The following is a 57,671-nucleotide window of genomic DNA, read 5'->3' on the forward strand; positions in this document are numbered from 1 at the left end:
ACGTTCTGGGATACTCCCCTTTTCGAATTGAGCGGGAAAACGATGGGTATTGTCGGGCTGGGCCATATCGGAATGGCTGTAGCTAACGCTGCATTGGCTTTTGGTATGAAAGTCATCGCTTTTACGTCAAAGGAACAAAGCCAATTGCCTGAAAACATTGTATCGGTGTCAAAAGCTGAGTTGTTCAAACGGAGTGACGTGCTCTCATTACATAGTCCGTTGACTCCTGAAACTCGAAATTTTGTAAACAAAGAAGTGCTCGACATGATGAAACCGACTGCCATTCTTATCAATACCAGTCGGGGACCATTAGTCAATGAAACTGACCTTGCACAAGCATTGAACAGTAAAAAAATATTTGCTGCCGGAGTCGATGTTCTTTCCAACGAGCCTCCTAAAGCCGATAATCCGCTATTGACTGCCCGGAATTGTTTTATCACTCCACATATTGCATGGGCCACATTTGAAGCACGTAACCGATTAATGGGCATTGCTGTCGACAACCTCAGGAGCTTTATGAACGGAGGTACTAAAAACAGTGTAACTAATTTGTAGATAATTTTGTGGATAGAATTCTTTGTCCAGTCTCGTGGATAAAAAAATTTCTTTAGAGCCAGTTGTGCAAATTGTACGGCTGTCTCTTGATAATAAACAAAAACGCCCTGTTTGAGAAAGACGGGGCGTTTTTACCTAAAAACAATCTTTATTACCTCTTTATTATAATTTAACCGGAGGCTTATACATATCTTGCGATGTCAAGCCACATTCTTTTTTCATCTGAATAGAATATTCCAAACGTCCGACTTCCGGACTTACATTGTTGGAGCCAAAGCTGAATTTCACTCCAGCCTTCTTGGCCTTTGCAATAATAGCCTTGCTGGGAATATGGTACAATTCGTTTATTTCAAGTACCTTTCCGTTTTCTATTATCGCATCGATAACTTTTTCTACGCGTTCATCTGTCCAGAACATGTCATACCTGTCGCTCATCTGTTCGGGCAAGAAAAAAGGATTTACAAAAATATTAGCGGGTTCTTTCATTACCTGACATGTCTTATCGACAATCATATCCATATATTTCTGCTCATCGTCAATAATAACTTCATCATTTATCCAAAGGCGTACTCTCCTGCCCTTCATATCGGTGAAGGTCAGAGCATCTGTAAAAATGAAATCAAACTCATTTCTGGCTTTTTCTGAAAAAGTAGTTACCCATTCGCGTCCTTCGCCCTGCATAGCCAGTATAAACGGCTGTGTGCGCATAGAGTCGAGAAAAGCATATATGCCTTTATCATCAGTAACGGTAAATCCTATACCACAGTTAGGAGCTATGGCATAATTGATGCCTGTCCGCCTTGATTGCCTTGCCGCAGCTTCTTTAGTAAAGCCTCCTTTTAAATGGACATGGTAGTCCAGAACCGGAAAGTCTTCTTGGTGGAGTCTCAAAATATCGTCGTCTTGCTCATTTTTAGCAACAGCTATTTGTGCCGGGATATTAATGTCTTTACGGTTCAATGTCTTTATCGAAATTTCTTTGAACTCGATATTCCCTTTACTTTCACTTACCAGAGAAAGTGTACCTTCTGACAATACGGCATTTTCGTTAGGAGATATGCGCCACGGCCGGGCAGGTTCAATGTATTCTACAACTACCGTTCCATTTACTTTTACAGAAACGGCTTGACCTTCGACCCGAATATTCAAATCGAACCATTGTCCATCTTTTACCAAGCTTTTGGTCAGATTACGTACCGACAACAGACTACCTGTCATCTTCCACCATACCGGGTCTTTTATATCATTATTAACGGCAATTCGATAGCCTTTGCCCGTGTCATCGGTATGAATGCCGATGAACCCTTTACCTCCCTGAACAGTGCGCATTTTTAGATTTAAATCAAAATCTTTGTATTTGCTGTTTTTCAGCACGGCATAGGAGTCGAGGCCAGAAATTACCAATATACTGTCTTCTACAGAGACATTGCCTGAAGTATACCAATTATCGACGTCGGTACCGTCAAACAATATCCTGCTGGACGTATTCGTACATGCGCTCAGCCCTATAAGTCCGAACAATAGCCATATTGCAATTGATTTGTTCATTACAGGAAATTTAAAAATATTTTTTTATAGTTTGATAAATGAGCCTTACAGAATTGGAACCGGCTCTAAGAGCTAATCTAAACTTCCCAATAGAAAAATATTATCCGGTCATTTTAGTGTTTTCTTTCGGTCTTTTTTCCCATTTTCACTCGTCAGATAACCTGTTATCCTCCTCATAAAAATAGAAAAACATCCTCGAAAGATACTTTCAAAGCTGACCTGAGCTAAATTTAGACAGTATCTAAGCTTTATCAGACTTTTTTCTTTATTTGGTCATTTCTATAACATATCCCCTTAATCATATTTTGAAAAAGGGAATATGTATATAAAGGTATCTTTAAAAATTGTAAGGAACGAACTCGGCCTGGTTCAGATAGTCGAAGCTTTGTCTGACACTTGGCAATACCTCACCGCTGTAGCTTTCGATCTCGGCGACGATATCCATCACGCCGGCCTTCTTCACATTACGGAAAATGGCATCGAAGCCCACCATTCCGCTCTGTCCGATTTCCCGGTTGTCCTTTATGTGCAGCATCTTGAACCGTCCGGGAAACTTGAAGAAATAATCCACCGGGCTGTTCTGTCCCCGTACCACCCAGTACACGTCCATCTGGAAGAAGACGTTCTCGGGGTCGGTATGGCTGAGCATATAGTCATACATGGTCTCGCCCTCCACCTTCTGGAACTCGTGTGCGTGGTTGTGGTAACCGTACAGGAGCCCGTTTTCCCGGCAACGCTTCCCGATTTCGTTATAATACCGGCAGTAGGTCTCTAAATCCTTCAGGCTCCCGGGCACGTCCATCCACGGAGTGACGATGTAGCTCATCCCCGCGGCCTTGTGGTCGGCGATACACCGGTCCCACCACTTGAGCGCTTCCTGGAAGTTGCCCGAGGCCAGCTCTTCAGCGCTGAGTCCCCGTCCGGTATGGGAAGAGAGGGCCGTCATTCCGGCCTTCTCCACGGCTTCCTTGAATTCCTCCGGGGTACGGCCGTAGAACTTGCCGTCGTTATAGCCGGCTGCTTCCACTCCGGTATAGCCCATCTCTGCCAGTTGGAAGAGGAGGCTGTCCAGATTACTGAAGTCCGGGAGAATCTTGTCCCTGACCGAGTACAACTGAATGTTGATGTCCTTCTTTGCGGCCGGAGCCTCTCCGGCTTCTGAAACAGGCTTTCCCGTACACCCCACGACCGTCATGGCAGTCATAAATAACAAAGTTTTGAATTTCATGTCGTAGATTTTTTTGAAGAGCCTGTTTACAGGGCAAACAGGCTCCCCGGTTAAAAAAAAAGTCAGTCTTGGAAATATGTTCAATCTAACACCTTCACGCGGATGTTCCGGTACCATACGTCATCCCCATGGTCCTGCAATCCGATGAACCCTTCGTGGTTGTCTCCCCCGCAGTTGTTGAGCAGGCTGAAAGCCAGCGGCCATTTCTCTTCGCTGAATTTGCTCTTCTGGAGCATTTCCGTCCATTGCGGAGTCCACAGGTGATATTCGAGCACGTTCTCCCCGTTTTGCCCGTGTACGACCGTACCCTTATATACCATGATTTTTGCCTTGTTCCATTCGCCGAAAGGCTTGGCATTCTGCGGCACGGCCGGTATCATGTCATACAGCGAAGCCGACTGTCGGTTGTTGTCCTTGCCCAGCTTGGCATCAGGATGGTTGGCATTGTCCAATACCTGGTACTCCGGTGCGGAAATGTAGATAGGCTCCACGATTTCCTTGCCGTCCTTGTCGGTGCTGGTCACCTCCTGGGCCAGGTAAAGAATGCCCGAGTTCCCCCCCTTGGAAATCTTCCATTCAAGTTCCAGCTCGAAATTCTTGAACTTGTGGGCGAAGATAAGGTCGCCGCCGTCGGCATCCTGGGCTTCACCCCCTCCGGTGCCGTTGAACTTGATGCAACCGTCCTCAATGGTCCATTTTCCCGGGACACGGTCCTTGCCGTAACCCCTCCATCCATTAAAAGTCTTCCCGTCGAAAATGGTGATATACCCATCCGCATCCACCGGAAGATTCAACGTGTCGCTTTCGGGGGCTTTCAAGGAAGAGGAATAAGAAACTGCCACTTCATTACCTGCTTGTTCAGCAGTCTGTCCTTCTGCAGCCTTTTTCTGGTTGCCACCGCTGCAGGCGATTAACGTACCGGCCATCATGCTGCCAGCAAAATAAAATACTTTTTTCATACGATTTTCAAGTTATAAATTTCTATTTCTGTTTTTTTTATACTCAATCCCCCGGCTGTTATCTGGGCATGTCGGGCAATTTCCACCCCTGGCGGTAATTGTGCTTGATCAGCTCCTGGGCATAAGCCTGTGCGTTGACCGGGTCAGTCCAGATTTTGTTGAATTTTGGGTCACCGTCCACAATTTTGAAATCGTCCTTGACAAGGTTGCGGATGGTCTCGTTGTCGGCTATATTGGTAAACCTCATGTTCTCCCCGTCCCACTGGAGCTCCTTGTTGAGAGTCTGCAGCCGCACGGCCAGTACCCCCATGACCACCATTTCGTTGAGCGGTCCGGCTTCGGAGAAATCCGATTTGGTCTTTACCCGGCTCGAAGGGCTTTCCTTGCAAGCCCGTATCCAGTCTTGTTCGTGGCCTCCTCCCATGGCGTTGGGCACGCGCCGGCAGACTTTGGGGGCGTTGGGCACCCGGCCCGAAAGCAGGTAAGGCTGCTGCCCGTAACAACCGCAAATAAGGGTATCCTTGGTCCCGTGGAAAATCGTCAATCCCCCTCCAGGTCCCATCAGCTGCTTGTTGTCAGGGAAACCGGCCGGCCGGTCCGGCATCATGCCTCCGTCATACCAGTGCACCTCGACTTCGGGCATGGCCACCTTGGGCATGTTGTCCCGGGCGGGGAAGACCATTTTCACGTGTTGGGCCGTAGGGGCGCAGTCTTGCAGCAGAAGGGTTGACGAGCCTTGTACCTTGGTGGGATACTTCAAGTTCAAGGCCTTGAACGGCTGGTGCAGGATGTGGCAGGCCATGTCCCCCAAAGCTCCGGTCCCGAAACGCCACCAACCCCTCCAGTTCCAAGGATGGTAGATGGAATTGTACGGAATCACCTCCGTAGGGCCACAGAACAGGTCCCAGTCAAGAGTCTTGGGAATGCGGTCTACCTTCTCAGGCGCGTTGAGACCCTGGGGCCAGATGGGCCGGTCCGTAGCGCATTCCACTTTGGTGACCTCTCCGATCTCACCGTTCCATATCCATTCGCACACCAGGTCGGTGCCCTCGTCCGAAGCCCCCTGGTTGCCCATCTGCGTAGCCACGTTGTACTTTTCGGCCAGCTTGGTCAGCAGGCGGGACTCATATACCGAGTGGGTCAAAGGCTTCTGGCAATACACGTGCTTGCCCATGGTCAGCGCTTCGGCCGAGATGATGGCATGGGTGTGGTCGGCCGTAGCCACCAGGACCGCATCGATGCTCTTGCCCATTTCATCATACATCTTGCGGTAATCATAATACCTCTTGGCGTTGGGAAGACGCTCGAAAACAGGCTTGGCATAACGCCAGTCCACGTCGCACAAGGCCACGATATTATCCGTCTTTTCCATGTTTTTCAGATTGGCATTACCCATGCCTCCGATACCTACAGCCGCGATGTTCAGCTTGTCACTGGGAGGGACATGCCCGAAACTCTTGCCCAGAATGCTGCTCGGGGCGATGGTCAGGCCGGCCAGAGCGGCGGCACCCGTCTTGAGAAAATCTCTTCTTGAAATGTCAGACATAATAATTAAATTTTTAGTTAACCATTTATTTTTATATAGTTTGCTTAAAAACGTTTGATCAATCCGTAACCGTTTTTCATGTTCCGGCGCCGCTCCCGGATACGCTCCAGCGTCTGGACTTTGCCGATGGAAGGCAGCTCGTGCTCCTTGGCATCCAGGAAGAATTTCCAGGCATACTCCGAGGCAATGGCCGAATCGCGCAACCGGGGCAGCAGGGGATGGCGCACGCCACTGCGCAGGGATTCCGCGAAGAGACGGCACAGACGGTCTATGTTCTTTCCCCCGAAAGGCTTCTCGATGCGTTGGGTCTGGTTGACCCCGTGGAGGTCCACCACGGCCGTCTTGAAGTCGTGGCTCATGCGGACAATGCCTTTGGTACCGATGATGTCGACATAGGAATTATGAGTCTGGTCTTTGGAAAGCTGCCCGTAAACGAAGCCTTGGGTGATGTCGAAAACCACGCCGTTGTCAAAAGTGCCGTGGCACTGTATCCACCAGGGGTCCTTGTAGTTCCACATGTTGATCCCCTGCGAGTGCCAGCTCTTGTATTCACACCCGGCATACCACCGCGCGATGTCAACGTAGTGCATCCCGCAGTCATGGAAAGCCGGCCCCTCATGTTCGTGCCCCTCGCCCGGCACAAGCCCCGGAGTCATGTGGCAGATGCGGAGGATGGCCAGCTCCCCGATTTCTCCCTGCTCGATGTAGTGCTTCATGCACTGGTGGTACCATGAATTCCGCAAATAGAGATTGACCGTGCTGAGCAGCGGTGACGATTCGCTCAGCCGCACGGCCTCCCATTCCCGCTCGACGGTATCGGCTATGGGCTTTTCCGATATGATATGCTTGCCATAATGTACGGCTTTGCTGATTTGCTCCAGCCTCGAATCGGCCAGTGTGAACAGGCCTACGACCTCTATTTCAGGGTCCTCGAAGATGACCTGCTCGTCTTCGATGATCTTGCTTCCGGGAGACAGCTCCCCGGCCAATGCCCGAATGCCCGGGTTGACATCGCATATGTAGCGTATGTCCCATTCCCCGCTCTTCTGCATCTCTTCCAAATAGAATCTCCCCATCCGGCCTAGGCCGATCAACCCTGTCTTTATTCTGGTGCTCATATTTTATATATTAGTATTAAAGATTATTTTGGTTAATCTGAAATTTCAACTTATAACACACACGCTATATTATATATAAGGAGGGAAAAGTATCGATGTAGCCTTGTTTTTCATGACAAATTCGTTTCGGTTTCCTTCCGTTATTACAAAGCTACTTTTTATAATTTTCAATTTTAAAGACAAACATCATTTTGTAGAATAGTAGAATAAATAAAAGTTTATAAATTAATTATTTAGCAAAAAAAATGTGATAAAAAATGTAGACTATTTGGAGTTAAATTTTAAGAAATGCCTGGATGATTAACTTTTTATTAATCAAAAAATAATCATAATTTTCATTTGAATAAAGCTTTTTTGTTTTATATCCCGTACTCATACGCCTGCTTTTATGAAAAATACTCATATTGCCTTCACTTATGTAAAAGAAAGCCGTTTGGATTGAAATATTGAGTTTATAACTTTTTCAGTGGCAGCTTTGGGTTTAGAGTAAATTGTGCCGGGCGTGGCACATCCATTCTTACCCAAAAGTGACAGTCTCCGTCACCGTAGTCTGCTATGCTCCTTATCGTCATAGAAAAATGCCTACGAAAACCGCTCTTCAAGAATCAGTCTAATTTTTCCAATAAGAAAATATATTATCTGGACATTTTCTTTCGGTCTTTTCTTCCGTTTTCACTCGTCAGTATGACCTGCTATTATTCTTATAAGAACAAAAAATCCCCGAAAGAAACTCTCAAATCTGGCCTGAGTAAAATTTAGATAGGTTCTAAACACATAGCCTACTCTTCTTTGCGTCCGGCTATTCCGATTTTCATTACCATATCTTCGAATTCGTCTCTGTTGATTGCAGCTTTGTTTCTCATCTTTGTACGATAATTGTATATCGTACTCATAGAACAGCGCAAGAAACCTGCAATCTTAACATTATCGGTAATTCCCAAACGCAATAAGGCATAAATACGAAGTTCCTTATTGAGAAGGTCTCCTGATTTCAATACAATTTGCTCGTTTTCTGCCAGAAGTGAATTAAAATCGGTAACAAATGTAGGATACAAACTTAAGAAAATACTATCAAAATGGGTATATAATTCTTCCAACTCATTATCTACAACGGTTGTAGATTTGAGTATCTTTATCAGTTCTTCATATTGTCGGTTTATCCCCAATTTGTAGAGTGTTTTACGATAATCTTCCATTTTATCAATATAGGTAGAACAAAGATTGAAGAACTGGCCTATATACTGCTCTTTTACATCGTTTGATTCTCTCAACTGGGCATTCTTGCTGTGCAACAAATCATTTGTATCATTCAATTCTCTATTTAATTCGGTAAGTTTCTCATTGACATTCGATAGTTCCTTTTTTATCCGGGACAATTTTTTCATCTGTTTGTAAATATATACAACCAGCAATATAAGGAACAAAGAGAGCACACTTATCAAAATCAGATATGTTTTCAGCGCAGCGTTGGTTTTTGCTTCTTTAGCTTGATAAGAAGCATTTATAATAGAATAAAACCGAACCATCTGGGCTGTACGAAACTGTACTTGTGAAAACATCGCATCTTCTATGGCAGACTGGGTATATTTAAAAGCTTTTGCAATATCTCCATTATCATTGTAAATGAGGGCAAGCCGTAAAAATGAAGAGTTTTCTTTAATAGAATTTTTTACATCGGCAATGGCAGACATAATATAGTATTTTTTTCCCAGTTCGGGCTCTCCTTTCCATCCGAATATATATCCTAAATAATGTGTAACTATGGCATAATTCGGAGTATCGATATCCTCGGTGTCTAATAAATCGAACAATAGTTCTTCCGCTTTGTCATTTTGTTTCTGGCTGATATACTTGCTTACCATATTTATCTTATAGTCAAATGATGACGGATCGAGAACCAGTAATAGAGAATCCTTATATAAACGTGTTTGTTGTGAATATTTAGGTTGGTTACTGATAGCCTCATAGTGCTCAAAAAAACGGCAATAAGCATTATAATATTCACATAATATATCTTTGGATAGTTTGGAGGGATGTATTTTTTTCAATATTTCTTCTGATTCACGAAAACGCCCGGCATAAGAATAAGATGTTGCAAGATTTATCTCCGAGAGATATCTTAAATTCGTTTTATTCAATGTATTTGCTATCTGGACATTTCTTTCGGCATAATGTATGGCGGAATCAAGTTTGAATTTTTTATATTCGTTATACAACTTCAAATTGATTTCATATTCATATTCAAGGGACGCATTTTTCTTTTCCAGCAACTTTTTGAGGTTTGTAATATCCTGTTCTTTTTGTTTTGTGAACAGCTCCTTATTATCGATGATATGGTCTAAATAATCAGACATCGATTGCAGGTCGTCAGTTGCATATAGGGATATGCCTACTGTACTGAATATAAAGATAAAAATATATTGCAATAACGATATTCTAAAATCTGTTTTCATTCCTGGTATTATTACTTCGGTGATAATATCTTCTGGTGCAAATTTTGTCTTTTCTTCTCTAAAAATAGAATCTGTATACAAAAATAGCTGTAATATTGTAAATAACCATAAAAGAAAAAGGAATATAACAATATTACAGCTATTTTAAAATATAAGTATAAAAAGTATAAATGATATTTTTTTAATATCTTCTTTTTCGAAATTTAAAAATGACTCTATTCTTTTATTATTTTCTTTACAATAATTTTATTCTCAGTTTGAATTTTTACAAAATAAATTTCGGGATTCAATTCGCTGACGTTTATTTGAGGTAATTTCTTTTCCTTAATTTGTTCTGTTTTCAATAAGCTACCATTACTATTTATCAATTGGATTGACCCTTTATCTATTCCTTTAATGTTAAGAATATCTGTTACCGGAATAGGATAACAGGAAATATCCTTATATTGGTTATTTCCTATTTCTGTTGTTGTTTGTACTGTTAAAAATTTAGCTACTCTTAAAGCTGATAAATAATTATGATTACCATCTTGTGTAGCCCTGATGGTTATCGTTCCAGGGCCAAAACAGTTTAACATAGTTTTTCCATTATATTTATAAATGGAGGCTGTATTGTTTTCTGTAATTAAATAGGTAATGTCTAACCCTGAAGTGGAATAGGCGGTCAGTTCTACTTGCGAACCTATTTCAAGATTGGATAAGTCCTGTTCCCAAATAATTTCTTGTGAAGTTTGCTTTATAGTCAAAGAACCATTTGTATAATTATTGAATGTATAATTGGTTGCCTCTCCTCCAGACAATAATATGGAATATGTGCCTACATCAGTCGATTTTGTAGCGTTGCAGGTTATAATTGGAGGTACAGAAATATTTTTATCAGTCTCATTATTTACAAATCCTGAATAGATTATTTTAAATTCAGGATTGGGTTCATTGTATTTTCTGGTATAATTACCAACACTTACACTCAAAGGTCTTTTTTCTACTGTTAATATTCCCTGGTATTCCGTAATTTCATAATTAACAGCTTCTCCTCCTGTTACATATATAAGATATTTTCCAACATTACTTGTCTTTATTGCATCTGTTTTAATTGAAGGTTTAGAAATAAAGACATCTTCTGTTTCGTTGTTTTTGAATCCTATACAGGTAAAAGTTAATTGGGGATTTTCATCTCCATATAATCGAGATATATTATTTGCTCTAATTCTTAATGGAGCAGGTGTTATGGTATAATCAAATATTCTTCGAGTTTCCATACTCCAACTATCTTTAGACAAAAGAATAACCAATTTGACCGAATGTTTTCCCACATTTATTGGCAAAATATTTTCTTTTAAAGAAACATTGAGATTTGGAATCAGACTTTCAATCTGAATCTGAGGAGTCACACCGGTATATTCATATATATTGCTGTTAATCTTTATGATATCTTGTATTGACGATGAATATTCGCTCCATACCTTTTTATAAGCATCCGGATACAATGTATGTATTTTAGCGTTATTTGGCTTCCAATCAGAACAAATTTTCGGAGGAACTATAGATAAGAAGCAAATTGATACTAAATTATCGCAATAGCTAAAAGCGTTGTCACCAATAGATGTTATACCATTTCCAATTATTATTGATGTTAAGTTGCGACAACTATTAAAAGCATAATTTCCAATAGTCTCAACATTATCAGGTACAACTATAGAATTTATCTTGGAACAATTATTAAAAGCATTATCACCTATAGAAGTAACATTTTTGCCTATAGTTACGGATATTAAGTTATTACAATTATAAAAAGCTAAACGTCCAATACTAATAACATTATCAGGTATAATTATTGATTTCAGACTACTATAACAATTACTAAAAGCTTCGTCACCAATGGTTATTACACTATTTGGTATAGATACAGCACTTAAATGAGTACAGTTATTAAAGGCTTTCGGTTCTATCGATGTTACTGTATAAACTTTACCGTTATATTCTACCGTCTCAGGAATAGTAACCTCTCCAGAATAAGAACCCAATATACCATCATAGTATCTATAAGTAACTCCAACGGTCAAATCGGCAGACGAAGTAATGTTATAATAAATTTTTTCATTTTCAAAGTCATAAGCTTTAATACTAAAACTAAATGATATACAAAAAAATGCTAATATTAGCTTGCTATATTGAATATCCACAATATTCATTATCATTCTTATAATTTGTAAAAACTTTAGATTAATTCTCAATGTTCGGGTACAAAAACTTGTTCTTTTAAAACAGACAATTGTCTTTCTAGAATTCTGATTCTTCATAATTTTAAATTTTATACTCCAAGTTCCCTTGAACAAGTGGTTTTACATGTGGATATAAAAAAGCGTAGGGAACTTCAGTTTATCTACTTAGAGGTATCGCCAAACACCCGAACGAAAATAAACAGTTACCCCACGCCCAACCATTATATATTCACTCTCGTGTATATATGGCAAAGCATGAGCGTTTTGTACTGCTTATCCTTCCGTTCTTGAAATTGGCGATTTCCTAAGTAAGGATAAAACTAAACGCTTTTACTATATGTTATTGAGAATAAGTCTCTACTTTTCTCAATGTTGTAAAGATAGTGATTATTTGTGTCTTTACAAACCATTTTCCAAAATCCTAATATTCAGGAGAAATAGAAATTTCTAAACTTTTATTCTTTCTCCCTTCATTTTTTCTGAAGTTATAATAGAGGGGATTAAGGATATTAGGTGCTTTAAAATTGTAGCATACGAGGAAATAGTAAGATTTATGGAGTATTGGAGTTATACTTCTTATATATCTTTAAAGTCAAGAAAAGCGAAGAGTGGCATATAAAAACAATGAGCAGCTAATCTATGGGTTAGCTGCTCATTGTTCGGTGATCGGGCTGGGATTCGAACCCAGGACCCACAGCTTAGAAGGCTGTTGCTCTATCCAGCTGAGCTACCCGACCGGCCTTACTTTTTGTTCAAAAGCGATGCAAAGGTAGTTATTTATGTGAAACTTCCAAAATATTTTTTCTAAAAACTCCGGTCGATAGCTAATTTAATGAAGAGAGTTTTTTTCAAGTTTTACTTTTTCCCCTGATTAGCAACAGCATTCATTTTCTTTTTTATTTCATCGGCATCTCCTAAAAAATAATCTTTAACCAAGTTGTAATTGTCATCAAATTCGAAAACGTAGGGAACAGCCGTCGGTAAATTTAATTTGACAATTTCATCGTCGGAGATATTCTTCAAATGTTTTATTATTCCCCGAAGGCTATTGCCATGAGCGACAACAAGTAAATCATCGGCGGTCTTAAGATTCGGAAATATAACTTTTTCCCAATAAGGCATAATCCGTTCTATGGTTTGTTTTAATGATTCTGTACGAGGAAGTTCTCTATCCGGAACTTCTTTATAGCGAATATCGAAACGAGGATTTCTCGGATCGTCTTCTGCCAATGGAGCCGGAGCGATGTCATAACTGCGACGCCATATCAAAACCTGCTCTTCTCCGTATTTTTCGGCAGTTTCACTTTTATTCAAGCCCTGTAAAGAACCGTAGTGTTTCTCATTCAACCGCCAGCTTTTCTCTACCGGAATCCAAGATTGGTCAAGTTTGTCAAGTACATAATTCAATGTCTTTACTGCCCGTTTCAAATAGGATGTATATGCTTTGTTAAAAACAAAATTTTCTTTTTTAAGAGCTTCCCCAGCCTTTAAAGCTTCTTCTATTCCTTTTTCAGATAAATCGACGTCTGTCCAACCTGTAAATCTGTTTTCTTTGTTCCATGTACTTTCTCCATGACGGAGCAAAACAATTCTTTTCATAATGATAGTTTTTATATATCAAGAACAAATTTATTATATACAAAGTTCGGTAACCTTCAATGGAGAAACAATACCTATTACATGGTATATTGCGACAATTTATAGTATAATTTGTCTAAATATAAAAAAAGACGTATCTTTAGTGAAATATAATTTCGATATGCAAACTGATAGAATAACACCTGAATGGATAACGGATTTGAATCCGGATGAAATCTTTGTATTCGGAAGCAACAGCCAAGGACATCATAATGGTGGGGCTGCTCGAACAGCACTAAAATGGGGGGCGATATATGGTCAAGGTGAAGGATTACAAGGGCAAACTTATGCAATACCTACCATGTTTGCTTCTGTGCAGAACATAGTTCCTTATGCAGACCGTTTTATCGAATTTGCCCGGTTGCATCCTGAAATGAAATTTTTATTGACAGAAATCGGATGCGGGATAGCGGGTTTTTCTCCTAAAGATATAGCGCCTTTATTTAAAAAATCCAGAAGCATCGAAAACATATATTTGCCCCAACGCTTCTGGAGTATTTTAGATAAGAAATAATCTTCATTTTGCAATTATCCAATATCAATAAAATATGTGTTATTGTTTTATGATTACAGAAGGTATAGGATTCAGATTATTACCTAAAGAATAGAGTGAATAAGGTTCCATCTGCAAATGTATTTCCCCCTCTATTATCGAAACATCGGCTTTTCTTACACCATAATTTCTCTTATCGGTAGCTATACGCTCGATATTCAACGCCACATTTTTATTGGCAGCCTTAATACCACCCATTTTTATAGCCGGATACCAATATTGTTTAAACGTTTTTGTTTCACCGGGAGCTATCCAACTATAATCGGGCTGGTTATCTGAAAATGCGCCAACCATCAGTTCCAGATAATCTCCATCGATTTCCGTCAACATTTTGTTCCACATTTCGGTTTCTTTGTTATTTCCCCACAAGAAGAATTTTTTCCTCCCCCACAACGTGATGATTGGCTACGTGTACGGTTCTGGCATCTTTTCCATAGTCATATCCGCCCAAAAAGTCATCGTCAAAATTCCATGCAAAAATGGATGCTGAATTGGGATGATTTTTCCACCAATTCAAATCGACTCCGGTACGATCCAATCCTCCGTAATGGCTTTTGCCTACGGGCCAGTCGACAAATTTGTTCTTGGCATGTTGGACTCCGAACTGGGTTTTCGGAGGGAATATCACTTGATAATCTTTATTACAATGTACCGATACATTTGCCCAATAAAGGAATGATTGGATATAAGGTGTCTGATTGAATATATTGGCAGTGGCCTCTATATATGACTTATCGGGAAATAATGTAAGACCGACTTCCCATTTCAGACGATGACGCAATTCCGTCTCTCCTATCCAAAGTGTTTTACTTCCGTCGGCATTGTCCACCATACGATAATCGACCGGTAATTGAGAGGAAGCCCGATGATGGTGCGGGATGTTCCATTCCACTCCTCCCGACATTCAGGCACCAATCATCCCAATGAGGGCGGGTTTTACCACATGCTGGCGATAAAAGAAATCATAATTCGTAGCCTTGTCAAAGGCCCATAAAATACGTCCTCCTAACTCGGGCATCGCACATAATTGTGTATATTGGTTCTCCAAAATCACAGAACGATATGTCTGGTCATGCCGATGGTCGGTCATGACATCATACATCGGATAAGGGTATACATGCCTTTGTGCAACCTGCAAAAAAACGGATTAGGATCGGTCGGGGCAACATCATAAGTAGGTAATACCAACGGTCTCTCTTTCAATATTACTTGTTTTTGCGAAAAAAACCGCCCCTCCGCTTATGATACACTCTAAAAATAAAAATAATGTAAATCGTAATCGTTTCATGGTAATTGTTTTTTGTATATCAAAAGTAACAGATTACCTACGTAGATGTACACTATTATCTCTTTAATGTATAATATAATATCTTTTTTACAGGTCAAACTGCTTCCGTATCGAATGAAACAAGGTATTTACATTTTTCAATGTGCTATCTATAATTTTTTCAGAAGCGTCTTTTACAAATGCCGGCCTATACTTTTTTTCGACCAACGGCAATTCTCCTGAAATCATGGCATCACTCATATCTTTATTTTTGTTTTTTTCAAATTCACTCGGCTCGATATAGTTAATATCATGGAGTTTGACGATACATAAATTATTTTGATATTCAAAGCTGAGTGTATATTTCATGTATAGTGAAAATGTCAGCCATGTAGATCTCACGATATATAGATAATCGTTTACTTCACATGAAAAAGTTCCTGTTTCATAGTCATTTTTGACATCTTCGATATGACGGTCTTGTGTCTCAGCTGTATTCACCCAATAATAAATCATATTCCTGATTTTTTCTTTATCTGAAGAAGTTAAAATCGTATCGGCAAAAACGACTTTTCCACTTTCATCTACCGGAATCTTGTCAAACTTCATCTCATCACCACCTTGAGCAAAAGCAAACAAAGGAACAAGCACAATAAAAAGCATCCACTTTCTCATATAAAACATAATTTAAAATCGAATTTCGCTCCTAATATATCAATAAAATTTGAATATCGATTATTATGTCATCGGGTTTCTGCTATCAGTAACCAGTCGTTTCCGTAATAATATGACGAAAAGTATTAAATACAGGGAAATAAAAATTGGTTATATTTGCAGCACAAAAGATGGTTGCTCGTCGCCTACAAGGCGTCATCAATGACTCATAATTGTCTGCTATTCCAAAAACGTCTGTATATGAAAAGAAATATTATTCTTGTTTTCGCTATTTCTATATTTTTTATTTCCTATGGACAAAATTTTGATTCATATTTCATAGATAAATCTCTGCGTATCGATTATATCTTTGCCGGGAACGCCCAGAAGCAGGAAATATTTTTGGATAAAGTCTGTTCTCTACCCCAATGGGCCGGACGCCGACATCATCTGGATAAACTGCCGTTGAGAGGAAACGGTCAAATAGAAATGAGGGATACCGAAAGCAACAAGATTATTTATCGAACTTCATTTTCTACTCTCTTCCACGAATGGATTTGTACCGATGAGGCAAAGCAAGTTTCCAAAGGGTTCGAATATTCCTACCTCTTGCCTTTTCCAATAAACCCTGTCCAGATAACAGTCTCTCTCACCGACGGTTACGGAAAAGTTACAGCGTCTTTCCAGCATCTTGTAATCCCGTCAGATATACTTATTCAAGAGAAAGGAGGTGAGCATATCACCCCGTATAAATATTTACTGAAAAGCGGTGATTATCAAGAATGTATAGATATTGCCATATTGGCTGAAGGTTATAACAGGGACGAGACAGAGCTGTTTTACAATGATGCGGAAAAGGCTTGTGAAAGTTTGTTTGGACATGAGCCTTTCAAGAAGATGAAAAAGCACTTCAATGTTGTTGCGGTTGCCAGCGAATCGACCGACAGTGGAGTGAGTATACCGCATGACAAGTCTTGGAAACAAACGGCTTTCAGCTCTCATTTCGACACATTTTATTCACGGCGTTATTTGACATCGAGCAAAGTGAAGGCCATACATGATGCTTTGGCCGGTATCCCTTACGAGCATATCATCATACTGGCCAATACTCCGGAATATGGTGGCGGAGGTATATATAATGCTTTTACACTCACTACATCGCGCCATAATATGTTTGCTCCGGTGGTAGTGCATGAATTCGGACACAGTTTCGGGGGGCTTGCCGACGAATATCACTATGAGGGTGATACGACTCCCGATATTTATCCATTGGATGCTGAACCTTGGGAACAAAATATAACTACATTGAAAGACTTCTCTTCTAAATGGCAGAACATGCTAAAGAAAGGAACTCCTGTCCCTACCCCCACTCCAGATGATTGTACAGAACGGTATGAACCGGGCGTATATGAGGGTGCCGGATATTCCGGAAAAGGTATCTACCGGGGCTCTCCTTCTTGTCGCATGAAAGAGAATAATGCTTCCCGTTTCTGTCCGGTCTGTCAACAAGCACTCGAAAAGCTTATTTTGTTTTATACCGAAGCAGAATAGTTTTTTTAAGTTTTACGCGGTTATCGACAAGGTTTCGGGACGGACTGTTCTGAACGAATGTTTCGAAAGCAGTAGGAATATTATATTCTTCTTTCCCCTTATTCTTACAAAGAAGTATCAGCAAAAAATTGTATTCCTAAACGAAAAACAAAATCAGCATTTGTGCTATAATCACTCTTAAAAACATACATAGAGGATATACCGTAGCATATGAAACAGCGGGATTGTCTCCCGGAATTGTATCATTGGCATAATTCAGAGCCATCGGGTTGGCCATACTCCCACACATCATCCCTGAGACGGAACCAAAATCAAGGTGATTTACTTTCATGGCAACAAGTCCCATTATAACAATCGGAACAAATGTAATGGCAAATCCTAAACCTATCCACAATAGACCTTCGGGACGAAAAACGGTATCGAAAAAATTACGGCCGGCATCAAGTCCCAAACAGGCCAGATACATGGACAATCCCATTGCTCTCAACATCAGATTGGCGCTACGTGTCGTATAGGTAATCATATGCAAACGTGGTCCAAAGCTACCAATGAGAATCCCTACAATAATAGGGCCTCCGGCTATACCGAGCTTAACCGGTGTAGCCATTCCCGGGAAGGTTATGGGTAATGCTCCTAAAGCCAACCCCAGTACGATACCGACGAAAACGGCTACTAAATTGGGCTCACTCAGGCTTTTTACCGCATTTCCTAAAACCGATTCTACGTTTTGTATGGCTGCGGCTTCGCCTACTACGGTCAGACGGTCACCCATCTGCAAAACCAAATCGGGTGTCGCCAATAATTGCACTCCCGAACGGTATACCCGACTGATATTGATACCGTAGTGATTTCTCAAACGTAATGAACTTAATTTTTTCCCGTTAATTTCCGGCCGGGTCACAACGATACGTTGGGATATGAGTTGGCTATCTATCGCGTTCCAGTCGATATCTTTTTTATTCCAGTCTTTTGCTTCATGTTCTCCAAACAACATGGTAAGAGCATCGACATCGTTTTCCGACGTGGTAATTACCAACAGATGGTCTTTGTCTTTCAATACAGTCTCGGAAGTGGGAATACATACCCGCCCGTCTCTCCATAGCCGGGAAATAACGAATTTTTTTGTACTGCTATGTGCTACTTCTTTTACTGTCTTCCCGAATATCCCGGGATTATGTACTTGAAACTCGGTAATGTATACCGGCTTATTATGTTCAGAATCGGCTGCTACCAAATCTTTAGGTGTAACAAATAATTTGCGGATGACGAATATGGCCAGAATAACACCCAATACTCCCAGCGGATATGTAACGGCACAACTCAATGCAGCACCGCTTGCGGGAAGTCCTCTTTGTATCAGTGTCTGCTGTGCCGCTCCCAAAGCGGGGGTATTGGTCGTAGCTCCACATAGAATACCGACCATATCGGACAGTGGCACATCGAGTATAAAATGGAACATCAGTGTCATAACCGTACCTAAAAACAATACTCCCAATGCTAATGTATTCAGTGTTATTCCTCCTTTCCTGAAAAGGCTGAAAAAACCGGGACCGACTTGCAGACCCAACGCATATACAAATATTATCAAACCAAAGCTTTCGGCATAGTTCAACATTTTAGGATCGACCGATAATCCTAAATGTCCGGCTAAAATGCCTATAAAGAATACAAATGTGACACCTAATGAAATCCCTGCAATACGTATTTTCCCCAACGCTAACCCCAATGCCGAAATCAATGAGATAATGACAACTGCTTGCATGGAGGTATTATCCAGAAATAAACTGTCGAACCAACTCATGTTTTTATCCTCGTTTTCGAAATGCTGGGCAAAGATATAAGAAACTGCTTTATTTTTGCATATTCTTTCAAAAAACTATACTTCATACAGGATAAAAACAACGGATGAATACGAGAAACAAACCGGCTACATCTGATATATACAGATATAACCGGTCGCCTAAATTTTCCCATGGAAGTAATTCGGTCGGGTCTATTTTGTGTTTTTTTACCTTCTTTTTTCTACGGCTTTCTGAAATTCGAGTTTCAGCAAATCTATCGTTTCTTTTACTGTTGTTATTTTTTGGGCTAAAAAAGCATTAGCTCCGGCAAAAGCATATCCTTTTTTCATATTTCCCTTAGCGGCATTGTACAAAGCTTTGATTATGCAATAAGGACTCTTGGTATAATCGCAGGTGCGGATACAGTGGAAAGAACATCTGGCGGGTCTTTCCCGGCCTGATTTTACACTTTTTATAAATTCTCCGGAGATTGCTCTCCCCGGCATACCTACCGGACTGGTTATAATCTCTATATCTTCTTCCGATGCATCGATATATGTCTGCTTGAATGCCAATGAGGCATCACACTCTTTTGTGGTTACAAATATACTCCCCATTTGTACGGCAGCAGCGCCTAAATTCATCAACCGATAAATATCCTTGCCGGTATGTAATCCTCCTGCTGCGATTACCGGTATCTGGCAATGGTTCTCGTCCTCATATTTTTTCACAACCTGGACTACTTCCGGAACGATATGTTCAAGCGAATAGCTTTCATCTCCAATCTGATTGTTCTTATATCCTAAATGCCCTCCGGCTTTAGGGCCTTCTACGACAATCGCATCGGGCAAATAATTATAATTGTGTTTCCACTTTTCACAAATGAGTCCGGCAGCTCGTGATGAAGATACGATGGGTACCAATTTTGTCGTACTTTTGTTATCAAGATAGGAAGGTAAATCCAACGGGAGTCCTGCTCCTGAAAAAATAATATCGGCTTTCTCTGCGATGGCCGTCCGCACCATGTCCGAGAAATTGCTCAGTGCGACCATTATGTTCACACCGATTACTCCCTGGGTTTTTTCTTTGGCTTTTCGCAATTCTTCACGAAGGCCCAATATGCTGTTTTTTAAATAATCTGTCGATAATTCAGGATACAATAGTCCCAATCCGGCACAAGAGATTACTCCGACACCCCCTTCATTTGCAACAGCTGATGCCAAACCTGAAAGAGATATTCCGACTCCCATTCCTCCTTGTATGAGCGGTAACTTTATTTCAAGGTTACCTATGTAAAAAGATTTCATTGTTCTTGTTTTTGATATTATATAATAATGGCATAACCGGTAATATAAAAAACAGGTACATCCTAAAAGGATATACCTGCTCTATTGTGATTTACCTCTCATGTCTTATTTGGTAACGAGCTCGCAGTGATAAGTAAAATCTTTATCACTACCCTTCAAAATCAATTGCGGGGAAGAGCTTCTTTCACTACCATAGGACGACCTGCATATTCTGCACCGTTCAATTCCTTGATAGCATTACGAGCTTCGTCATCGTTTTCCATTTCAACGAAAGCGAAACCTTTAGAACGATTTGTCATGCGGTCGATAATCAATTTGGTTGATATTACCGTACCATAATCTTCCATAACTTGTTGTAAATCCGATTCCTTAACACCATAGTTAAGGTTACCAATGTAAATATTCATACAAAAAAATATAAAATAAATAATAAATAAATTTGAAACAATAAAAGTTTAGGAAGGTCTGTTATGACAATGGGGAGAACTTAATAAATAATTATCAAGAAAACAACAAAGTTGATAATAGAACAAAATAAACTCATTTTGTTTGTAGGTGTAAAGGAAAGCATTAATTTTGATTCTGCTATCCATATATGCAATTATTTTCTCAAAGACCCCAATATTTATACTATATGCGTATATTTTAACAAATAAGTTCAATTTATCGGGGGTCAGGACAGGAAACTTCAGGTCATAAGGGAATCACCCTTTCTTTCCTATTTTTCTTCAAAAAGAGAATGGATGCCTTACTTGTTCCAGTATAAAGTCGGCCCTTTGGTTTACCGGTATTCGCGGAAGTATACAAGTCTGATAGCCTAATGACTCATAGGCCGATTTCAATTGATAAAAAGTCTCTTCAGCCTCTCTTGTATCTTGTTTTCGTTCTGAATCGGTCTCGTATATCTCTTTCCAAAATGGGAAGATGAATATTTGCGGATTATAGCGGTACGACTTCACTGCATTCATCAAAGCATCTGAAACAGGCTGACGGATCAATAAACAATATCCATAGGTATCGGGAATGCCTCGGTCAAAAAAGCAGATATTGTCTTCATTTTGATATTGTATAAAATCACGAACCGAATGTTGAAGCATCAGTTCGGAATACTTTTCACGGTTTTTCCAAGGCAAGGCATCCCCATTTATCGATATTTGTTCTTTAATGATAGGCCGGGCTACTTCGGGAATACAAATGTATCCTCGTCTTTCCAGCTCTTGCAACACACTGGTCTTACCTGAGCCGGGCCCCCCGGTTAGGACATAAAAATTGGACTTTTGCATATGTAATATAATCAGGAAGCAGGACTGTTTTATGAGAAAAGCTTACGAGCACAAGCAACGCCTTCTTCATATAAGTCCTTGAGTTTTTGAATATCTTTTTCGATGCGGCCGACCTGCATGGGCTGTTCCGGGCGAATGACAATAGCTGTTCCTTCATCTTCCATGCGGTCTATCATATCCATCGTTTCATTATATTTTTTATTTCTTATTGCAAGGCTTTTTCTGATTAAAGGGTATTTACGATAAAAGAAAGGGGGAACTTTGATTTCCTTTTCGTCTTTCCTGTATCCCTTATTACGGGTAAGTACCAATACGTTTCGAGAGAAACCTTCTTCTATTGCTCTTTTTACCGGTATCGAATCACAAATGCCTCCATCGAGCATGGGAATATTGTCGACCCAAGTCACAGGGCACACAAAAGGCAAGCTACTGGAAGCCCGGCAAATATCGAGCAATCTTTGGGGCGACGATTTTTCTTCCATATATTCGGCTTTACCGGTAAGGCAATTGCTGGTAACCATGACAAACCGGGTAGAAGAATGGAAATAAGTGGCGTAATCATAGGGCAAAATGCGGTTGGGCAAATCATCAAACAGTAACTTGAAATCCATGATATTGCGCTGGGAAAACATGTATTTCAATCCGACGTATCGGAACTCTTCAAGTATGTCTATATTGCTCCGGCGAGCCCGCCCCTTCTGCCGGGATACGTAAGAGAGTCCATTGCAGGCTCCTGCCGAGACTCCGATTACGTACGGGAACCATATATTATGGTCCATAAAATAATCGAGTACTCCGCATGTGAATATGCCTCTCATGCCTCCTCCTTCGAGGACCAAACCCATATTTTCCACATTCGTCACCATAGCATTTAAGTTTTTTCCAATATCTTCAAAACAAGATTTACCGTTCTTCAGAGCCTAAATTTTCTGGCAAAAAGAATTTGCAATACCGGCTCGAGCAAAGGTTAAACAGTCTCTTGGTTATATAAAAAGGGATGCCGTATATTACCCAACATCCCTTCCTGTTTTTCTTTGTCCGTCTGCTCTTATTTGTCATGCAGGATTGAACATCGTCTTATCCACCCCACATACCGGACAATGGAAGTCATCGGGTTCTTTATTTATATCTCCCTCGTATACATATCCACAAACCGAACATACATACCGGCTTGCCGTATCATCGGCCACTGTTTTTTCTTTTTGTGGCTCAGCATCACCTTGGTATGTCGGCGCATTTTTCGGAGCGTTTCCTTTTATCACTTTGTGATAGTAATCATATGTCATCGGCACTCCTTCGCCTTGACGTGTATCGATTACTTTTCCTAATATCACGCAATGTGTACCGCAATCGGTCATATTTGTAACTTCACATATCAACTGACCTGCAAACTTGCTCTTCAACAAGGGAACTCCACAATTTATTTCGTAATCGAAATCTTTATATTTGTCTTTCTCCTTACTGCATTGGAAGCCAAATACGGGTATCATCAGAGGGTCTACATCTTCCGGGATAATAGAGATGGTAAATTTGCCTGTTCTACGAATCACATCGTATGTGTAATTATCTTTATTCACCGATATGGCAACTACCGGGTCTATACTTGTAACTTGAATACATGTATTTATAATGCATCCTACCGGACGGCCATCATCACATGCTCCCAAGACATACATTCCATATGATAAATTGCGTAAAACCGTCTTGTCCATATTTTTCCTATTAGCAAGCTTTAAAACTCATATCTAATCCTTTAACGGAATGAGTCAATGCTCCGACCGATATGAAATCGACTCCACACTCAGCATATTCGCGCAATGTATCGAAGGTGATACCTCCCGATGACTCGGTCTCATATTTCCCCCCGATACGCTCTACTGCCTTACGAGTGAGCTCGGGCGTAAAATTATCGAGCATAATGCGGTCTACCCCACCTACTTGCATAACCTCTTCGAGCTCGTCCATATTGCGTACTTCGATTTCGATTTTCAGATTTTTGCCTTTTTCTTTCAGATATTCATGTGCCCGGGTTATGGCATTTTCTATCCCTCCGGCAAAATCGATATGATTATCTTTCAATAAAATCATATCGAAAAGTCCTATGCGGTGATTGACTCCTCCTCCTATTTTTACAGCAGCTTTCTCCAACATACGCAATCCCGGGGTCGTCTTACGGGTATCCAATACCCGAGTGTGCAGACCTTCGAGCTGTTTTACATATTTGCGGGTTACGGTTGCTATCCCGCTCATTCTTTGCATTACGTTCAACATAAGTCGTTCTGTCTGCAGTAAAGACTGCACTTTCCCCTCGACGACAAAGGCTATGTCGCCCGGTTTTACTTCTGCGCCGTCTTCGATATATACGGTCATTTTCAATTCAGGGTCAAAAGCACTAAATATGCGTCGAGCCATGTCTACTCCCGCCAATACTCCTGCTTCTTTTATCAACAACTTAGACTTACCCATTTCATCGGCAGGGATGCAGCATAATGTTGTGTGATCACCATCACCTATATCTTCAGCAAAAGCCAATTTTATAAGGTCATCTATCAACTTATCCATTACAATTTTTCTATTTATCCATTACAATTTTTCTATTCTTATTTGTGTTATCTTGTTTTTATTCGCATTCGAGGCAATAAGACAGTGTACTCTGAAATCTCCAGACTGTGTCTTCAACTGACCTATCATATATCCTGACGTTCCTTTCTGACTCTGATGGATGACAGAAAAAGAGGCAGGCTTGTTCCGGGAGAAAAAATCGGATAATTTCTTACCGGCCGCATCTTTAGTTAACTGTTGCTGCTGTCCGTCCAAAATAATCTGGACCTTATCGCTCATTACCTGCACCAGCTTGGCGGTATCACCTGTACGGAAAGCATTTGATGTTTCCTGAACCACATCTTGCGAATAGGCTACTGTTGCCAGGAGTAAAAACATCCATGTAACAGCCATAATTTTCGATTTCATATTCTCAGGTTTTAGTGTACACTTCGTGTCAACCCCACCGGATATTTTTCTCCGTACCATCTTAGAGCTTGTCTAAATTTTCCAATAAAAAGACTATATGTCCTGACTTCTCTAAAACTACTTTCAAAAAACGTCCGTGCAAAATTCATACTGATTCTTATCCTCAACTAAGCACTCATCGTCTCACAGTTTATATATTCTTTCTGAGGTTTTTATTACCTTTGCCTATAAATATTATAAATACGACTTACGGATACCGGAATCATCGTATCTGATGCAAATGTAAATAAAAAAGTGATAAAAAAGAATCAATCGCAATGAAAATACATCTCTTAGTAGTGGGCAAAACCACAGCCACCTATATTTCGGATGCTGTCGATGAGTACTGTCGCCGACTCAAGCATTATATAACATTTGATATGGAAGTGATTCCTGAATTGAAGAATGCCAAAAACTTGAGTTTTGACCAACAGAAAGAAAAGGAGGCCGATATGATACTCAAGTGCCTGTCTCCGGGTGATTATATCGTGCTGCTTGATGAGCGAGGCAAGGAATATTCTTCTCTCAAATTTTCGGAATATATAGAGCATAAAATGCATACTGTACCTAAACGGCTGGTTTTTGTTATAGGCGGGCCTTACGGTTTTTCCCAACGGGTATACTCGACCGCACAAGAGAAAATATCGCTTTCCAAGATGACTTTTTCGCATCAAATGATACGTATGATATTTATCGAACAGCTATATCGCGCCATGACGATACTCAACAACGAACCTTATCATCACGAGTAATCTGTATTTTAACGGGATTGATGGTTATCAGTCTTCTACCTTCATAAGGTCGGACATAATACTATCGGAGACAAACAGCCCCGAACGGGTCAGTTTAAGATTATCACCCGACAAAACCAATTTGCCGGTATCTATATACGGTTTTGCCAAAGCCTGGCAATATTCTCTCATATCACGGCCAAAGTTTTCTTCTATACAGCGGAGGCTGAGTCCCCACATCGTACGCAATGAAGTCAATATCATATCATTATAACGGCTGTTTGTGTCCAGTATTTCCGTTTCATATGCGTTGGAACCGTGGGAGATTTTATTCATATACCCGGATATGTCTTTTATATTCCAACGACGGCATTTGCCATCATAGCTATGGGCCGACGGGCCTAATCCCAGATACGGCACATCGAGCCAATAAGACGTATTGTGCTGTGAATACATACCCGGCAAAGCAAAATTCGAGATTTCATAGTGTTCATATCCGGCAGCCTCCAATGTATCTATCAAACAGTCGAACATATCGAGAGACAATTCATCGTCGCATTCTGAAACTTTTCCCGATTCGAGCATACGGAATAAGGCTGTTCCTTCTTCATATATAAGACTGTATGCAGAAATGTGTGCAGGTCTTAAGGCTGTAGCCCTCCTCAGATTGGACTGCCACCCTTGTATCGTCTGCCCGGGCAATCCGTATATCAAATCGATACTGATGTTTTCGAATCCTGCTTCACGACACCGGATAAATGCTTCTTCTGCTTGTGCTGCCGTATGACGGCGATTTAAGAAAAGCAGATCGTCATCGTCAAAACTTTGTATTCCCATACTTATCCGATTTATCGGGGTATGCTTCAACATGGTAATATAATCAGCTTTCAAATCGTCAGGATTGGCTTCTAACGTAATTTCTTTACAAGCAGATAGGGGCAAGTGCAATGACAAGGCATCAAAAATCCGGACAAGCTCTTCTCCCGATAATTGAGACGGAGTGCCTCCTCCTATATATATAGTATGTACGGGTGCATTTTCCAATTCTGCATACCGCATGTCTAACTCGCGGCAGAGAGCATCGACATAATCTTTCCGTAAATGCATACGTGTATCAGAAAAGAAATCGCAATAGATACATCTTTTCTTACAAAAAGGAATATGTATATAAATGCCTGCCATAATCAGAGGACAAAGATAAGGTATATAAGTATGTATCCTGAAAAAAAGAAATGTTAAATATTGATTTTTTACTGTTTTCTAACATATTGCCTCTCATTGTTTTTGTCGATATTAATTTATAATTTGCGAACGCTTTATTCCTTTTTAACAAGGATAAAGATTACCGAATGTTTCACCTTAAATCATTTGAAATATGAAAGTATATCAATCGAATGAAATTAAAAACATTGCCTTATTAGGCAGTAAAGGCTCCGGAAAAACCACTCTCGCAGAAGCCATGCTCTACGAGTGTGGTGTGATAAAACGTAGAGGTACCGTAGATGGGCAAAACACCGTATCGGATTATTTCCCGGTGGAACGTGAATATGGATATTCAGTGTTTTCCACCGTTTTTTATGCCGAATTTTTGGGTAAAAAGCTCAATGTAATCGACTGTCCGGGGGCCGACGATTTTATCGGAGGGGCTATCACCGCTCTGAATGTAACCGACACCGGAGTCATCGTTATCGACTCTCAATATGGTGTCGAAGTAGGTACACAGAACATATTTCGCTATACCGAAAAACTGAACAAACCCGTATTGTTTNAACAAAATAGTACGAGTACAATATCCTATAAGCTGCGGTCCGTCTTTCAATGCCATGATAGACGTACTGAAAATGAAAATGTACCGATGGAAACCGGAAGGTGGTGAGCCTGAAATATTAGATATTCCAGACAGCGAAAAAGAAAAGGCGGCCGAATTGCATCAGCAACTGGTAGAAGCTGCGGCCGAAAATGACGAAGGTCTTATGGAAAAATTTTTCGACCAAGGTTCTCTTACTGAAGACGAAATGCGCGAAGGCATACGCAAAGGCCTCGTCACACGCAGCATATTTCCTATCTTCTGTGTAAGTGCGTTACGAGATATGGGTGTAAGGCGAATGATGGAATTTCTCGGAAATGTAGTTCCATTCGTATCGGAAATGCCTAAGCCTATCAACAACGAGGGTGATGAAGTAGCTCCTGACTCCAACGGACCTACCAGCTTGTTCTTTTTCAAGACAACAGTGGAGCCGCATATCGGGGAAGTCTCTTATTTCAAAGTCATGTCAGGAAAAGTACGCGAAGGAGACGACTTGCTAAATGTCAATCGGGGCAGTAAAGAGAGACTGTCTCAAATATTTTGCGTATGTGGACAAATCAGGACCAAAGTGGAAGAACTTGTGGCCGGGGATATCGGTGCTACAGTAAAACTCAAGGATGTACGTACGGGAAATACTCTTGACGGTAAAGGTATAGAATATTATTTTGATTTTATTAAATATCCCGACCCTAAATTCCAACGTGCCATAAAGCCACAGAATGAAGCAGATGCTGAAAAACTAAGCGAAATACTTACCCGCATGCATGAGGAAGATCCTACTTGGGTGATAGAACAGTCAAAAGAGCTGAAGCAGACCATTGTTTCAGGACAAGGAGAATTCCATCTGCGCACATTGAAATGGAGAATAGAAAACAACGATAAATTGATGGTCAATTTCGAAGAACCTCGCATTCCTTATCGTGAGACCATTACAAAACCCGCCCGAGCCGACTATCGTCATAAAAAACAATCGGGCGGTGCCGGGCAATTCGGAGAAGTCCATCTTATCATAGAACCTTATTATGAAGGGATGCCCGCTCCCGATACGTATAAATTCAATAATCAGGAATACCGCATGAATGTCAGGGACACTCAGGTTATCGACCTCGAATGGGGCGGAAAACTGGTATTTGTAAACTGTATTGTGGGTGGTGCCATTGACGCCCGTTTCTTACCGGCTATACAAAAAGGCCTTATGGACCGTATGGAACAAGGACCACTGACAGGTTCCTATGCTCGGGATGTACGCGTGTGCGTATATGACGGGAAAATGCATCCAGTAGATTCGAACGAAATTTCATTCCGTCTGGCCGGCCGAAATGCTTTCAGTGAAGCATTTAAAAATGCAGGCCCTAAAATACTGGAACCTATATATGATGTAGAAGTGCTGGTTCCTGCCGACAAAATGGGTGATGTAATGAGTGATTTACAAGGCCGCCGCGCTATCATCATGGGCATGTCGAGTGAAAAAGGATTCGAAAAAATACAAGCTAAGGTACCTTTGAAAGAGATGTCTACCTACTCTACAGCGTTGAGTTCTATCACCGGAGGCCGCTCCTCATTTACCATGAAATATGCCTCATACGAACTTGTACCGTCAGATGTGCAAGATAAACTATTGAAAGAATATGAAGCAACGCAATCGGCTGAATAGTTAGATTGTAAATAAAAACACCTAAAATGTTAAATTAACTCAAAAAGTCATCATTCTCATGATGACTTTTTGCATTTAAACATTTGTTTGTTAAATTTGCACTGAAGTGTTAAATAAAAATGTTCGAAAAAATTTTTATTTAGTTAAACAATTTGACATTAATCTCTGTTTATAATATAAAATTGTTCGAAATATTCGTAACAATAGAATAATAAAGGCAAATAGATTTTTAAATTATAATAAAAATCGAGTCATTGAGAAGGATGGAATAATATGAAGAAGTCGACAATTTGGTTGTTGGTATTGATTATGGCTCTGACATTTATCGGGTTGCTCTATCTGCAAATCAGCTATATGGAGAATATGGTAAAAATGCGGAACGAGCAATTTTCAGAAGCAGTAAAGCGTAGTCTGTACGGCGTATCCTCAAGTATAGAGCAGGATGAGACCAAACGATATCTCGCAGAAGATATAGAAGAAACGCAGAAAAGACTGCTTTCTTTTGAGCATGGAAGGAGTTCCATCGGAAAAGATATAGTTTCGCAACACGGCTTCTCTATCGTATCACCCGACGGTACAGTATCAAACTTCAGTTTTAGAGAACAGACCAGTACGATACTCATGAAACCGAAAATAAGCGGTACGACAGGGAAAGACTACAACTCGATTACAAATACATATAAGGGGATGCAGGAAATGCTCAAAGGGCAATATCTGTACCAAAAAGGATTGCTTGACGAGGTTATCTTGAAAATATTGAGTACAGCCAGTACGCGCCCTATTATGGAAAGAATCGATACGAAACGGATAGATAATTACCTGAAATCGGAATTGCAAAATAACGGACTGAACATTCCTTTTCAGTATGCGGTTGTCAATAAAAACGGGAAAATACTATACAATACACCAGAGTATAGTCCAGAAGAGGAGAATGCTCTCTTTACTCAAATATTGTTCCCCAATGACCCGCCCAATAAGTTGAATTATCTAAAAGTTTATTTCCCGACGAAAAAAGATTATATATTCAGTTCTATTCGGTTTATGATTCCGTCGTTTGCCTTTACTTTTATATTGCTGATAACGTTCCTGTTTACAATCGTTACCGCATTCCGTCAAAAAAGGCTGACCGAAATGAAAAATGATTTTATTAATAATATGACACACGAGTTTAAAACTCCGATATCGACTATATCCTTGGCTGCGCAAATGTTGAAGGACCCGGCCGTAGCTAAAAGTCCTCAGATGTTCCAACATATATCGGGAGTGATAAACGACGAAACGAAGCGGCTGAGATTTCAAGTAGAGAAGGTTTTACAAATGTCTATGTTCGAGCGACAGAAGACCATGATGAAACTCAATGCTGTGGATGTAAACGACTTGGTAACCAGTGTAATGAGTACTTTCAAATTGAAAGTCGAGAAATTTGGCGGTACTATCGATGCTGACTTGGCAGCAGAAGATGCCATGGTGATGGTCGACGAGATGCACTTTACCAATGTTATATTTAATCTACTTGACAACGCAGTAAAATATGCTCGTGAAGATGTCCCCTTGGCTCTGTTTATCCGGACACGTATCGAAGGAGATAAGGTAGAAATATCGATACAGGATAACGGAATCGGAATAAAGAAAGAAGATTTAAAGAAAATATTCGAAAAGTTTTATCGAGTATCTACCGGAAATCTTCATAATGTAAAAGGGTTCGGCCTCGGACTGGCTTATGTACATAAAATCGTAACTGATTTGAAAGGTACTATCCGGGCAGAGAGCGAACTCGGAGTAGGAACAAAATTTATAATTACATTACCTCTAATAAAAAACAAATGATTATGGAAGAAAGATTGCGTATACTATTATGCGAAGATGACGAAAATCTTGGCATGTTATTGAGAGAATACCTTCAAGCAAAAGGATATGTTGCTGACCTTTTCTCTGATGGAGAAAGCGGTTACAAAGCATTTTTGAAAGGGAAATACGATTTATGTGTCCTTGATGTGATGATGCCTAAAAAAGATGGTTTTACTTTAGCTCAGGAAATACGTACGGTAAACAGCGAAGTACCTATTATTTTCTTAACTGCAAAATCTCTGAAAGAAGATATTCTCGAAGGATTCAAAATCGGGGCAGACGACTATATTACCAAACCTTTCAGTATGGAAGAACTGGTATTCAGAATTGAAGCTATTCTGCGCCGTGTAAAAGGCAAAAAAGGGAAAGAAGTCACTATGTACAAAATCGGGCGTTTTACTTTCGATACTCAAAAACAAGTATTGGCTATCGATGATAAGACAACCAAACTGACAACAAAAGAGTCAGAATTGTTGAGCTTGCTTTGTGCTCATGTGAATGAAATTCTCGAACGTAACTTTGCCTTGAAGACGATATGGATAGATGACAATTATTTCAATGCCCGCAGCATGGATGTATACATCACCAAATTGCGCAAACATCTGAAAGATGACCCATCTATCGAGATTATCAATATCCATGGTAAGGGTTATAAACTTATTGCACCAGAAATAGAAGCTAAGACTAAATAATCAACTTCAGAAAACGATTCTAAATAACCAGACTGTTTTTACAACAATCTGGTTATTTTTTGTGTTATAATTTCAAATAAAAATTCAGAGAAAAATATGAAATACATCGTTCTTTTCATTGCTTATCTCTTCTGTACTCCTACATTTGCTGGAAGTATAAAAGAGACAGCCGTACCAGCCAAAGTAAAAAATTATGTAATGAGCCATTATCCCAAAGCCCAGTCCATTGATTGGGACTTCGAGGATGATGACAACTTGTATGAGGCAAAATTCAAAATCGACAAATTAAAATACAAATTGCAAATTACTCCTGACGGAAGGCTGCACGCTTCTAAAGAAGATGTACTCATCTCTACTCTTCCGAAGCTTATTCCTCAGTATATCCGGGAACACTACGCCGGATATAAAATATTAGGTGCAAATAAAAAAGTATTCGGCAACAAAATAACTTATGATGTCGGTATCAAAGGTAAAAATGCACAGGGTAATACACGGCACTATAATGTCTATTTCGACAGCAAGGGGAACAAAATTTCACGAAAGTAAAATAAGGTTATTCAAGAATTTTGTAGGTAAACTTTATTTGCTTGAAAAATAAAGTTTATTTTATAGATTATCAAAAGGAAATTCAGGAAGAAGCGTATTTTTGTAACAGAGAGTATGCTTTTTCTTTATTATAGTCTATTTCGTCAGCTCTTCCATGTTATAAACCATACGGACTTTTCGTTTTTTATCGTTATCTTTGCCTTAGAAATTATAACATTTGTTTTTTATTCTATTATTTCAAGCATAAATTAGATTCGATATTATGAAAGTGCTTTTCTTTTTTTACCAATGGCTCATAGCTTTACCTATTTTGCTCGTACTTACTATACTTACGGCATTGACCACAATCATCGGCTGTTTTCTGGGTAATGGAAATATATGGGGGTATTTTCCCGGGCGTATCTGGTCGAAGTTATTTTGTATATTTTCCATGGTTCGGGTCGAGGTTCGCGGACGAGAAAACATCAATAAAAACACTTCTTATGTCTTTGTTGCCAATCACCAAGGGGCTTACGATATTTTTCTGATTTACGGTTATCTCGGACATAATTTTAAATGGATGATGAAAAAGAGCCTGCGCAAAATTCCTTTCGTAGGAAAGGCGTGTGCTGCTGCCGGACATATTTTTGTAGATCGCAACAGTCCTAAAAGTATTATGGAAACTCTTCATAAAGCAGAAGAAACATTGAAAGACGGTATGTCTCTTGTCGTATTTCCTGAGGGCTCAAGAACTCCGGACGGCAAATTGCACCGATTCAAAAAGGGAGCTTACCAACTGGCCATAGACCTCAATCTTCCGGTAGTTCCCCTAACTATAGACGGGTCATACGCTGTAATGTCTCGTAATACCTACCTTATCACACCGGGAAAAATGATTTTAACCATACATCCCGCTATTTACCCAGATCCACAACAAGGTCATGATATTCAAGAGTTAATGGAAAAATCATACGAAACCATCGCTTCTGCCCTACCTGCCGAAGCTGAAAATATTGTAAAAAAATCTTAATTGAAAGCAGAAAACAAGTTGAAAATTTCATAGGAAAAGAAAAAAGTTGCACCTTTGCATCGCAATAGAAAAATGACCTTGTCCTGTGGTGTAACGGTAGCACATCGGATTCTGGTTCCGCTTGTGAGGGTTCGAATCCTTCCAGGACAACAGAAAAGTTTAATCTCTTTAAAATTTAAAAGTTTTAAAGAGATTTTTTATTTGTATATCCTGTTTTATCAAATGTAAACTTCTTTATTAAAATCATACCCCCGACTTGATATTATATCATCTTTTCTAACTACTACAAATGAAGAGAGGGGAATATCTAACATTCGCCAGGCATTCTCCTCTTTTCAATAGACTAAGTATTCTATTACTTAAGAGCATCTGTAAAGTGGTCTCCATATTGAGCTGTGTTGTATATAATCGCCCATAAAGAAGCCCACAACACTCCCCGACCGTAATATTCATTATCTGTCACTGTTGCCAAACTATTGCAAGCCGGTGTCCAAGTATTGGTATGTTGAGAGTCACCTAAGAATATGATTCTTTTTTTCAGGTCTATGGACAACGAACAACCGTTACCAGCAACTTCCAATACATTAGTTACTCCTGCAGGTACATCAAAAGTTCCACTTATACCGTCTCTATAAAATGAAGCACTGAAGCTAATCTGCTGAGATGGTTTGTAGTTACTGAACGGTCCATTCTTAACGATATAATTCCACACAGGGTCATTGGTGTGGGTTGTCATCCAGGTGGCATACGAACCTGTATTATTTCTATACTTATATCCCCATGAGGCGAATTTGGTAAACAAAGCTTGATTTTCGGAATTGCTGTTGTCAAGAATGACCACGGCAAATCTATTTTTATTGGGGCTATTTTCCAACCATGTAACCAGATTGTCGTAATATTTGGATACTGTTGTCGTATATCTTCCCGAGAAAAGGACATTGACATTGTCCGGTATATTTGCTCCTACTCCAGCATCATTGCTATCGGTATTCGGCAAAACGGGAGTTACAGGTGTATAAACTATCCCTTGAGGGCCAAAAAATGTTGAGTAAGAACCATAATCTCGGAACATGCTAAGAATACCATTACCAAGTGCACCGTATCCTCCATAGAGATTGGCAACATTGATTGTTATCGGCTTAAGTACTGTCCTGACAATTGCCAAACGAGAGGTAACATCTGTCCCGGCTAAAGTCAGTTTTACGTGATAGGTTATATCCCGATTTGCATCTTTATAAAGAGTCTTAGGTAATTGAATCTTAAACTTAGTGCCCATAGCGTATTCGGTTCCCCACGACATCGCAGTACCGTTTTCACTGACTATCTTTACATCATACGTATGAGCCAATGAGGGTTCCGGCTGTTCTAACTCTGCAACCCATTTCATTCTGCTGCTGCCTTGCAATGTTATGACTTGCGTCTCATCTTGATTTTCAGACACATAAAGAGTATTGCCAACAACACCTGTACTGAAAGACATCGGTTGTTGAGTGAGAATAATTTCCTGTGACTTTACAGATGAGTCATCTGCCAATATCAGGTAAAGTTTAGCTTTCAACGTATTGTTACTTGCATTTTCTTGCTTTGCAGTCACCGTTATCCTATTAAGTTTCAAATCTGCATCGTTATGGATATCTTTCACTTCGAACGCATCGGCATTGTCTCCTTCAAGAACATATTTCCACGAGTTTACCGTTGCACCATCTGCAGATAACCCCGGATTGACAAGGAATGTGTTGGTGTTGTTTCCTATAATAGTAAGTTCCCCATCGTATTCGAAATCGATAGAAGTAACAGATGGTGTAAGTTCAAACCCCGGTTCTCCGTCTTGAATCAGGAGCATAGTACTCTGTACTGAGGGGTCTTCTTTCAGGCTGACAACCAAGAAACCATAGCGAGGACTGGTTCCTGTATTGGCTGAATGGGTATAAATAGGGATAATATTATTGACGGATTTATCACTATCATAATCGGTTACAGCAGAAGCTCCAGTTTGCTCAAAAGAGAAAAATGCTCCTGCTCCGGGCGGATAAATGGCCGCACTCCAGTCTCCCGAACCTTTCACTGCAATGGAAGGAGCTGCAACACCAGCTTTATTCGTAAAGTGAGGTATTGTTTTTGGACTTAGTTCTAAATACAAATTGCCTCCTTCCAACTGCACAATATCAATAGTTGCTTTCAAATTACCGAAAGAGAGTTCTATAATGCCACTACGCTTATCTTTTACATTGTTCAATGCCGAAGCGGAAACTGTCAGTGTCTTGCCGCTTAAAGTAACGGATATACCGTCATCGAGAACTTTTTTGCTGAGGGAAAGTGTCCCGTCTCCAAAAGTAAATATGCCCAGATTATAGTTCCCCCCATTAGGGGTAAACATTACCTTTTTGGTCGGTATAGCCAAAATGTTATCTCCGTCAAACTGTACAGTGCCATGGCTGTCCATATCCCAATAGTTGATTGAAAAACTCAATGACGCAACTTCTCCTTTATATGCCTCCAGCTCGGTAGTGTATCCTTCTTTCTTGACAGAATTAACAGTCAGCTTATATACATTATTACGTTTGAGAGATTGTCCGGACTCAAGCGGATGTACGTTCACACGATGATATGATACTGTACCAGAGCTATTGTTTTTCATTCTGATAACCAAGCAAGTAGTGTATTCATCATTCTGTTCCGGTGATGCTACGTAGTTTTCAAAAGCGTATAATTTACCTACAATATCGGCTCCTGCTTCACTTTCTACACCGTAAAGTCTCGGAATACGTTTTGCCTTCTCGTCAAAAGCGTTTGGCTCTCCATTCCATACAAACAGGGATGGATATGCATTCCATATTGATACGGATTCGAGTGTATATCCAGCAGCAGAGTTATGTATATCAAAACGAGAAACCGTACGTTGCAATACAACATTGATTTTCGTATCCTGTGACTCTTTTCTCAGTGAAGCACTCATTAGTAATGCTTCACTTTCCAATGGCTTTGTCGTATATTCCGGTACCTCCACGGAGGTACCAGTCATAAAAGCCTGAATGTCTGCTTTTGCCTGTTTAAAGGTTTTACCTTTAACGACAGTCTTCCATTCTTCTAAAGTCCAAGTACTATCGGGAGACAAATAGTTATCTCCCATATTGGCTACGACCAGGATATCATAAGCTTCAGTCATACTGAGCCCAAGGTCTGAAAAATCGAATGTAATATCCGTATTCATTATTAACGGGCTCGAAGAGGTTGCTGTAAGCTCTTTCCAACCTTTAAAAACTCCTGTCCCGTTACTATTCGATTCGAAAAAAATCAAATCAAGAGTCTTTATATTTTCTTCTCCTTCTTCGGGTGCAATAGCTGCACGTGTAGCCATTCCGCTGGTCGGGTCCTGAATACTAAAATTTATAATAAGTTTACTATCTCCTCCTGCCGAGAGCTGGTTATCGTCTTCTATAGTACATGAGGAAAAAACTACTGTCGTCAGAAGAAAGACAAACCATAATATTTTTTTCATATTACATTTTTTATTACAATTATACATATGTATGTCATTATTTTCCTAAATCAACATTAATATCATCGTCTAACTCCCAATCATTCTTTCCCTGATTATAGCGAAATATTTGTATTTCCAGTCTGATTCTTCCGGAAAGCAATACCAGTGTATCGGAATTTGCACTGTCTATAGCCGTATCAAAATCGCCTAATGCCGTTATCTTAAGCCCTGTCGGATATCCGTCTGCGTCACTTGCCAGCTCTACTTTGAAACGACTGTTCTGAATACCGTTTGCTAATGTGATTACAGACCCGTTTATATCGGTTTTAAATGTTAAAGTAATGGCTTTTGAGAGTATGTTACTTTTCATACCGATGGTCGTAGTCGAGTTTTTGTCACGGTACAATACAGCATCTCGACTCTCTGTCCACAAATAATAATTTCCACTTGTCCCCATTTGTCCAGCTGTCATATCCCAATCTATAATATTGACATTTAAGTGGATGGGTGGTTGGCCGGCAGCGGTTTCCTTATCCGTATATCCCGGACCGCTGGCCGAATTGATATTGAATACATATTTCTTATTTCGTATGATTTCGATAAGTTCACCGGTATCGGTATTTTCAAAATCGACCGGATAATAATATTTTGTTCCATTGTATTCGGCACCAATAATGAGACGGGTATGTTTTTGTGTCTCTGTCTCGTCATGTGTTGCATTGTCATAGAGATAAAGCTTATTTGCAATAGAGCGGTCTACAGAGTTGTAACTATCAGATTCTAAAGCCAAACCGGTTTTCATGCCTTCGGGAGAATATGCGGACTGAGCTTGGTTGTCTATGATATTATCCGGACTATTTCCTAAAAAACCTTTGTCCGGAACATAGTACAATGTAACATCCTGTAATGTAAAGTTGTCTATATCAGCAGCCACGTAGACATCTACCGAAGCAACCGACCTGATAAGGCTCAGCAATGGCCAGTAGTTAATCACTCCGTCTTTTACTTCTTGTTCTTTCAGCATCCCCCACATAGGCAGACTTGTAAAAGAACCACTATTTTGCAATAACCTTTGGGGATTTGTATCTATCAGTGCATTCTTAAATATTTCCCAATCGGCTTTTCCTTTATATTGGGATATTGCTGTTTCGTCCGGCAGCATCTTTTCGATAAACGAACGACAATTTGCCAAAAAATAAGCATCGTAACCGCTTCCGACAGGGAGAGTCGTACGTAGTTTTCCGTTCACTTTGAAGGTAGTACGCCAACAAACAAACTTTTTTTCGGCATCAAATAGTAACACATCCAGATTGTCAATAATATTTTCATCTGAGGTCGAAAATTCTGTACTACGGGTTGCAGAATTTGTCAAAATGGATAATTCAACTTCAGACTCTCCAGATATATCACCGGCAGGCGGTTCATCGTCAAGTTTGGTCTGACACGCTCCAAATCCGGCTATCAACATAACGGACAATATAAATATTTTTCTCATACTGTTATTGTTTTTTAAAGTACAATCAAGGCTTTACGAACCTGCCATGAATCTACTGTAATAATTGCCTCTTGTTTTGTAGGTCTGATTACAACATCTATCTGAGTTCCTTCTTGAGCTTTCGTCTCTGTGTCGACCCTCAATCGGGCAATCTTATCTTCGAAAAGGGTGATTATAATATTGTCTTCCAATCCGCTTTCCGTATTTACTGATGCCGGAAATACCTTATTTTTAGAGACATACTCATCGCGACTCTTTATATAAGAAAAGTTATCTTCTATTGTAATTGCATCACCGGATTGTTTGTCTTCAAGAATGTGGTATGACTCAGATGACCCGGCAATGCTCATACTGAGTTCCCCGGGATATTGGGTTTTGAAATTATTTCCTTCTTCTATGGTTACAGTTATGCTGCACAACAGCTTTCTAACATCTACATGAATGACTTTTTCTTCTAAAGGAGAGAGTGTAAATGATTGATTTCCCAAAAAAAGTTCCTGAACAGAACCACTGTATGTTCGCGAGCTGCGTGATTGCCGTTCGCTCATAGTAAAATTCACTGTCGAATAGTCTTCTTCATCTTGAAATGCAGGTGAAACTTTATTGATATCTTCGTCTCCCGATAGGGCCCAAGTAACTAAATGGACATTACCGCTATGCTGCTGTTCAAAAGGATATGGTCTCCCTCCTTTTATATTGTCATAAGGTATATGTCTCTCTTCTATTATTCTACCTTCATTGTCATATAGATATAATTCTATATCGCTGGCTACTGAAAGGTCAAAGTCATCCGTTGTTCCTTCATGCGTGAAGATCAGGTTCAGAGAGCCGCTGTCACAACCATCATGAGGACCCTCAGAAGTACATCCTATACAAGATATCATTATCAATAATATCAAAATCGATTTCTTCACGATATAGTAATTTACAATAAATCATTTATATTATCCCCGAGGAGGATATATGAATATCCTCCGGGAAAATATTTAACCACCCAATTTGTGTCCATTATAAATCGACATTCTGGGTTCTTACGTCCCATTTTGCAACTTCGATATTTACTGAAATGGAACTTTCCGTCGGACTGACTACCGGGCCCTCTTCTTCTGCATCTTTAGGCGTAGCCCAACCCACTGTCTTGATATCCTTCATTGTCACGCGGTAAATGCTGTTACGATAAATTTTCCAACTATCGTCCTTCAACAGATTTACTCTCCAATAACGAGACACACCACTTACTCCTGTACCGGAAAACGTACCTTTGATAATAAATGCTACTACCTGATCTTTATCAAATACCGTCGCTGCCGAACCACTACCTCCTTGCAAGATTGAAGGTACATTTTCGTATATATAAACAGGTTTTCCATAGGCTGCCGGCAAGAAACCATTGGTCGTCTCGCTCGCATCGTCATTTTTTACAGAGTACACGGACTCAACCGTTTCTCCATTTGTAGAAAATGTCGTTTTGAAATTGGATGCGGTTGCAAAACGAGTCCATTCACCTAAATCTTTGTATTCAAAAGTTCGAGACTGATTGATACCATTGATAACCATATAGCCGTCGAAAGTCCACTTCAAATCGCTCGGTACTGTTCCACTTTCACCCAGTCCCAATATATCAAGCAAATCGTCTTTCGGAGCAGTAATCTGATTGGATGGGTCTACTTGCGGACTTTCAATTTTGCTCAACAGACGCCGAACGGATAGAGTAAGCGAATTGGTCTCGCCCTCCACGGCATTAATCGCTCCTTCTGCTGCCATAGCAAATCCGGTAGAAACATCAATACCTGTTCGGGAATTCGACCCGTCCAATAAAAGAGCTTTATAAAGGGTATTTTTTTTGAAATCTGCCAATGATGAAGGTACAGGAGAAGGTTCTCCCAAATTTTGGTTGACAGCGGTAAGAATCGTCAAATTACCTGCGTCGACGAGGAATGTATATTGATTATTCAAAGCTAAATCTTCCGGTTTGAAATATTTCTGATAAGTACCGTCTGCATTAAAAACAAAGAATTCCAAAGATTTGATATCATTTTCTTCGGCAGAGCCTGCTTCTTCTCCTGCTAATGACCGAGTGTCGGCATTTCCTTTTATGCTGACTGTAATGGAGGCTTTCTTGCCTTGAATATTTGTCGGGGTTGAAGTATCGTCAGAATCACTACACGACAACAGAGCGAATGACATCGCTGAAATCATACATAAATTTTTAATTCTCATAATTTTAAAGTTTAGTTATTAGTTCATCGTTATATTTATAAAATCGCTTTCAAAGGAAATGCGGTGTAATTACGGGATTTTTCAATGTGGGAACTTGCTTTTTACTTCAGGATTCTGAAGTATTTTTCTACAAACAATGGCTGTTGTCAACTTAGCGCGTTTGGAACATGATTTAATGCAGCTCTCAAATGAGAGGGTACTTCCTCTCATCCATGTTTCATATTTAACCGCCTTTTTATATACAAGTATTTGTCTGCTGCTATCCATCTTCATACCTCTTCGATAATCGGAACTTCGAATAAAAGATATTTTCCCTTTTTTAGTAACTATCATAAATGGAGGGAGAGTAGCCCGGTTAATACCATCGGATATGACGGGTGTCACTATGATTCTCTCTTTTCCCTTGGGAGCAAACCGGGCAGGCTCACAATTAAAACCAAGTTCTATATTGTCGCCAACAATTTGTACTTGTATTTCAGAGACAGATAATTGTCCTCTCTTGTTTCCCGTGCCTGCTGTTGCACTGGAAGGGAGAGAGAGCAATAGTGAAAAACACACTATTACTATTGATATATGAGTTGCGACTTTCATTGCATTTTCATTTATTTAATATTATAAATCAGAGAAATACCAATCTTGGTAGGTCCAACGTAAGTTTTTGTATAATGTTCTGACTTGGTACAACACCAATTCCTGTTGTTTGATTTATCAAAACCGAGTTGTACAACGCCTAGACCGAGATATGTCTCAATCGTCCATCTTTCGGACAACATCCAACTATATCCATACGTGAATCCTGCTCCGGCACCCCAACCTTCATACCGGTACTTTTTATCGAACATGTCAAAAAACTTATGTCCTCCAATATTGTACTTAGTTGCAATGGCATGTACTCCAATAAAGTGGCCACTTGCCGGCTCGCAAAACCAGTATCTCCATTCCGGTTGTATCATCCAATGTACTATTTTATCATTGTGCCCTTTACGCCCCTTACGGTTCCAAGGATTGTAACTTCCGGTTATATTCAAGCTCATTTGTGAACCCCATCCGAATTCTAAACCCAAATTAGGTGTCAGTGTCGCAGCATATAGAAGATTGGTCTTGATGGCCCAATGCATCTTCTTCTCTTTTATTTTCTCCCAAGGTGTCATTATACCGATATCAACGATTATCGTGTTGTCAGCATCTGTGATATCGACTGTATCTTTTATTTCCACTTTCGACAGGTTATGATATCTAACATTTTCGGTCAAGAAGGATTTCGTGAAATCGTGTTTTGCAGATTTCATATCAGCTAAAGTCACAAAACGTTTTTGTGCATATCCGGAAAAGCATACTGAAAGTGCTCCCATAAAGACAAACAAGAACCTGTACCTTAGAGGTTTTAATCCTCTTTTGACGAGATATTGCATAACAATTAATTGATTATTTGAAATATTGTATCGAAACAAAATATATGTTAGGGCACAAATATTTCTATTTCAGCAAAATAATTTTTGCCATTTATGCTAAAAAAGCCCTTCAACAGATATATGCTTTTGGGATAGATGCATGATACTATCAGGCTCTAATAGCTCTTTTACTTACATTATGATTTCTTATAACTTATATTACCAAGTTATGTAATTGTCTAACACTTGAGTTGTCGATTTGTTTTCAATAAAAGTAATATTTTATAGAAGAACTATTGTAGACACGTAGGCAGAGAAAAATATGAAAGAACAGTATAGGCAATATAATTGAGTCAAGAAGGATGTGTGCAAGACTGTTAAAAGCAGGAAAGAAGTTCATTATAGTTGCTGAATCCATGTTTATTGGTCTATTTATAACCCGGTACAATTGGAAGATAGCAACTTGTTATCTCATGAATGGAAAAAAGCAGTATGAGCAAAAGAAAATATAGCAAGGCTGTAAAGTATAAAAAAATAAGGTTGTGCCAGCGTTCTGACACAACTTCCTTGATTATCATTTTTCAAAAATGAAAAAATAGGGATCAGCCCCTAACAATCATGTTTTACATATTTATTCTGCCAATTTAAGTGTATAATTTAGTCCGGAGCTACTTTTTTCGAACTTGTCATTTAATAAAGTCAGTGTCTGTTCATCTTCATAGAGGAAATTGAAAATATCTTTTTTGTCATTAGTTACCAATTGCCATACTGTCGCATCGTTATCTCCCGGAATACCTCGCTGTGTAAACCGTTTTCCGGTATAGGAAAACGATTGGTCCTTGCCATCTTCTGCTTCTATATAGGTCATTGTAAGGGAAAACGTACCATCACCACTATGTTGGCGGCTCCGGACGGTCAACGAATATCGGATACCGGGCCCTGAAGCTGCCGGCAACATACCTTCATAGGTACGAATCTGCCATGCTCCTAGAGCAAGGTCACCCTGTCGTTTTACCGGGAAAACTTTAATTTTTTCGGCATTCATCCCTGCTCGATATTCTCCCGTATAAGAAATTATGGCGGTGTCTTGTAATAAAATACCTTCGGGGGTATCTCTCTCGGCACTTAATACACTAAACATCAAAGTGTCTCCTTGCTGTGATACAATTGTCATCGTATTTATCGTAGCATCTGTAATGATGCCTTTTACGTTTTTTCCCCGAGACACACATGCCGTCATCATAACTGCACATGCTACAACTTCAAACTTTTTCATTTTATTTATTTGTTTTTAAAGCTACTCCAAATATATCTAATCTACCCCATATTTCCAATACTATGGTTACAAGACAGCCCGTCTGACATTAGAGGTCAGACGGGCTGTCTTTTTATTTGTTTTCTCTATATCAATATGCTCTTGCAAATAATACCCGACGGGCAGAAGGCTTACCCGTAACCATACATTTGCCCGGTGTCAGACTTTCTTCATCGGCTTCGAACGGGATGCAACGGATGGTTGCTTTGGTATCTTCCTTGATACGCTCTTCGGTCTCGGTGGTACCATCCCAATGTGCCAAAATAAATCCACCCTCTTCTATCTTCTTCTTAAATTCGTCATATGTATCTACTTTTGTAGTATGAGCCAAACGATAATCAAGCGCCTTTTTATAAATATTAGCTTGAATGTCATCCAGAAGATTTTTTACATAGGTTTCTATATTTTCACAAGTTACGGTTTCTTTTTCGAGTGTGTCACGACGCATTACTTCCATCGTATTGTTTTCAAGGTCGCGTCCTCCCATAACCAGCCGTACGGGAACCCCCTTCAGTTCATAATCGGCAAATTTGAATCCCGGGCGCTTGTTGTCTGCATTATCGTATTTAACAGATATTCCCAATGCTTTCAATTTTGCCACGATACCGGCTACTTTTTCATCTATTTGTGCCAACTGTTCCATGTTTTTATAAATAGGAACGATTACTACCTGTATCGGGGCCAATTTTGGAGGCAGTACCAAACCATTGTCATCGGAGTGAGACATAATAAGGGCACCCATCAAGCGAGTAGATACACCCCATGATGTCGCCCAAACGTAGTCTAACTTATTATTTTTATCGACAAATTGCACATCGAAAGCTTTTGCAAAATTCTGGCCCAAGAAATGAGATGTACCTGATTGCAGCGCCTTCCCGTCTTGCATCAGCGCTTCGATAGTATAGGTATCCAATGCTCCGGCAAAACGTTCGTTGGCCGATTTCACTCCTTTAACTACCGGTACTGCCATATATTGTTCGGCAAAATCGGCATATACATTGAGCATACGTTGTGCTTCTTCTTCTGCCTCTTCCCGAGTTGCATGAGCGGTATGCCCCTCCTGCCACAGAAATTCGGCAGTACGAAGGAAAAGACGGGTACGCATCTCCCATCTCATTACATTGGCCCATTGGTTGCAAAGTATGGGCAGGTCGCGGTATGATTGTATCCAATTTTTATACGTACTCCATATAATTGTTTCTGATGTAGGCCGGATAATCAGTTCTTCTTCAAGTCTCGCTGCGGGATCAACGATAACTCCCGAACCATCTTCAGCATTTTTCAGGCGATAATGTGTGACCACAGCACATTCTTTAGCAAAACCTTCGACATGCTCGGCTTCACGGCTCAGATATGATTTGGGTATCAATAACGGAAAATAAGCATTTACATGTCCTGTCTCCTTAAACATATCGTCAAGCTGACGTTGCATCTTTTCCCAAATAGCGTATCCGTAAGGTTTTATAACCATACAGCCACGTACAGCCGACTGTTCTGCCAAATCGGCCTTTACAACCAAGTCATTATACCATTGCGAATAATTCTCGCTCCGCTTGGTAAGGTCTTTCAGTTCTTTTGCCATTGTTATTTTATGATATTTGTATTTATTTTTTCTGAATTGACAAAATTATAAAAAAGTCAGGATTATTCGGTGATAATTCATGAATAAATAAACTCCTGGCAATTTCTTCGCTCTCAGTCTTACTCGCATTTTGCTTTAAAGGTAGATGCAGGCAAAGCTTCTTTGTTTATCAGATTGGCTCTTGTGAATGGTTGCCAAGCATATCTTACATATTTCGGATTTTTTACGCGCGAAGATGTAAGTCGAACCTTATCTTTTTCTATAACGGCTTTAGCGGGGTAATAAAGCCCTTCAAATTCCGCTATTTCAAAACAGGAGGGTTCTTTACCGTCTGATGTACTCAAACCATCTGCGTAATCGAATGAAATGATAATGGAAGTATGGTCTTTCTGAGCTGACCTGAACAATGGTCCGGAAGGTGTAATATTTTTGTTATAGGTTGCGCATAATGCCCACCGGCCAAGTCGCTCCCCGATTTCTTTTTTGAACCGAGGGTGTACGTCAAGCGAATCTCCGCGGTCTGAGGAGACTGCCATTCCGGTATATGGAACGGATTTCATCAATTGTAACTGACTATTGCGAAACCACGGCCACGACGGACAGTCGAGACTCGACAACTGTACAAAATAGAAAGGCATATCTTTTCTGTTCCAGTTATTCCTCCAACTGTCTACCAATAACCGGAAAAGCGTTTCATGGGTTTCAAAATTATGGGCATTTGATTCACCTTGATACCATATAACTCCTTGAATCGGGAATTGATACAGAGGCTTTATTCCACTTTCAAAAAGATAGCAAGGTTCGTATGGATGTCTACCCGAAATTCTTCCTTTGCTCTTCAAATTTACTCTTGCCCGATTCCTTACCCATTCTTGTATAAAATCATTGTGTAACCAATCTTTCAGGATAGGTTGAAACTTGGTCTCCAGTGTATTGCGGTCGATCCAGGCTTCCGTAGGCGAACCACCTACGGCGTTACATATAAGACCAATCGGAATTTTCAGGCTGTCTCTAAGCATTTTTCCAAAGTAATATGCCACAGCCGAAAATGTCGATGTGGTTGCCGGGGATGCTTCTTCCCATCCGGTATTTCGAAAATAGAGCAAATGATTGACCGAATCTAATGCTTCTATTGTCCAAGGTGCATCTGTAGTATTCCAGCGGCCTTTCATATTATACAAACGCAAATCGTTATCGGTGGATGACGGAATATCTTCTTTTGCAGTGATAGCCTGCTGAAGCATAAACTGCATATTGGACTGTCCGGAACAGAGCCACACTTCTCCTACCGCCACATGATGAAATATTCTTTTTTGTGTTCCGGCTTTTATGCTCAATATATAATCACTGCCGGCTTTCAAAGGCTGTAACGTAACACTCCATCTCCCTCGATTATCTGCCATGGCTATCGCTTTCTGTCCGCCTATTTCTACAATAACTTCGGTTGCAGCGTTTGCTATCCCTTGTATTTTGAGTGGAATATTACGCTGTAATATCATATTATCGGCATATAATCCGGATAATTGCAACCCTCCATAATCACCTGTAATCGCTGAATAGACTGTCTTGGCAAGAATGCCGGCTCCTTCTGCATCCGGATGTACAGCATCGGGCAACAAATATGGATATGGATATAATGGCTCATGAAAGTCTATCAGTTCTGCTTCACTTACTTCAGCCACAGTCGCTATTGCTTCTTGTATTTCGTCATGCCACTTTTTTGTCCCAGATATGAAACGTGGATGAGTGTAGGTTATGGGTGTAAGTTGCGCCAAAATGAAACGAATCTTTTTATTGCTACTTTTCAAGGAATCTATCAGGGCAAGGTAGTCTCTTACAAATTCATCCCTATAATTGGGCCAATCTCGTGGGTCGGTATCATTGATGCCTAAATGAATTACCGCTATATCGGCACCGAATGTCATTGCATCGAGAAACTCTCTTTGCTGCATGTAAGGGCGATGTCCCCGACGCAATAAGGTAGCTCCTGGTTTCCCAAAATTTTTCACAAAATAGTTATTTCCCAAAAGGTTTTGCAGTTGTACCGGATAGGAATATTTTTCCCGATCGGTAATACCTGTTCCATAGGTTATGCTGTTACCTATGCAGGCAACTTTTATTTGTTTTCGGGCAGATACTGCTTCAAATATACATATGGCTATTGTAAACAGGAGGAATCTTTTCATCATTTTATATTTTTAACGGATATGCAATATCTTATTATAATTTGTCTAAAAATACGTAAATGATATTGTCTTGCCAAATTTCATAAAACAAAATAGCAGGGATGTTCACTTACATCCCTGCTATTTTTATAATATATGTCGATATAATCGCTACTCGAATCAGAACCAACGAACGTATGCAAAATCTTGACGATGAGGCAGATCAGGATTTTTCGGGAACATACGGAACGAATATTTATAAACTCCTGAATTCTTGAGAGAATAATCGAGTTTATAATATGTTTTGGAACCTTCGTTTTTCACTATCTGGAGTTCTTGTACGATATAAGGTTTCATCACTCCGTCTTCGATAGGTGTAACTACCAGCTCGACACCGATACAGTTGGGCAAATCCTTGTGGTCGATTACAACTTCTATCGGATACTCCTGTCCTACATGCGGGCTATAGAGCAATCCTTCCGGCAGATTCACTGAAGTTATTTCGATCGAATTCCATTTAGAGGCGATGTCTTCTTTCCAAGCTGCGATTTCTTTTGCTTTAGCAAAATTATTTGCAACAAGCAGCTTAGAACGTTTGGCTTCTTTCATATAGAACCGGTCAATATAGTCTTCGAGCATACGGGTCATCGTATAATCCGGAGCAATCTGAGCGATAGAGTTTTTGATGTATTGTATCCATTCGGGAGAATATCCTTTGCTGTTTTTTGCAAAATACAAAGGAACTATCTGATTTTCAAGCATCGAATAGATAGTAGCTGCATCTAACTGGTCTTGATGTCCCTGGTCTTGGAATGTGCGTTTGTCGGTCAATGCCCAACCTGCGCCATCTTTGTAACCTTCGTACCACCAGCCATCGAGCACAGAGAAATTCAAAACACCGTTCATTTCGGCTTTTTCTCCGGATGTACCGGATGCTTCCAACGGGCGAGTAGGTGTGTTCAACCAGATATCAACCCCGGAAATCAGACGCTTGGCCACTTTCATATCGTAATTTTCCAAGAAAATGATTTTTCCCAAGAACTCGGGACGGCGAGATATTTCTACAATTTGCTTAATCAGACCTTGGCCTGCACCATCGGCAGGATGTGCCTTTCCTGAGAAAAGGAATTGTACGGGATAGTTGGGGTTATTTACGATTTTGGAAAGGCGTTCTAAATCGGTGAACAACAAATGTGCACGCTTATAGGTTGCAAAACGACGGGCAAAACCGATAAGAAGTGCATTCGGATTGATTTTTTCCAATACGGATACAATGCGTGAAGGGTCGCCCTGATTCTTCAACCAGTTTTCACGGAAATCTTCTTTTACGAAATTGACCAGTTTATTTTTCATGGTCTGACGCATTTTCCATATTTCCTCATCGGGCACGTCATAAATTTTTTCCCAAATTTTCTTATCGGATTGGTGTTCGAATATCTCTTTACCGAGCTTCTGTGTATAAAATTCTTTCCACTCAGTTGCTGCCCATGTAGGCATGTGTACACCATTGGTCACGTAACCGACATGTAACTCGTCTGCTGCATAACCTTTCCAGATGGGCTGGAACATATGTTGTGATACTTTACCGTGCAACCAACTCACACCATTGACTTCCTGGCAAGTATTACAAGCAAACACACTCATGGAGAATTTCTCGTTCGTACCCGGATTTTCACGACCCATGTCCATCAAATCTTGCCAAGAGATACCTAATTTTTGAGGGAACTCTCCCATGTACTTCCCGAATAAGGATTCGTCAAAGCTGTCATGTCCGGCAGGTACCGGAGTATGTACCGTATATAACGAGGATGCCCGTACCACCTCAAGGGCTTCCTGAAAATTAAGTTTATCATTTTGTATATAGTCTACCAACCGCTGAATATTGATGAGCGCGGCATGGCCTTCGTTGCAGTGGTATATGTCTTTCTTTATTCCCAGACGGTTGAGCATGATAATACCCCCGATACCCAACATATATTCCTGTTTCATACGGTGTTCCCAATCGCCACCATACAACTGGTATGTAATATGACGGTCAAATTCACTATTCTGTTCAAGGTCGGTATCCATCAAATAAAGCTGGATGCGCCCGACATTGACTTTCCAAATATTTGCATAAATAATACGTCCCGGGAACGGTACTTCAAGTATCATCGGATGTCCATTCTCATCAAGAACTTGCTCTACGGGCAACTGGTTAAAATTCTGTGGCTCATAATTGGCCAATTGCTGCCCATCCATAGACAAAGTCTGGGTGAAGTAACCATAGCGATAAAGGAAACCTACCCCTGTCATGTCTACATTCCGGTCACTGGCTTCTTTCAGATAATCTCCCGCCAATACACCGAGTCCACCCGAATATATTTTCAGAACATTAGCCAAACCATATTCCATACTGAAATAAGCAACGGAAGGAACATCTTTTCTCTTTTCAACATCCATGTATTTTTTGAAATCGTCATAGACGTCATTGATATGGCGCATCATCGACTTGTCAGCTGCTATCTCTTCAAGGCGTTCATAGCTTATACGCTGAAGTAGGGCAACCGGGTTACCGTTTGTTGATTTCCACAATTCAGGAGAAATGGAACGGAACAATTCGATAGTATTACTATCCCATACCCAACGGATATTGCGAGCCATCTCTTCTAAACTTTTTAACTGAGCAGGTACTTGAGAATTTACTGTAATATCTCGCCAACAAGGTGCGTTAGTATTACTTACTTGTACTTTCATATGCTTAATTATTAATGAATAATTCTATATAAAATGTCATTTTTTCTTTTGTAATGCTATATCGTATGCCTGACTGTAATAGGAAATAAAGTATTTCCACTGAGCCTTTGCGGCTGTTTTCTTTGCAGCTCCGGATATTGCCTTTCTTTCCGTATCGGTCTTGACTGATAATGAATGGACAGTCATAGCCAAACCGTCGGCAACTTCATCAAAATTGGAGTCGTTCCGATGCAATATGGCTACGCCTTTTGCTTCCAGTCCCCCTTCTCCCAACGAACCCGTCCACAATCCAAAGCCAGACAAATCGGTGGTAATAGTAGGAATGCCAAAAGCAACACTTTCGAGCGGAGTATATCCCCACGGCTCATAATATGAGGGAAATGCCGTCGCGTCGAATCCTATCAACAGATCATAGTAAGGCATGTTTACTATGCCGTCGTCTCCCCGAAGATATGAAGGGACAAAGATAATCTTTACTTTATCGCTTGCCAGATTCTTAAATCCGCTACCATGCAACTGATTCATAATCATATCTTCGTTATAATTATTCAACGAATGTGTAATCAGCGGATCAGGAAGAGCTGTACGGCCGAATTTTTTAGCACTCATCCTCTCTGCCAAATCTTCACGGGCGGCATTGACCCATGCCGGAACCAACACAAACGCTATAATTTCTTTTTTATTGGTACTCTGCTCCTTCAATCGTCTCAGTGATTCGATAAACAGATTTATTCCCTTATTTTTATATTCGTACCGTCCCGAAGTTGCTATAAAAAACGCATCTTTCGAAGGTTTGTATCCTATCAGCGAGGCGGCAATTTTTATCAATTTTGCCCGAGCAGCTTCCCGCTCTTGAGTATATGCTACGCCTTTGGGAACAAAATTTTCTTCGAAACCGTTCGGAGTCACTACATCGGGAGTACGTTCCAGCAATTGGGTACATTCTCTTGCCGTAATATCACTCACGGTTGTGAAACAGTCGGCATTGTGAGCCGCTGCCTTTTCTAAAGAATGTTTTGCTACCATATTCAATTCACGTGCCATCTGGTCTCCATTATATGCTGCCAGATAATCATACAGGGGCTTATTATTCCCCGCGATAGACCGTCCGATAGAAGTAGCATGGGTCGTAAATATCGTCGCAACTTTGGGTAACTGATGTTTTACATACAGCAGGCCCATACCTGTAATCCACTCATCGAAATGAGCTACTACGTTGTAGTTGTCTCCACCTATATATTTATACAGGCTTTCAATAACCCGTGCCGCCGCATATGAAAAAATACAAGATTCGTCATAATCGCCATAGGCATATAACGAATCTACTCCATACCAATTCCACATATTCGTAAATAGCTCATTACGAACATCGAACATCCGGCTAAAGTCTACCAATATAACAACTGGTTTGCCCGGAATGTTCCATCGCCCTACTCTCACTTGCAGATTTTCATTGGATGCCTGTATCTTCCAGTCCTTCAATAAAGAAGGACTTTCCGTAAAATAGGGAGATTCTTTGCCCTTCCACAAATCGGGCCCGATGAAAATATTTTTGTCTTTATTTATCTTCTGTAAGGTTTTGGCTTTGGTGGACAGTACGGTATAAATACCACCTACTAAATTGCATACTTCCCAACTGACTTCAAATAAATAATCGGGAGTGAGCTGACCTTTTTCCATATCTGAATTTATTATCAACACTTTAAGCAATTAAATTAAGGCGCAAATGTACAATTAAATTTCATCTTTACCAAAAATAGTCTTTATTTATATATTATAAATAAAAAAAGAAAATATGGTAAAACTCTTATGCAAAAAACTTCTTTTATATAGTAGCCAGCCGTTTAAACTTTCCAATAAAAAATCTGTCAGGTTCTCTTTAAATTTCCTTTCGGCCCGCGTTCCCGTTTATTTTTGTCAAATCCTGCTATTCTTCTCAGGCAAATAGAGGGACAACCCCAAAAGTAATTCTCTAAGCTACCCAACCTATGCAAAATTGAAACTGGCTCTACAAATCTTTTTTATTATAAAACTTTATTCTGAAAAAGGTTTTATCTATATTTGTAAAAGTAATCTTAAAAATAGAAAAGTCATGGCTAATAAAAGACAATTGAAAAAAGAAATCAATTACATTACCGAAGAATTAATTTCGGAATGTCTATATAATCGCTATTTTGTAACAGATTGCGATGCTCAAAAAAATGATGAAATATTGGCTAAAATCGTCTCTATGCAGGATGAATTCCTGCGTCGGGTAAATGTAACTGACGGTAAAAATAATCCCAAAATCGTAAAAAAATATTATCAAAACCTCATTGCCAGTTTTGACAAGGGTATAGAAGAAATTATCAGCGAATTTGCTGAAATGAACAAGTAAACAAATACAGTCACAGATAATAGAGCTTCTGTCCGGAAAATCATCGAAGTGATGTATTTCCTCTTTTTGTTGTACAATATCTCCCAGTTCCTCTCTCATACGGGTAGAAAGAAATGGTGATATGAGCTACCGAGAGAGTGAAATACATTCTTGTGAATAAAGTCACACTTTATCGGGGCAGGATTTTAAATTCAGTTTTTTTATGAAAAAGGCGTTGAGCCGGTTTATATTGAAGCTATTCGGGTGGAAAGTTGTCGTAGATGTCCCGGACCTGAAAAAATGTGTGATATGTGTTGCTCCTCATACCAGCAATTGGGACTTTATCATAGGGAAACTGGCGTATTTGTCTATAGGCAGATATGCCGGATTCATGATAAAAAAGAGTTGGTTTTTCTTTCCATTGAATTTGATATTCAAAGCGATGGGCGGTGTGCCCGTAGACAGGAAGCAACGTTCGGAACTGACCGACCAGATTGTGGAACAATTTAACTGTCGGGAACGATTCGGCATAGCAATCACTCCGGAGGCTACCCGAAAAAGAAACAACGATTGGAAGAAGGGATTCTATTTTATCGCCTTAAAAGCCAATGTACCTATTGTACTGGCCTATATAGATTATAAAAAGAAAGAAGTAGGATTGTCCAAAATTTTTATTCCGACCGGAAATTACGAGAGGGATATCGTGACTATAAAGGATTTTTATAAAGGCGTATCCGCCCGGAATCCTCAGAATTTTGGATTATAAAAACACTCTTTCGGTATGGATATATTGCGTGTATCATCGGTGCAATCAGATATTGTTTGGGAAAATGTTGAAGAGAATCTACACCGCAGGCAGCGGGATATAGAAAGCCTGTCGGGTAAAACTGACCTTGTCATCCTGCCGGAAATGTTTACTACGGGCTTCACGATGCATGTCGGACAATATGACCATACTATAACAGAATATACCATAGAAACGATACGGAATTGGAGTGACAGATATCGAATAGCTATTGCCGGAAGTGTCATTGCTTACGAAAATGGAGATTATTATAACAGAGGATTCTTCATCTCCCCCGACCGGGCTCCCCAATATTATGACAAAAAACATCTTTTCAGAATGGGAAGAGAAGGTGAGTTTTTTACAGCGGGAAATGAAAGGCTGATTGTACAATATCAAGGATGGAATATGGCCCTTTTCGTCTGCTATGATTTGCGTTTTCCTGTCTGGTTGCGTAATGTGGACAATGAATATGATATCTTATTGATAGTTGCCAACTGGCCTCAATCGAGGAGCTATGCTTGGAAACAATTATTGATAGCCAGAGCTATCGAAAACAGTTGTTATGTATGCGGCGTAAACCGTATCGGTGAAGACGGTACCCAATTGAAATATTCGGGCGATTCCATGATTCTCGATATGAAGGGGTATCCACTGGTTTCTGCCCGACCGGGTGAAAATGAAATTATCACTACTGAACTTTCTTTGTCGAAATTACAATCATACCGACAAAATTTTCCATTCTGGCGGGATAACGACAAATTTTTATTGCAGTGAACTGAAAATATAATCTTCCAATGAAGAATATCAGAAAAGGTATCATATAGCCTTTTTTAGTACCTATTTATGCTTTTCCCCAATGACGTCGAGGCTTTCTTTTCTTTCTCTTTCGGGGTGTTTCCCCTGTTTGTATTCGCCAAATAGCCCGCTATCTTCTTCATAAAATTTCAAAAAAAATTCTCAAAGCCTGTTCGAGTAAAAGCCAAACGGGTTCTTTCTTTCACTTCCTTCTTTCCAAACCCCACTCCATCACTTATAGTATAAAAAATGGAAGAAGCTATTTCGGAGCCGGTTGTAGGCTCCGAAATAGCTTCTTCCTATTCTATGCAATATGCATTATTTATTTTCAAACATTTTATAGAAATCTTCGGCAGAAATTTCTTTTTCATTTAATGTTACCGTATTCTTGATAGTAGCTGTAATCTTTTCTTCAACAGCACGGTCTGCCACATTGCGAGCCGTATTTTTATCTTTCAGCATATCGGCTGCATACTTGTCGAGCAAATCAGCAGGAACATTCATCATGCCATATTGGGCAAATTGTACTTGTGTCGCTTTACGAGCCATGGCACGAATATCTGCGTCTTCAACTTTGATATCGAAATTCTTAACGATTTGTTCTTTTATCAGGTGCCATTTCAAATCAGGAACCATTTTCGGATATTCTTCTTCAACAGATTCGGCTGTTCTTTTTTCTCCGGTAGCGACCAACCAACGTTTGAGGAATGCTTCCGGTAATTCAATGTCTCCTACTTTCTTCTCGATAGCGGCACGGGCATCGATAGAGAACTTATAATCGCTCTCGGGTTTCAATTGCTCAGCCAGCATTTCACGTACTTTAGCAACATATTCTTCTTCGGTCTTTACCGTATCTTTACCAAATACTTCATCGAAAAGAGTCTGTCCCATCTCTGCCGGCTTGAATCCTGTAATTCCGGTCACTTCCATTTCGAAATCACTTTTTACATTGGCTGCTTCTTCTTTAGAGATATGCAGCATAGATGCCAGCTCTACTTCAAGGCCGTTGCATGTGTTTGACGGATTAAATACTACTTTGTCACCCACTTTCACTCCGGCAAATTTCGGCTTTTCTTCCTCGTTCTTAAAATATGCAGGAGAAAAGACAGTGCTTTCAACGACAATACCCCCTTCTTTTACGTTGCCGTTCTCGTCGAGCTCAACCATCTTGCCACGAATCATGTCTTTCTCACCGGCAACCTCAACTTCTTCCTGAGTTCCGTATCTACCGGCCAACGATTCGCATTGTTTCTTTACCATATCATCATCTACTTTGATGTTATAGTAATCTATTTTGTCTTTTTTCGAAAGTTTCACTTCAATCTCAGGAGCCAAAGCAATATCAAATAAAAATTCAAAATCTTCCTGTGTATCGAAGTTTACTTCTTTCTGGTCGGCAGAAGGTAGAGGTTCGCCCAATACATTGAGTTTATTTTCTTTGATATAATTGAACAATTGTTCAGAAACCAACTTATTAATTTCTTCGATTAAAGCCGATTTTCCAAACATTTTCTTTATCATCCCAGCCGGAACCATACCTTTACGGAATCCCGGGATATTTGCTTTTTGACGATAAGCACGCAATGCTTTATCTACTTTTTCCTGATAATCCGCTTTTGCAATCTCTATTTTGATTACAGCGTTTACTTTGTCAATGTTCTGTTGTGAAACGTTCATTCTTTCGAATTATTTAATTAAAACTATTTTTTTCGTCCAAAATCATTGCCCCAAAGAAAAAAACGGCATAAAATATATATACCTTATATTCTCTTCGCACTTTTGGCAGCGCAAAAGTAATTTTATTCTTTCGATATTCAAACAGGTTTTACAATTTTATTGCAAAAACTTGACGTAATTATGTGAAAATAGTTGGAGCCGGCTTAAATTTTCCGATAAAAAAATTCTGTCAACTCTTCTTGGTATTTCCCTCCGGCCATTTTTCTTGTTTGCATTCGTCAAATAACCCGCTATTATCTTTATACAAACAAAAAAATCAACTTCAAAATAAATTTTCAACCCCAGTTCGAGCAAAACTTAAAATCAGTTCTTATCTTGAAAAAAAATTTCACTTTTGCTTGTACATCCAAATTTTATCTTTTTCTTTGTATCCGAATAAGAGCTGGTTTGCTCTATGTTGAACTCCTCATGTAATTTTACGTGAATTAATAAACTTTTTCAGACCCGCCTGTTCTAAAATTACTATTTTAATTTATTTTTTTATGAACATTTACATTGGAAACCTTAACTATCGTGTTAGGGAAGCTGACTTGCAGCAAGTGATGGAAGAGTACGGTGCCGTAGATTCTGTCAAAATCATCAAAGACCGTGAAACAGGCAAATCTAAAGGATTCGGTTTTGTCGAAATGGGAAATGATGCTCAGGCAAAGCAAGCTATTGAAGAGCTTAACGGAGCCGAATACGAAGGTCGCACCATGATTGTGAAAGAAGCTCGCCCAAGAGCTTAAGGACCTCGTTCCTCATTTGTAAGACCCTAAAGTCTATGCAAGTCTATACAGAAAAAGAAAATGACTTACTATGACTTAATAAAAAAATAAAGTGGTTCTAATTTTCTGAACCACTTATTTTTTTGAATTCAAAGACAAACGTTTATCCCGGAAAAAATTCGGATTATAGCCATAATATAAACAGTCATTTCTCTACTACGGGTGCTTCCCATTACCGACAATGTTTCCAATATAGGCTAAGAACCTATATAAAATTTTCAATAAAGGTAATTCTGTCTGGTCTTTTTTGCCTTTTTATTGGGCCTGTTTTTCCCGTTTTCATTCATCAAACAACCCGCTATAATTATAAAAACTGAAAAATATTTTCTAATTCTGTATGCTAACCTGTGCAAAATTTGGACTCTAAACATCCAATCCTTTATTTTTTTTCTGCCTCCTGTCCCGCTCCCGCTTTCTCATGTATTGTGAGATAAGAATATATACCAAGCCTCCTATTATCAATATGCCGGCTCCCCAATACAACAAGTAAATCTCTTCTATTATTTTCATAATCTGTTTTGTTTAACAGTAAGTATTAGGATAACATCCGATATGTATGAATGTTCATTTTGTCCGAGTATAAAAATCATATACGTGACGAGATATTTGCGAGATGATACCGGCAATCGTCTTGTCATCTTCGTCAGCATCCATGACAAAAACGGCAATTGTATATCTTTTTCCATCGGGCAGTTGTACAAAGGCTAAGTCATTATCCGCAATTTTGGTTCCTCGTGCTGTTCTGGAAGAGCTTCCGGTCTTATGTCCCATAATAACTCCTGACGGCAGACCTCCTTTTATCTTGTCGGCTCCGGTCGATGTACATATCAGAAGATTTTCAAGAAAATCGGAAAGTGAAACGGAGAACAGCTTATTTCTCAGGAATATATCCATAACTTTGGCTGCTTCCAACGGGGTAGTCCAATTTGCTCTCTCGGCATCGACTGATGTATGCATTTCGTTTTCGTCGAACTGTATGACAATCTTCTCAATGCCTAATCCTTTCATGTATTTTTCTGTCTTGCCAGTCCCCCCGAAATGTTTGAACAATATATCGCAAGCATTATTGTCACTCAACGTTATACTGTACCTCAAAAGTTCGGCAACCGTCATGTCGAAATTGCCTTGTGGGACAGAGTCTCTTAAAGGGCTGTAGGTATCGGGATGTAAATCGGATTTTTTTACAAAGATTTCGGTATCGAGCGGCAAGCCTCCGGAATCCAAATCATTCAATACGGATAGTGCTTGATGAAATTTAAAGACACTCATCATCGGATACCGATATTCATTATTCAAGGTAAGGGTATCTTTACCGTCATATATCACGGCTACTCCTACCCTGGCCTTTTTGTCCCGAATCACGGCTTCCAATTCTTTTCTCAACTCGTTTTGCGAAAATGCAACAGATGCTCCCCAACAACAAAACAGTAATGCAGCAACAATAATTCTTTTCATTTCGTCTTTTCGTTTGATTTCAGCCGTCGAAAGTAAAAAGAATATTTGCAATTTCAGCAAATATTATCTCTAATAAAATATTTTTATATATAAATTCCGGTCGTATTATCGGATTGGGAAATTCTACGATATACGACCGGAACATTCTTAGCAGTCATTTTCCTGATTCAGTTGTACTGAGTCTGTATCGTTTACGATTTATAGGCATTTATCATCCAAACTAATTTTTCCTGTTCTTTCAGATAATCGCTCATCAGAGAAACCGTAACTTCATCTCCTGCTTCAGAGGCATCGGACAATAGTTGTCTTTCTTTGGATATAATGTAAGACAAAGTCTCCAAAATATTTTTCAACGCTTCATCGGCACTATCGACATAACCGGATTCTTTTACACCTGAGGCTTTTAAATATTCGCTGAAATTATGGCTCG

Annotated in this window: 46 protein-coding genes, 2 tRNA genes and 2 pseudogenes (2 of these 50 only partly in view); 14 read left to right on the top strand and 36 right to left on the bottom strand. The window is 39.9% G+C overall.

Annotated elements, in window-relative coordinates; translation table 11 throughout:
• Positions 1 to 555, top strand: partial view of a D-2-hydroxyacid dehydrogenase gene (locus BN2628_RS03555; RefSeq protein ID WP_044228626.1) — the 3' portion only. The gene continues 405 nt to the left of window position 1, outside the view; the window shows 555 of its 960 coding nt (coding positions 406–960); the start codon falls outside the window, past its left edge; its stop codon occupies positions 553 to 555.
• Between the two features lie 162 nt (positions 556 to 717).
• Here BN2628_RS03555 and BN2628_RS03560 read toward each other — a convergent pair whose 3' ends face one another.
• The 9 genes from BN2628_RS03560 to gpmA all read right to left on the bottom strand — a co-directional run bounded on the left by BN2628_RS03560 (position 718) and on the right by gpmA (position 13,228).
• Entirely contained in the window at positions 718 to 2,103 is a 1,386-nt protein-coding gene (locus tag BN2628_RS03560) for a DUF1080 domain-containing protein (protein ID WP_044228623.1), read from the bottom strand.
• Positions 2,104 to 2,440: 337 nt separating this feature from the next.
• The gene (locus tag BN2628_RS03565; protein WP_257606393.1) at positions 2,441 to 3,298 is read right to left on the bottom strand and encodes a sugar phosphate isomerase/epimerase family protein; all 858 of its coding nucleotides are present in this window, start codon (positions 3,296 to 3,298) and stop codon (positions 2,441 to 2,443) included.
• Positions 3,299 to 3,411: 113 nt separating this feature from the next.
• A complete protein-coding gene (locus BN2628_RS03570) occupies positions 3,412 to 4,290 on the bottom strand; it encodes a 3-keto-disaccharide hydrolase (protein ID WP_055095510.1) in 879 nt (292 codons plus the stop codon).
• Between the two features lie 58 nt (positions 4,291 to 4,348).
• A complete protein-coding gene (locus BN2628_RS03575; protein WP_021931084.1) occupies positions 4,349 to 5,836 on the bottom strand; it encodes a Gfo/Idh/MocA family oxidoreductase in 1,488 nt (495 codons plus the stop codon).
• A 44-nt stretch (positions 5,837 to 5,880) separates the two neighbouring features.
• The gene (locus BN2628_RS03580; RefSeq protein ID WP_021931083.1) at positions 5,881 to 6,954 is read right to left on the bottom strand and encodes a Gfo/Idh/MocA family protein; all 1,074 of its coding nucleotides are present in this window, start codon (positions 6,952 to 6,954) and stop codon (positions 5,881 to 5,883) included.
• A gap of 779 nt (positions 6,955 to 7,733) precedes the next feature.
• Positions 7,734 to 9,407: a DUF6377 domain-containing protein gene (locus tag BN2628_RS03585; RefSeq protein WP_055096301.1), complete on the bottom strand. Its 1,674-nt coding sequence runs from the start codon at positions 9,405 to 9,407 to the stop codon at positions 7,734 to 7,736.
• A gap of 215 nt (positions 9,408 to 9,622) precedes the next feature.
• Complete coding sequence (locus BN2628_RS03590) at positions 9,623 to 11,707, bottom strand: leucine-rich repeat protein (RefSeq protein ID WP_154668387.1); 2,085 nt, start codon at positions 11,705 to 11,707, stop codon at positions 9,623 to 9,625.
• A gap of 585 nt (positions 11,708 to 12,292) precedes the next feature.
• Positions 12,293 to 12,366: transfer RNA gene (locus tag BN2628_RS03595), tRNA-Arg, on the bottom strand.
• Between the two features lie 118 nt (positions 12,367 to 12,484).
• A complete protein-coding gene (gene gpmA / locus BN2628_RS03600; protein WP_044229810.1) occupies positions 12,485 to 13,228 on the bottom strand; it encodes a 2,3-diphosphoglycerate-dependent phosphoglycerate mutase in 744 nt (247 codons plus the stop codon).
• A gap of 160 nt (positions 13,229 to 13,388) precedes the next feature.
• Here gpmA and BN2628_RS03605 point away from each other — a divergent pair, with 160 nt between their 5' ends.
• Entirely contained in the window at positions 13,389 to 13,781 is a 393-nt protein-coding gene (locus BN2628_RS03605) for an A1S_2505 family phage non-structural protein (protein ID WP_021929864.1), read from the top strand.
• A gap of 39 nt (positions 13,782 to 13,820) precedes the next feature.
• Here BN2628_RS03605 and BN2628_RS03610 read toward each other — a convergent pair whose 3' ends face one another.
• The 3 genes and pseudogenes from BN2628_RS03610 to BN2628_RS03625 form a co-directional block, all read right to left on the bottom strand.
• Positions 13,821 to 14,162, bottom strand: coding sequence for a DUF5107 domain-containing protein (locus BN2628_RS03610; RefSeq protein WP_044229813.1), 342 nt, complete (start codon positions 14,160 to 14,162; stop codon positions 13,821 to 13,823).
• Positions 14,163 to 14,175: 13 nt separating this feature from the next.
• Positions 14,176 to 14,958, bottom strand: a pseudogene (locus BN2628_RS03615) (DUF5107 domain-containing protein).
• A gap of 237 nt (positions 14,959 to 15,195) precedes the next feature.
• The gene (locus BN2628_RS03625) at positions 15,196 to 15,762 is read right to left on the bottom strand and encodes a DUF4468 domain-containing protein (protein ID WP_154668388.1); all 567 of its coding nucleotides are present in this window, start codon (positions 15,760 to 15,762) and stop codon (positions 15,196 to 15,198) included.
• A 240-nt stretch (positions 15,763 to 16,002) separates the two neighbouring features.
• On the opposite strand from BN2628_RS03625, the gene BN2628_RS03630 reads away from it, so the two are divergent.
• The gene (locus BN2628_RS03630) at positions 16,003 to 17,292 is read left to right on the top strand and encodes a M64 family metallopeptidase (protein WP_044229824.1); all 1,290 of its coding nucleotides are present in this window, start codon (positions 16,003 to 16,005) and stop codon (positions 17,290 to 17,292) included.
• A gap of 136 nt (positions 17,293 to 17,428) precedes the next feature.
• On the opposite strand, the gene BN2628_RS03635 is transcribed toward BN2628_RS03630, so the two are convergent.
• The 8 genes from BN2628_RS03635 to BN2628_RS03670 form a co-directional block, all read right to left on the bottom strand.
• Positions 17,429 to 19,093, bottom strand: a complete 1,665-nt coding sequence (locus BN2628_RS03635; protein WP_021930671.1) for a putative transporter — start codon at positions 19,091 to 19,093, stop codon at positions 17,429 to 17,431.
• Between the two features lie 207 nt (positions 19,094 to 19,300).
• Positions 19,301 to 20,380: an NAD(P)H-dependent flavin oxidoreductase gene (locus BN2628_RS03640; protein ID WP_044229827.1), complete on the bottom strand. Its 1,080-nt coding sequence runs from the start codon at positions 20,378 to 20,380 to the stop codon at positions 19,301 to 19,303.
• Between the two features lie 161 nt (positions 20,381 to 20,541).
• Positions 20,542 to 20,787 (bottom strand): RNA recognition motif domain-containing protein, encoded by a 246-nt coding sequence (locus tag BN2628_RS03645; RefSeq protein WP_021930673.1) that lies wholly within the window; start codon positions 20,785 to 20,787, stop codon positions 20,542 to 20,544.
• Positions 20,788 to 21,108: 321 nt separating this feature from the next.
• Complete coding sequence (locus tag BN2628_RS03650; protein WP_044229830.1) at positions 21,109 to 21,663, bottom strand: AAA family ATPase; 555 nt, start codon at positions 21,661 to 21,663, stop codon at positions 21,109 to 21,111.
• 29 nt (positions 21,664 to 21,692) lie between these two features.
• Positions 21,693 to 22,529: a patatin-like phospholipase family protein gene (locus BN2628_RS03655; RefSeq protein ID WP_044229832.1), complete on the bottom strand. Its 837-nt coding sequence runs from the start codon at positions 22,527 to 22,529 to the stop codon at positions 21,693 to 21,695.
• A gap of 189 nt (positions 22,530 to 22,718) precedes the next feature.
• Positions 22,719 to 23,375 carry a flavin reductase gene (locus tag BN2628_RS03660; RefSeq protein WP_044229835.1) on the bottom strand — a complete coding sequence of 219 codons (657 nt, stop codon included), beginning with the start codon at positions 23,373 to 23,375 and terminating at the stop codon, positions 22,719 to 22,721.
• A 10-nt stretch (positions 23,376 to 23,385) separates the two neighbouring features.
• Positions 23,386 to 24,225 (bottom strand): carboxylating nicotinate-nucleotide diphosphorylase, encoded by an 840-nt coding sequence (nadC, locus tag BN2628_RS03665; RefSeq protein WP_087880343.1) that lies wholly within the window; start codon positions 24,223 to 24,225, stop codon positions 23,386 to 23,388.
• Between the two features lie 21 nt (positions 24,226 to 24,246).
• A complete protein-coding gene (locus tag BN2628_RS03670; RefSeq protein WP_157256221.1) occupies positions 24,247 to 24,633 on the bottom strand; it encodes a DUF4783 domain-containing protein in 387 nt (128 codons plus the stop codon).
• A 317-nt stretch (positions 24,634 to 24,950) separates the two neighbouring features.
• Between BN2628_RS03670 and rlmH the strand changes: the two genes are divergently transcribed.
• A complete protein-coding gene (gene rlmH / locus BN2628_RS03675; protein WP_044229839.1) occupies positions 24,951 to 25,424 on the top strand; it encodes a 23S rRNA (pseudouridine(1915)-N(3))-methyltransferase RlmH in 474 nt (157 codons plus the stop codon).
• Between the two features lie 27 nt (positions 25,425 to 25,451).
• Here the strand turns inward: rlmH and hemW are convergent, their stop codons facing one another.
• Positions 25,452 to 26,585 (bottom strand): radical SAM family heme chaperone HemW, encoded by a 1,134-nt coding sequence (gene hemW, locus BN2628_RS03680; RefSeq protein WP_044229841.1) that lies wholly within the window; start codon positions 26,583 to 26,585, stop codon positions 25,452 to 25,454.
• Positions 26,586 to 26,778: 193 nt separating this feature from the next.
• Between hemW and BN2628_RS03685 the strand changes: the two are divergent.
• From BN2628_RS03685 to BN2628_RS03710, 6 genes and pseudogenes are all read left to right on the top strand, one after another.
• Positions 26,779 to 28,864, top strand: a pseudogene (locus BN2628_RS03685) (elongation factor G).
• Between the two features lie 273 nt (positions 28,865 to 29,137).
• Positions 29,138 to 30,691 carry a sensor histidine kinase gene (locus BN2628_RS03690; protein ID WP_021930683.1) on the top strand — a complete coding sequence of 518 codons (1,554 nt, stop codon included), beginning with the start codon at positions 29,138 to 29,140 and terminating at the stop codon, positions 30,689 to 30,691.
• 2 nt (positions 30,692 to 30,693) lie between these two features.
• Complete coding sequence (locus BN2628_RS03695; protein ID WP_021930684.1) at positions 30,694 to 31,404, top strand: response regulator transcription factor RprY; 711 nt, start codon at positions 30,694 to 30,696, stop codon at positions 31,402 to 31,404.
• A 96-nt stretch (positions 31,405 to 31,500) separates the two neighbouring features.
• Complete coding sequence (locus BN2628_RS03700) at positions 31,501 to 31,950, top strand: PepSY-like domain-containing protein (RefSeq protein ID WP_021930685.1); 450 nt, start codon at positions 31,501 to 31,503, stop codon at positions 31,948 to 31,950.
• 262 nt (positions 31,951 to 32,212) lie between these two features.
• Positions 32,213 to 32,959, top strand: coding sequence for a lysophospholipid acyltransferase family protein (locus tag BN2628_RS03705; protein ID WP_021930686.1), 747 nt, complete (start codon positions 32,213 to 32,215; stop codon positions 32,957 to 32,959).
• Positions 32,960 to 33,038: 79 nt separating this feature from the next.
• A tRNA-Gln gene (locus BN2628_RS03710) sits at positions 33,039 to 33,109 on the top strand.
• A gap of 205 nt (positions 33,110 to 33,314) precedes the next feature.
• Here BN2628_RS03710 and BN2628_RS03715 read toward each other — a convergent pair.
• The 11 genes from BN2628_RS03715 to BN2628_RS03765 form a co-directional block, all read right to left on the bottom strand.
• Complete coding sequence (locus BN2628_RS03715; protein WP_044229844.1) at positions 33,315 to 36,458, bottom strand: BACON domain-containing protein; 3,144 nt, start codon at positions 36,456 to 36,458, stop codon at positions 33,315 to 33,317.
• A gap of 37 nt (positions 36,459 to 36,495) precedes the next feature.
• Positions 36,496 to 37,935 (bottom strand): fimbrial protein, encoded by a 1,440-nt coding sequence (locus tag BN2628_RS03720; RefSeq protein WP_044229847.1) that lies wholly within the window; start codon positions 37,933 to 37,935, stop codon positions 36,496 to 36,498.
• A gap of 14 nt (positions 37,936 to 37,949) precedes the next feature.
• Positions 37,950 to 38,849: a FimB/Mfa2 family fimbrial subunit gene (locus BN2628_RS03725; RefSeq protein WP_044229851.1), complete on the bottom strand. Its 900-nt coding sequence runs from the start codon at positions 38,847 to 38,849 to the stop codon at positions 37,950 to 37,952.
• A 94-nt stretch (positions 38,850 to 38,943) separates the two neighbouring features.
• On the bottom strand, positions 38,944 to 40,155 hold the full coding sequence (locus BN2628_RS03730; RefSeq protein WP_044229854.1) for a fimbrial protein: 1,212 nt from the start codon (positions 40,153 to 40,155) through the stop codon (positions 38,944 to 38,946).
• Between the two features lie 81 nt (positions 40,156 to 40,236).
• Positions 40,237 to 40,746: a hypothetical protein gene (locus BN2628_RS03735; protein ID WP_055096072.1), complete on the bottom strand. Its 510-nt coding sequence runs from the start codon at positions 40,744 to 40,746 to the stop codon at positions 40,237 to 40,239.
• Between the two features lie 11 nt (positions 40,747 to 40,757).
• Entirely contained in the window at positions 40,758 to 41,507 is a 750-nt protein-coding gene (locus tag BN2628_RS03740) for a DUF3575 domain-containing protein (RefSeq protein WP_257606381.1), read from the bottom strand.
• Positions 41,508 to 42,177: 670 nt separating this feature from the next.
• Positions 42,178 to 42,822 carry a copper resistance protein NlpE N-terminal domain-containing protein gene (locus BN2628_RS03745; protein ID WP_052431569.1) on the bottom strand — a complete coding sequence of 215 codons (645 nt, stop codon included), beginning with the start codon at positions 42,820 to 42,822 and terminating at the stop codon, positions 42,178 to 42,180.
• Positions 42,823 to 42,952: 130 nt separating this feature from the next.
• A complete protein-coding gene (gene proS / locus BN2628_RS03750; RefSeq protein WP_044229857.1) occupies positions 42,953 to 44,443 on the bottom strand; it encodes a proline--tRNA ligase in 1,491 nt (496 codons plus the stop codon).
• Positions 44,444 to 44,562: 119 nt separating this feature from the next.
• The gene (locus BN2628_RS03755; protein WP_055096303.1) at positions 44,563 to 46,629 is read right to left on the bottom strand and encodes a GDSL-type esterase/lipase family protein; all 2,067 of its coding nucleotides are present in this window, start codon (positions 46,627 to 46,629) and stop codon (positions 44,563 to 44,565) included.
• 159 nt (positions 46,630 to 46,788) lie between these two features.
• Positions 46,789 to 49,344: an alpha-glucan family phosphorylase gene (gene glgP, locus BN2628_RS03760; RefSeq protein WP_055096074.1), complete on the bottom strand. Its 2,556-nt coding sequence runs from the start codon at positions 49,342 to 49,344 to the stop codon at positions 46,789 to 46,791.
• 36 nt (positions 49,345 to 49,380) lie between these two features.
• Positions 49,381 to 51,024, bottom strand: a complete 1,644-nt coding sequence (locus BN2628_RS03765) for a glycogen/starch synthase (RefSeq protein ID WP_044229863.1) — start codon at positions 51,022 to 51,024, stop codon at positions 49,381 to 49,383.
• Positions 51,025 to 51,436: 412 nt separating this feature from the next.
• On the opposite strand from BN2628_RS03765, the gene BN2628_RS03770 reads away from it, so the two are divergent.
• The 3 genes from BN2628_RS03770 to BN2628_RS03780 all read left to right on the top strand — a co-directional run bounded on the left by BN2628_RS03770 (position 51,437) and on the right by BN2628_RS03780 (position 53,261).
• Complete coding sequence (locus tag BN2628_RS03770) at positions 51,437 to 51,721, top strand: hypothetical protein (RefSeq protein WP_044229866.1); 285 nt, start codon at positions 51,437 to 51,439, stop codon at positions 51,719 to 51,721.
• 202 nt (positions 51,722 to 51,923) lie between these two features.
• Positions 51,924 to 52,466, top strand: a complete 543-nt coding sequence (locus BN2628_RS03775; RefSeq protein WP_044229868.1) for a 1-acyl-sn-glycerol-3-phosphate acyltransferase — start codon at positions 51,924 to 51,926, stop codon at positions 52,464 to 52,466.
• Between the two features lie 15 nt (positions 52,467 to 52,481).
• On the top strand, positions 52,482 to 53,261 hold the full coding sequence (locus tag BN2628_RS03780) for an amidohydrolase (RefSeq protein WP_044229871.1): 780 nt from the start codon (positions 52,482 to 52,484) through the stop codon (positions 53,259 to 53,261).
• 339 nt (positions 53,262 to 53,600) lie between these two features.
• Here BN2628_RS03780 and tig read toward each other — a convergent pair whose 3' ends face one another.
• Positions 53,601 to 54,959, bottom strand: a complete 1,359-nt coding sequence (gene tig, locus BN2628_RS03785; RefSeq protein WP_055096076.1) for a trigger factor — start codon at positions 54,957 to 54,959, stop codon at positions 53,601 to 53,603.
• Between the two features lie 542 nt (positions 54,960 to 55,501).
• Here tig and BN2628_RS03790 point away from each other — a divergent pair.
• The gene (locus BN2628_RS03790) at positions 55,502 to 55,747 is read left to right on the top strand and encodes an RNA recognition motif domain-containing protein (RefSeq protein WP_021930703.1); all 246 of its coding nucleotides are present in this window, start codon (positions 55,502 to 55,504) and stop codon (positions 55,745 to 55,747) included.
• 402 nt (positions 55,748 to 56,149) lie between these two features.
• Here the strand turns inward: BN2628_RS03790 and BN2628_RS17190 are convergent, their stop codons facing one another.
• From BN2628_RS17190 to BN2628_RS03800, 3 genes are all read right to left on the bottom strand, one after another.
• Positions 56,150 to 56,296, bottom strand: a complete 147-nt coding sequence (locus BN2628_RS17190) for a hypothetical protein (protein WP_154668390.1) — start codon at positions 56,294 to 56,296, stop codon at positions 56,150 to 56,152.
• Positions 56,297 to 56,350: 54 nt separating this feature from the next.
• Positions 56,351 to 57,241: a class A beta-lactamase, subclass A2 gene (gene bla, locus BN2628_RS03795; RefSeq protein WP_044229985.1), complete on the bottom strand. Its 891-nt coding sequence runs from the start codon at positions 57,239 to 57,241 to the stop codon at positions 56,351 to 56,353.
• A 191-nt stretch (positions 57,242 to 57,432) separates the two neighbouring features.
• Positions 57,433 to 57,671: the 3' portion of a Dps family protein gene (locus BN2628_RS03800; protein WP_044229873.1), read on the bottom strand. Its footprint extends 235 nt past the window's final position; only the last 239 of its 474 coding nucleotides appear in the window; its start codon lies beyond the right edge, outside the window; its stop codon occupies positions 57,433 to 57,435.

Source organism: Gabonia massiliensis, from assembly GCF_001403595.1.
GTDB lineage: Bacteria > Bacteroidota > Bacteroidia > Bacteroidales > Coprobacteraceae > Coprobacter > Coprobacter secundus.

What these genes read in the sequence shown, in the direction of transcription:
- BN2628_RS17190 (WP_154668390.1), bottom strand. Translation starts at nt 56,296, where the DNA reads ATGAAAATAATAGAAGAGATTTACTTGTTGTATTGGGGAGCCGGCATA.
- BN2628_RS03585 (WP_055096301.1), bottom strand. Translation starts at nt 9,407, where the DNA reads ATGAAAACAGATTTTAGAATATCGTTATTGCAATATATTTTTATCTTT.
- BN2628_RS03765 (WP_044229863.1), bottom strand. Translation starts at nt 51,024, where the DNA reads ATGGAAAAAGGTCAGCTCACTCCCGATTATTTATTTGAAGTCAGTTGG.
- BN2628_RS03735 (WP_055096072.1), bottom strand. Translation starts at nt 40,746, where the DNA reads ATGAAAGTCGCAACTCATATATCAATAGTAATAGTGTGTTTTTCACTA.
- bla (WP_044229985.1), bottom strand. Translation starts at nt 57,241, where the DNA reads ATGAAAAGAATTATTGTTGCTGCATTACTGTTTTGTTGTTGGGGAGCA.
- hemW (WP_044229841.1), bottom strand. Translation starts at nt 26,585, where the DNA reads ATGGCAGGCATTTATATACATATTCCTTTTTGTAAGAAAAGATGTATC.
- BN2628_RS03790 (WP_021930703.1), top strand. Translation starts at nt 55,502, where the DNA reads ATGAACATTTACATTGGAAACCTTAACTATCGTGTTAGGGAAGCTGAC.
- proS (WP_044229857.1), bottom strand. Translation starts at nt 44,443, where the DNA reads ATGGCAAAAGAACTGAAAGACCTTACCAAGCGGAGCGAGAATTATTCG.
- BN2628_RS03775 (WP_044229868.1), top strand. Translation starts at nt 51,924, where the DNA reads ATGAAAAAGGCGTTGAGCCGGTTTATATTGAAGCTATTCGGGTGGAAA.
- BN2628_RS03755 (WP_055096303.1), bottom strand. Translation starts at nt 46,629, where the DNA reads ATGAAAAGATTCCTCCTGTTTACAATAGCCATATGTATATTTGAAGCA.
- BN2628_RS03560 (WP_044228623.1), bottom strand. Translation starts at nt 2,103, where the DNA reads ATGAACAAATCAATTGCAATATGGCTATTGTTCGGACTTATAGGGCTG.
- BN2628_RS03700 (WP_021930685.1), top strand. Translation starts at nt 31,501, where the DNA reads ATGAAATACATCGTTCTTTTCATTGCTTATCTCTTCTGTACTCCTACA.
- BN2628_RS03770 (WP_044229866.1), top strand. Translation starts at nt 51,437, where the DNA reads ATGGCTAATAAAAGACAATTGAAAAAAGAAATCAATTACATTACCGAA.
- BN2628_RS03605 (WP_021929864.1), top strand. Translation starts at nt 13,389, where the DNA reads ATGCAAACTGATAGAATAACACCTGAATGGATAACGGATTTGAATCCG.
- glgP (WP_055096074.1), bottom strand. Translation starts at nt 49,344, where the DNA reads ATGAAAGTACAAGTAAGTAATACTAACGCACCTTGTTGGCGAGATATT.
- BN2628_RS03715 (WP_044229844.1), bottom strand. Translation starts at nt 36,458, where the DNA reads ATGAAAAAAATATTATGGTTTGTCTTTCTTCTGACGACAGTAGTTTTT.
- BN2628_RS03660 (WP_044229835.1), bottom strand. Translation starts at nt 23,375, where the DNA reads ATGGACAAGACGGTTTTACGCAATTTATCATATGGAATGTATGTCTTG.
- BN2628_RS03575 (WP_021931084.1), bottom strand. Translation starts at nt 5,836, where the DNA reads ATGTCTGACATTTCAAGAAGAGATTTTCTCAAGACGGGTGCCGCCGCT.
- BN2628_RS03695 (WP_021930684.1), top strand. Translation starts at nt 30,694, where the DNA reads ATGGAAGAAAGATTGCGTATACTATTATGCGAAGATGACGAAAATCTT.
- BN2628_RS03655 (WP_044229832.1), bottom strand. Translation starts at nt 22,529, where the DNA reads ATGGTGACGAATGTGGAAAATATGGGTTTGGTCCTCGAAGGAGGAGGC.
- tig (WP_055096076.1), bottom strand. Translation starts at nt 54,959, where the DNA reads ATGAACGTTTCACAACAGAACATTGACAAAGTAAACGCTGTAATCAAA.
- BN2628_RS03745 (WP_052431569.1), bottom strand. Translation starts at nt 42,822, where the DNA reads ATGAAAAAGTTTGAAGTTGTAGCATGTGCAGTTATGATGACGGCATGT.
- rlmH (WP_044229839.1), top strand. Translation starts at nt 24,951, where the DNA reads ATGAAAATACATCTCTTAGTAGTGGGCAAAACCACAGCCACCTATATT.
- BN2628_RS03730 (WP_044229854.1), bottom strand. Translation starts at nt 40,155, where the DNA reads ATGAGAATTAAAAATTTATGTATGATTTCAGCGATGTCATTCGCTCTG.
- gpmA (WP_044229810.1), bottom strand. Translation starts at nt 13,228, where the DNA reads ATGAAAAGAATTGTTTTGCTCCGTCATGGAGAAAGTACATGGAACAAA.
- BN2628_RS03690 (WP_021930683.1), top strand. Translation starts at nt 29,138, where the DNA reads ATGAAGAAGTCGACAATTTGGTTGTTGGTATTGATTATGGCTCTGACA.
- BN2628_RS03580 (WP_021931083.1), bottom strand. Translation starts at nt 6,954, where the DNA reads ATGAGCACCAGAATAAAGACAGGGTTGATCGGCCTAGGCCGGATGGGG.
- BN2628_RS03705 (WP_021930686.1), top strand. Translation starts at nt 32,213, where the DNA reads ATGAAAGTGCTTTTCTTTTTTTACCAATGGCTCATAGCTTTACCTATT.
- BN2628_RS03625 (WP_154668388.1), bottom strand. Translation starts at nt 15,762, where the DNA reads ATGAGAAAGTGGATGCTTTTTATTGTGCTTGTTCCTTTGTTTGCTTTT.
- BN2628_RS03670 (WP_157256221.1), bottom strand. Translation starts at nt 24,633, where the DNA reads ATGAAATCGAAAATTATGGCTGTTACATGGATGTTTTTACTCCTGGCA.
- BN2628_RS03570 (WP_055095510.1), bottom strand. Translation starts at nt 4,290, where the DNA reads ATGAAAAAAGTATTTTATTTTGCTGGCAGCATGATGGCCGGTACGTTA.
- BN2628_RS03630 (WP_044229824.1), top strand. Translation starts at nt 16,003, where the DNA reads ATGAAAAGAAATATTATTCTTGTTTTCGCTATTTCTATATTTTTTATT.
- BN2628_RS03780 (WP_044229871.1), top strand. Translation starts at nt 52,482, where the DNA reads ATGGATATATTGCGTGTATCATCGGTGCAATCAGATATTGTTTGGGAA.
- BN2628_RS03645 (WP_021930673.1), bottom strand. Translation starts at nt 20,787, where the DNA reads ATGAATATTTACATTGGTAACCTTAACTATGGTGTTAAGGAATCGGAT.
- BN2628_RS03565 (WP_257606393.1), bottom strand. Translation starts at nt 3,298, where the DNA reads ATGACGGTCGTGGGGTGTACGGGAAAGCCTGTTTCAGAAGCCGGAGAG.
- nadC (WP_087880343.1), bottom strand. Translation starts at nt 24,225, where the DNA reads ATGGATAAGTTGATAGATGACCTTATAAAATTGGCTTTTGCTGAAGAT.
- BN2628_RS03740 (WP_257606381.1), bottom strand. Translation starts at nt 41,507, where the DNA reads ATGGGAGCACTTTCAGTATGCTTTTCCGGATATGCACAAAAACGTTTT.
- BN2628_RS03720 (WP_044229847.1), bottom strand. Translation starts at nt 37,935, where the DNA reads ATGAGAAAAATATTTATATTGTCCGTTATGTTGATAGCCGGATTTGGA.
- BN2628_RS03650 (WP_044229830.1), bottom strand. Translation starts at nt 21,663, where the DNA reads ATGCAAAAGTCCAATTTTTATGTCCTAACCGGGGGGCCCGGCTCAGGT.
- BN2628_RS03610 (WP_044229813.1), bottom strand. Translation starts at nt 14,162, where the DNA reads ATGTGGAACAAAATGTTGACGGAAATCGATGGAGATTATCTGGAACTG.
- BN2628_RS03590 (WP_154668387.1), bottom strand. Translation starts at nt 11,707, where the DNA reads ATGAAGAATCAGAATTCTAGAAAGACAATTGTCTGTTTTAAAAGAACA.
- BN2628_RS03635 (WP_021930671.1), bottom strand. Translation starts at nt 19,093, where the DNA reads ATGAGTTGGTTCGACAGTTTATTTCTGGATAATACCTCCATGCAAGCA.
- BN2628_RS03640 (WP_044229827.1), bottom strand. Translation starts at nt 20,380, where the DNA reads ATGAAATCTTTTTACATAGGTAACCTTGAAATAAAGTTACCGCTCATA.